Here is a 57,671-nt window from a genome sequence, read left to right on the forward strand (position 1 = left end):
TAGACGATCCTCCGGAACGGTCCCCTTGGTATCTTTTCTGATCGCTTCAATTTCTTCATTGTTGATAGGAACTTGGATATTGGGATCATTCTTAATTTCCTGCTCCGACTGATACCATCTGATTGGGCTAGTTATATCACTCATATTGAGTACGTTCTTTTTATCTACGGCAATATAACAAATTCCAGATTTATCAGGTAAATAACAGTAACTGGTTGCCCGGTATTCGACCCTTCCATATAACGCAGGACAGAGGAAACTCTCCAGCTGTTGCTTCAATTTGCTCCAGGACATGTATCCTCCTATGTTCTCAAAGCCTACTACCAGTATTTGCGGTTGTCAGGCTTTCTTTTTGAAAGATGAGACAGTTTATTAGAATCACTTTGTATCCTACATTCATTTAATCTGTTTTCTGTAGCGCATGGGTCATAAAATCCTTAACCAGCACCGCCACACTCTCCACATGTACCGTATGCGGGAACATATCCACGGGCTGTACTTCCACTGTTTTATAATCGCCATCCTCCAGTATCCTTAAATCCCGTGCCAGCGTGCTCGGATTACAGGATACATAGACCACGCGCTCTGGCTTCATCTCCAGAATGGTTTCGAGCAGGCGAGGATCGCAGCCCTTGCGGGGCGGGTCGACGACGATGACGTCGGCGGTGATGCCTTGCTCTTTCCAGGCGGGGATGACGTCTTCGGACGCGCCTACCTCAAACTTCACATTGCGCATATTGTTCAACAGCGCATTACTCCGTGCATCCTCAATAGCTTCTTTGACGATCTCCACTCCGTATACCTGATCCGCATGTTGAGCGAGGAACAAGGAAATGGTGCCGATACCGCAGTATGCGTCGATCACCGTTTCTTTACCCGTGAGTCCGGCATATTCGACAGTTTTGCTATACAGCGCTTCCGTTTGGACGGGATTTACCTGATAAAAGGATCTCGCGGAAATAGCGAATTGGACGTTTCCGATGTAATCGTAGATCACGTCACGGCCCCATAGTACACGAGTTTCGTCGCCAAAAATAACGTTCGTTCGCTTGGTATTCACGTTCTGGCAAATGCTTGCCACGTGTGGGATATGCTCACGAATACTGCCGATCCAGGCATCTGCGTGCGGGATATCTCGTCCATTCGTGACAAGGACCAGCATCATTTCACCTGTACGAAAAGCAGTCTTTACGACGACATGGCGCAGCAGCCCGCGTCCAGTTTCTTCATTGTATGCGCTGATGCCCAGCGTCCGTCCAATCTCTTTGACACGCGCGACAACCTCGTCGTTACGCTCGTCCTGTATGAGACAGGTGTCCATATCCACGATACGATGACTGCCACGTGCGTAGAAGCCGCCGACAAGTCCGCCTTCGATGACGCCGATCGGCACTTGGGCTTTGTTACGGTACCGCCACGGCTCGTTCATGCCCAGCGTAGGAAGTACCTTCACGGCAGTTTTTTCACCTGCGATGGAACCTTCATTTCCCTCCACACTCAGCTTCCCGATACGCTCCAGCACGTCCACGACATGCTGGCGCTTCCAGCCTAGCTGCGCTTCGTAGCTCATATGCTGGATCTGACAGCCGCCGCACTGATCGTAGATGGCGCAGGGAGTTGCAATCCGGTCAGGGCTTGCCTGCACGATATCCAGCAGCTTGGCATAGCCGTATTGCTTTTTCGTTTTCAGCACCTTTATCCGCACCTTTTCACCCGGCAACGCACCTGGAACGAACAGCGTAAAACCCTCAACGCGTCCCACACCTTCGCCGTCATGGTTCATGCCAATGATGTCCATCACGGCTTCATCGTTTTTTTGCACAGGCAGATCGGTACGCTCTGCGCTGACTCGGTTGCGATTGGATGCATCCTGACTCCGTCCACCACCGGAAGAACGACGCGATCCACGTCCCTTTTCCGATGTCTTCCGTTCCCTTTCCTGCGCACTTCCACTCGCACTTCCATTTCCGCTTCCAGCTCGAAGCTGTCCTTGTCCTCTTTCACTGTTCATCGGCACGGTCTTTTTCTGCGGCTTCCCTTGAATGGGAGCTGCTGCATTCCGGCGGCTTTTTCCACGTCCGCTACGGTTAGTCGTCATTATAGATGTCACTTCTTTCTGATAATCTTTTCAAACCTGTTTATGCTCATGATTGGCATACAACCCCATATATAATCATACGGTCATCGCTCTACACATTAACACCAGTACCGTGAACTCGAAAATGCCGTTACCCCCCACGGAGAACGGCAAGAACCGATATCGTCACAGCGAAAAATAACTTCCAACTCTACATTCCATATACTGTACTGTCCTGCGATGAAAAGCGAAAACACTCACCGTCATTCCTTACCGAAAAACATTCAAATGCTGCGGCAAATTGCGGAAAGTCGCTGGCAGGGTACCACCCAGTTCGCCATCCAGATTAAGCTGGACATAGCCGGGCGAGGTTACTTCCATGTAATCCGTTTTAAAATAAACGATCTTCTTGTCCTGCAAATGCTCACCACGCAGCGCGAGTGTCACCAACCGGATCATTTCCGCCAGATTACATTTGCGCACAGCGATCACATCGAGCAGCCCGTCATCAATGGTCGCGCTGGGCGCCAGCTTTTCGAATCCGCCTACCGAGTTCGTATTAGCAATCAGGAAAAGCATGAACTCGTCGTGGATCACTTCCTGACCCGATGCCTTGATAATCAATTCTTGCGGGGCAAGGCTAACCATTTTCTCCACACCCTTAAAATAATAAGCCAACTGTCCAATCATCGTTTTCAGCTTACTGGGAACTTCATACGTAAGCTCGGTCAAAGTACCGCCACCCGCGATGTTAATAAAATAGCGGTCATTAGCTTTTCCGATATCCAGCGGCTTCGCATTTTGACGAATGACCAGATCACAATATTCCTCCCATTGCTTGGGAATGCCCAAGGCCCTTGCAAAATCATTCGTCGTCCCTAGCGGGAATACGCCCAAGGGCGGACGATTTTCCTTTTCGGCCATCCCGTTAATAACTTCGTACAATGTACCATCCCCGCCTGCGGCGATGATCATATCATACCCGCGCTCAATGGCTTTTGCTGTCGCACGAGTTGCATCCCCTTCGCCCGTAGTTGCATGGCAAGAGGCTTCAATACCACCTTCATCCAGACGCTGCAAAATGTCCGCAAGGCGACGCTTCATTTCCTCACGTCCGGAGGTCGGATTATAGATCAATCTAGCACTTTTCATTCCCGTTACGCCACCCGTATATTTAATGATATTTATGTTTATATTCTCATTCATCATATTCACTCTATACGAAATATCATCATACTGGAAAAAGGCCTCTTTTACAATAAAAGAAGCCAACGCTTACCTAAATACGGAAATTTCAGGCTATGATAAAGCTGTAGCTGAAACAAGCTGCCTGTTGCTCAATCTTGCTTCTGCATTCTTTGCAGCAGTTCATGAATTTGCCCGTTCATCCAGCTTGTGAGCAGGGGATGCGGCAGCAGAGGATCTCCTGAATAACGGTATTCAAGCCCCTGTAATCGTCCAGGAATGATATGACTTGTAAAATATCCCGAGCTTAAAAAAAGCGGCGCCACAATAACATCATGACCCCGCTCCTGCTTCCAATACGCTACTTTATCATATACACTCTCAGGATTCAGCAAGGCGTAGTCCGTTGCGATACTACTCACCCTTTGCACCGTACGGGCTAACGAAGAAATCCCTCGCTCCCAGCGCTGAAAAAAGCCATCATGCACACTGCCATGTCCCACAAGCAAAATAGTCTCTCTCGCAGGGTTGACCGACAATGGGCTAACCTTGTCCCAAACCATGTGAGCCACATCTTCTCCATCATCCAGCGGACTGCCAAAATGCACACGCGCCTTGACACGAAAAGGCTCCAAATCCGTTTCTTTGTCTGGCGTATCCTTGACTCCCAGCGCATAACTGATCTCGTCTACATGCGTGCTGCCGGACGACATAAACAAGGGCACAACCAGCAAATCTGTCACACCTCGGGCTTCCAAACGGTCAATACCATCCTGGATCAATCTTCCTTTAACCGTTTCCAAAAATGCAACCTCTAACGGCATGTCCTTCGGCAAATGAAGCTCTGCGGCTGCCTGATCCACCTGTTCCACCCAATACGACTCCCTTGAGCCATGACTAATGACCAGTACCCCAGGGCTTCGCATTAGCGCCCCAGACGCTCAAGTGTCAATTTATACCCGTCATTACCGTAGTTCAAGCAACGTTTAACACGTGAAATCGTAGCTGTGCTGGCACCCGTCTCTGCTTCAATCTGGTTATACGTACTGCCTTTGCCCAGCATACGGGCAACTTCCAGACGTTGAGAGAGGGATTGAATTTCATTAATTGTGCACAAATCATCGAAGAATACATAGCACTCTTCCAAATTTTTTAAAGTTAGGATGGCTTCGAACAATTGATCAATACTTTTATCATTAAGCTTTTTGAGCTGCATGGATTATCATCTCCCAAGGTTACGATCTATCCCCATTGTACCCGAGGAATAGTCGGTTTTTCAAGCGTTAACGATTTCACGCATCACAGAACAGCATTATTTTTCAGCAGGATCGTACTGTGCTTGAGCCCAAATCCGCTTTTATACCTGATTTCGGGACACGCGCCTAAACCCACTGTGCGTTTGTAACATACAGTAGAGTATCAACCTGCAAAGGAATGTGATCTCATGCCTGGACACTACTATCATCGGAGGCCGCCACAGCGTTCCCTTTCCGATCCGTATAATTCATCTTCGTATCCGGGACTCGACCCGTACAGCGATGTTCCGCAAGTCGATTCCTCCGGACTCGTGCCTTATGAGGCGCCATCAAGTATTACAGAATCCGCCGCCGTGGTCACACCTGATCCGGTCCCGGCCAAAGGAGGACTGCTCGGCGGTCTCGGCAACCTTGGTAACCTTCCCAATCTCGGCGAAATTAAAGGCATCATTGACCGTATGGGCGGTATTGACGGGATTGTCGCTACTTTCGGCAAGGTACAAAAGGTCATGTCCAGCGTGCAGCAGTTTGCTCCGATGGCGAAGCTGATTATGGGCGCGCTCCCAGCATTCGGCAAATCCGCGGGCAAAAATTCTGCAACGGAAATCGCCGAGGAATTGGATGAATACACACCACCGCGCCCACGCCGGAAAAAGACGCAGCGCAAAAGCACCACTACCCCGCGCAGACGTCCGCGCAAGCGCAAAAGAAAGTAGGCTATTTTATTTGAACCAGCCCCGACGCATAAACCAGATTACCATCGCCGCACTTAATATGAACATAAAGAACAGTACTCCAAAATAACCGTATTTCCAGCCCAGCTCGGGCATATACGAAAAATTCATACCATAGATACCCGCAATCAGCGTCAGGGGCATAAAAACTGTCGTAATGACGGTCAGCGTCTTCATGATCGAATTCATACGATTGGAATTTAACGAAATATAACTGTCTCTCAGGTCGGCTGTCATCTCGCGGTCGGCCTCCAGCATGTCGGTCAGCTTTAGCAGATGGTCATAAACATCTGTAAAATAGGCCATATGCTCTCCTTTCCCCTGCACATGCTGCGAATTAAGAACCCGGTACATCAAATCCCGCATCGGCACAATCGTACGGCGCAGCTTGAGCAGCCTGCCTCGCAGGGCAAATACCTGCTTCATCAAGTCCTCCACCGACTCACGCCCGCCCAGGCTCTCCAGCTCTGCCAGCTCATCCTCAATCATGAACAAACTCGGGAAATAGTTATCCACCAGCTTGTCCACCACGGTATAAGCCGCAGCCAGCGGCCCACGCGACCAAATTTTGCGTTCGTTAGCATGCTGGACAATCCGTTCCCAAGCCTGATCCAGCTCCTCCAGTTCATGATGATGGTATGTCACCAAGAAACGGCTGCTAATAAACATATCCACTTCTTCCGCATCCAATGTATCTACATCCAGCGCATGTACCACCAGAAATTGCACATCCTCGTAGTAATCCAGTTTTGGACGTTGCAGAACATGCAAACAATCTTCTACAGCCAACGGATGAAAATGAAAATAACTCGTCAGCAGCTCCGATTCATGATCGGTAGGCTCGCTAAAATCCACCCACATCCATATATAATCCTCCATGACGATCTGATCCAGTGGCAGCCCCACCGTCACCTGATGATCATGGCCTATAACCAATGTACGTATCACCGTACGCCCCCCTCGCCTAACACTACTGCTTTGATTCTATTTACATTGTATATAAGCTATTCAGCGTTATACAAATCTCAAGCCCCATATTCATGCTTCATACAGCCAAATAAAGAAAAGGATATCTCCGGGCCATCACAATCCCCCAAGATATCCTTATAAAATATAAATCCAACTCAAACGATATGTTCCATATCTCTATCTGATAAGAAGCTAACTTATAATGATAACTATGCTTCAATTAATTTCACAAAGCCTGTGCTTGTCGCTTCATAGCCTAACCGTCGATAAAATTGATGCGCATCCTGTCGCTCACTCCGATTACCACTGTTCAAAGCAATGGCAACCAAACCATTCTCTTTGGCCCAAGCTTCCGCTTCCTGATTTAGCGCCTTGCCGATGCCTTTATTACGATGTTTTGAATCCATCACAAAAACAACGATACGCGCATAATCTTCATTTCTTTCATAAAAGATATCAGAGTGTAACCCAACCATCCCCACCACTTCCCCTTCAAGTTCGGCAACCAGGGTATGATAGTTAGAATTAGAAGCGATACGATCATATCTCAATTTCATTTCCTCTACAGATGTAGGATAACCCAATTCCTCCATCAAATAAGCTAGGGCTGGAATATCCTCTTCTCTAGCCGTCCTGATCTTCAAAGTAAGCCCTCCACTTATGAAAATAAACAACATAAAAGAACAACCACCTGCGTCCACGAAGTGCCACTCCGCGGTCGGATGGTGCTTCCCATCGCTGTTGCGGATTTCTTGAATCAGTTTTAAAGGTAGAAATCCGGGCACAAAGGCGAACGCTAGCGCTTGTACAGCACCATTCCGCCCACTTCGTTCTCGTTCAACTCGTTGTATTCTTTAGTTCATTTTCTAAAAAAAGCAAAATGGATCTACTACCAGAATATAATACTTACCTCGTTATTCCCCCAGCGCAGCAAGCACAGCGCTGCGCCAATTCCCTCCTCCTGCTCCACCCCAAAAGAATGGGGCATGCTTTTGCGAAGAAAGGAGGGATCAGCGAGTAGTAGCGCAGCGGTACATTTGAATCTGAAGAAGCGTCAGCGCTCGCCTTTGCCCCCGGATTTCTCCAGCCATGAGCTTATTCAGGAAATCCGGGGGCAACAGCGATCGTAAGATCAAATGGACTGCGGAGCGTCACACACGAGCACATCCCCGACGACATCCACAAACCCTGCCCCACTTACAATACTTTCTCTAAGAAACTAATCGTCCGCTCATTTTGCGGATTACCGAATACCTCTTGTGGCGTTCCTTCCTCCACGATGTAGCCGCCGTCCATGAACACGACACGGTCGCTTACTTCGCGTGCAAAACCCATCTCATGCGTCACGATCATCATCGTCATGCCTTCACGGGCCAGATCGTTCATGACGCCGAGCACCTCTCCGACCATTTCAGGATCAAGCGCCGAGGTTGGCTCGTCAAACAGCATAACATCCGGGTTCATGGCCAGCGCGCGTGCAATCGCTACACGCTGCTTCTGACCGCCGGACAACTGTCCTGGCAATGCATCTGCCTTATCGGACAAGCCCACACGCTCCAGCAGCTTCAAGGCTGTCTCCCGTGCCTCTGCCTTGGACTGTTTACCCAGCTCTGTCGGCGCGAACATAATGTTCTTGAGCACCGTCATATGCGGGAACAGGTTGAAATGCTGAAACACCATGCCTATATTTTCACGGACCTTGTTAATGTCCACACTCTTGTCACTCAAGTTGTAGTCATCCACGATGACCTCGCCTGCGGTAATTTCCTCCAGCATGTTAATACAACGCAAAAACGTGCTTTTCCCCGAACCCGAGGGGCCAATGACGCAGACAACCTCGCCTTCCTGTACTTGCATATCAATGCCTTTCAGTACTTCGTTACTGCCATAGCTTTTTTTCAGGTTCTTGACGATAATTTTACCCACGGCGAACTCTCCCTTCGAGACGGTTGGAAATTTTGGTCAGGACTGTAATGACGATAAGATACATCACCGCAACCACCAGCCAAATATCAAAGGATTGGAACGTCCGCGCAATAATGATCTTACCCGATTGGGTCAATTCGACCAGACCGATAACGGATAAAATTGACGTATCCTTCAACGTAATAACCAACTGATTAATAAACGACGGGATCATGATTTTCACAGCCTGCGGCAAAATGATTTTGAGCATAGCCGTCCGGTATGGCAAGCCAAGCGAACGAGCCGCTTCCATTTGTCCCGGATCAATGGACTGAATACCGCCACGGATAATCTCTGTCACATAAGCTCCCGCGTTCAGAGACAACGTCAGTACGGCTGCAACAAAGAGCGGCATTTTGAAATCCAGTGCCTGCGGAATCCCAAAGTAAATAAAGAAAGCAAGTACGATCAGCGGAATACCACGGAAAACATCGACAAAAACTGTTGCAATACCACGGAACAGTTTATTGTGACTCACCTTCATAAAGCCGAACACCAGACCCAGCACAAAAGCTACCAGCAGGGATACAAGCGTGTACAGCAGCGTATTTCCCATTCCTTTGATCAGCGAAGGCAGAGAAGCGGAAATGAGTTCCCAACGACCACGCTCTACAGGTGCCGCACCTTTGCCGGATTCGCCCAGGTACTTGGACATGATTTTGTCATATTCCCCGCTGTTGCGAAGATTCACAAGCCCTGCATTAAATTTCTCCACCAGTTCCTGGTTTCTGCCTTTATTGACAGCGAAACCGTAAGAACCGCCTTTTTCCTTGTCTGTCACAAGCTTGAGTCCATTATTCTGTGTCACTCCGTATGCCAGCACCGGATAGTCATCAAAACATGCAACTGAGTTTCCAGTCTTAACCTCATCGTACATTTGAGAGGAATCATCGAACGGAACCGTAGTAAAGCCATATTTGGCCTTAATGGACTCTGCGAACGTGTAGCCTTCTGTTCCTGTTTTGACAGCGACACGCTGCCCTTTCAGGTCCTCATAGCGTTTAATCGTATCATTATCCTTACGGACCGCCATGACCACACCTGAATCAAAATACGGTTCAGAAAAATCAAATTTTTGCTTACGTTCATCTGTAATACTCATGCCGGCAATGACGCCGTCCACTTGATTCGTTTCGAGGGCCTGCACTGCCGCATTAAAGCCAAGAGGCTTAATGGTATAGTCAAAATTCTGATCCTTGGCAATAGCAGCTAGCAGATCCATGTCGATTCCGACAAATTTACCATCTACATCTTCAAACTCAAAAGGCGCGAACGTTGAATCCGTGCCAATATCATATTTTGTTTTGTTTTCTGCATGTGCCACTACGCCAAAATTACCGGCCAGGGCAACCACAAAAAACAGACAAATCATGAGTGCTATTCGTTTTCTAGATTTTTGCATAAGTTCCTCCAGTCAGTTGAACGGTTCAAAGTTTTCTGTTTATTCTACAGGAGTTATCAAAAATTGACTACTTTGATGTCAGATATTTTTTTTATAATGTTTCATGGATCTGTCTGGTCGGGTAAGGTTTAAAAGACCTGTTTTTACTCCTTGAATGCCAATAAGCCCCTGCCGCAAAAAGCGGACGGAAGCTTATTGTGTATCCTATAGTGTGTACTTATTTTCCAAGAAATAATGATGAACTAAAAAAGAATTTTGAAAATCAAACCTGACAATAAGGCAGCAATTGGAATCGTAATAACCCAAGTAATGACAATGCGACCAGCCAGCGACCAACGCACAGCGGAAAAACGCTTCGCAGAACCAACGCCCAAGATAGCCGAAGTAATGGCATGAGTGGTACTTACCGGTAAATGAAGCAACGTGGCTGTGAAAATTACCGAAGCACCGGAAATATCAGCAGCGAAGCCATTGATCGGTTCGATTTTAAAAATCTTGGTGCCCATCGTCTTGATGATCTTCCAGCCCCCAATGGACGTACCGAGCGCCATTGCTGTTGCGGCCGAAATTTTAACCCACATCGGCACTTCCAGATGATCCTGATAACCCGACGAAACGAGTGCAAACGTGATAATCCCCATTGCCTTCTGAGCATCATTCGTACCGTGCGTGAACGATTGAATCGCTGCCGTAATGACCTGCATCGTGCGAAAACCTTTGTTCACCGTATGCGGACTGCGACGAGCGAAGATGTATTTTAAAATCATCATTACGATATAACCGATTACAAAAGCAATCAGCGGGGAGAAAATAAGTCCCTCGACAATTCCGATGAAGCCACTCCAGTTCAATTTCTCCGATCCGGCACCTACATACACAGCCCCCGCCAGCGCACCAATCAATGCGTGGGAAGATGAGGAAGGAATACCGAACCACCATGTGAGCAGATTCCAGATAATCGCTGCGATCAGCGTCGCAATGACGATATCAATCCCGTTCGTAAGCTTGGTAGGGTCAGCGACACTGCCACCAATCGTCTTGGCAACCCCTGTAAACAATATGGCTCCGAGAAAGTTCATGACCGCAGCCATTATAATCGCACGACGCGGCGTCAACGCACGGGTAGATACCGAGGTTGCGATAGCGTTCGCTGTATCATGAAAACCGTTAATAAAATCAAATGCCAGAGCAAGAAAAATAACAATACCCAATACCAGTAAACTTGTATCCATGTAAAAGGACTCCCTTACGAGTTACGCATAATGATGGATTCCAGCATATTTGCAACATCCTCGCATGAATCCGTTGTCGTTTCTAGGCGTTCGTACAATTCTTTGCGTTTAATCAGTTCAATGGGATCAGTCACAGTTGCAAACAGGTTTTTGATGCAAATACGCAACAGCTCATCCCCCTGGTTTTCCAAATCATTCAGGCGAATGGTGTATTCACGGATGGCCAGCAGCTTCTTCTGTGAAAGCAAATGTACAGCCTTCTGAATTTCATAAGCCGACTGACGCAAAATATCAGCGAACTGCACAATATACTCGTCCGGCTCCGTAATGTTGTACATATAAAAACGAGAGGCCGTCGCTTCCAGACCGTCCAGCACATCATCCATGGTCGTTGTCAGTTCCATGATGTCGTCGCGTTCCAGCGGCGTAATGAAGGTCTTGTTCAGCTCAGTAATAATCGTGTGTGTGTAATCATCACACTTATTTTCATACTTCTTCATTTCATTAGTAAACAGAACCACATCTTGAAGATTTGAAGTATGTTGGGCAAAATAATCGGCTGCTTGCACGATTGTATCTGCCATATTTTCCAACGTCTCGAAGAATATATCCTTTTTCTTCAATCTCATTAACGATTACCCCTTTACGAAAATATCCGCAACCTGTTTCGACTGCATTAGACAACCTTTGCTATCTTATCACACTCATCAATGTTTTTGTAAAGTTTGTAAAGGCAAATTTCACAATATTAAGTATACATTGCCCGACAAGGAAGTGCATTATCCGACAATATATACCTTAAAAGGTGAATTTCATCTACTTTACTTTGCTTCTACACTTACATGCTCGTTCAACGAAACGTCCGCAGGAACCACATGTATATAGGATGTACCTGGTACTAACGGAATTTCAACTCCATTTTTCATAAAACGAATCGCATCACCGGACGTATGCTGCCACTCAGCATGTATCAGCCGTCCCTGTTGAAACACCATGGCCTCTCCACTGCCATTCAGCTCAACGCTCAATCTGCCTACATCATCCAGCGTTTGGTGCCTGGTGCTCATCACAATGACATTTGCCGCAGAGAGCTGCTTGTTATTGTTTTGATCCACATGTGACTTTTCGTTCACAAAACGCTTATATTGCTGATCAGACGGATCGTAGGTGTAAGATACCTTGTAGCTTTTAAGCAAAAAGCGGATTTGTAAAGATACTGCATCCTCGTCTCCCATGACCGAGGTTTCACCGGATTTCAGGTAGTTATATACCGGAACCACAGTCTGCCTGATGTAGCCTTTGCTTTCACTTCCTTGGCGAAGTCTGTTCACATCTGTGTACAGATTGTGTGGAGGACGGCGATCCTTGCTTCTCCAGAAGTAAGCTCCCCCATTCGAAATCTCATCCAGATGCTCCTTTCGTTGCTGCTGTAAAATCGCATAGGCATCTGTACTTCCCCCGGCGTGTATCGGCAATGCCCCATAAGTTTCACCCAGCTCAATCAAATAAGGCCGGATGCTGCGGACCGGACCTATTTTCACATCTCCACCATGACTTTGGAAAAAAGCTACCAAACGGGTAATTCCACCTTCCGCGAGAACTTCATATACCATGTCCGCCTCGCTAAGTCCCGCCTGAGGCCGTGCGGCTGGAGCGTTATTAATCATAATGGCAAGCGGTCGTTCCAGAACAGGATGCTGCACCGGAAGACCCGTAAGCGGAGCTGTAAATGCCGGAATAGTCGATTCCTTGGGCGGCTCAAGCGCCTCCGGCTGTGTTTCTTGCTTAAGCGGTTGAGGTGCGGGTTCTGATTCACCCGATTTGGACAAAGCAGAACAAGACATCATGGTCATACATAGCAAAACCGAGGTCATCACACGCAACCATCGTCTTCGATTAAAAATGGGCCCGGACAAGTTCATCCCTCCAGTTAGACATTTTTCTCATTATAAGCGTTATTTCCTGTTTTTGTCTTGATTGAAACACCTTATCTCTATAGAATACTTATCTGAAGACATTAAAATTTAAAAAATATTCAGACTTTGTGATTTTCATCACAAATAACTGTAACTGAACCTAATACAATAAGGGTGTAGCAGAGATGATCATCCCAAACCAAATGAAATACAAACAACAATATAAGATACGAAAGAGGAGTGGTTTGAATGTTTAACAACTGGTTGCGTGAAAATAAAGTAGCAATGTGGCTGCTGACTGTAGTACGGGTTTATCTGGGATATGAATGGATGACCCATGGACTTGAGAAGCTGACTGGCGGATTCGATGCAGGCGGATTTATCTCGGGGGCCATTGCTAAAACAGGCGGAGAACATCCCGCTGTACAAGGCTGGTGGGGATCGTTCCTTGAAGCCTTTGCCCTGCCAAATGTCAGTTTGTTCAACGTACTGATCCCACTGGGTGAATTCCTGGTCGGAGTTGGCCTGCTTCTTGGTACACTGACTACATTAGCTGCTCTGATGGCAATGGTCATGAACTTCTCGTTCCTGTTCTCGGGCACAGTAAGCACCAATGCAATCTACCTGCTGTTTGAAATCTTCCTTGTCGTTGCTGGCGCAAACGCTGGACGGATTGGCTTGGATCGTTGGGTACTGCCCTTCCTGCGTGGACTGTTCCGTAAAAATAAAGATACCTTTCCAGCAGATCCCGCTCGAAAAATAGCTTAAGCTACCCAAAAAACAACCGTTACCCTCCGGGCTAATGGTTGTTTTTTTGTGCAGCAATGCTGCTTTGTTTTATATGTTTCAGCTTTGTGCAGCTACGATGCTCCATTCTGGCTTATAAGTTACACCAAAGAAAGCCATGGAGGGTTATATCATGAAAAAAATCACCAAAGCCTACCTCATGCTCGCGACAGTAACTTTCACAGTACAAACTATGGGGCTGGGATATCCATCACAAGCCGAAGCAGCAGTATCGACTACAACAACGTCTCAATCGGAAAGTGTTCAAGGTATCTCCAAGACCTTCGAGCAACTGCTGCGTCAACCCGGCAAGCTACCTCAGGCATTCGCTTATTTGCAAAAACACATTCAATCCATTCCAGCCTCTCAAGCCACCATCATGACGCTTCATCTGGAAAATGCACAGACCAAGCAATTGGATTCTTATTCACAAGCCTTATACCCAGCTTCTGTTCAGACCAAAATCAATACTATTTATAAACCCGGCGATTCGTTCACAAATGTAATTAGCCGCACCAAAGATACGAACCTGAAGAAATTACTGACCCAAACCAGAGATGCCGGATACAAACTGGAAACCGCAGAAGGTATGTATTATCCTGTCATAAACTATGAAAAATATAAAGTTTTCGGAAAGCACACCACGGCAGATATCCGCAGCTATATTGACATCATGGCAGTGGAATCTGGACAGGCGGCTACCAAGGATGCCGCGCTGCATATCGGATATCAGCAGTTGTCTGGACGGGTGCTGGCACAGGAAGACTTTTTAAACAAATATCCTCATTCCAACCGTACACTAGCTGTCAAAGGATTGCATGATCTGTACTATTTCTATACCTTCTACGGCACAAACAATACGCCATTATTCGATTACGATACCAAGAAGATTCATCCAAACGCCAAAAAAGGATATCAACTGGTAATTCAACGCAACAGTGGCTCAGCTAGTCCTTATGTACAAAAACTAAAAGCCTTCGTGGCGCTACTGGATCAAAACGGGGATAAACATACTGCACAGGTATCCGACTGGCTGAAAAAGAACGTACCCACTTCCTGATCAAGTTTTACAGGAACACACCCTACAGTAACTCCCGTTATATACACAAAAGAACTTCCATTCCCACTAGCCATGTGGATTCGGAAGTTCTTTTTCACATTTACGTATCACGTTCTTGACCGAAAGCCCAACAATTGAGACTCAGTGAGCCCAGGACATAGGACTGAAAAAGCTTCTTCGCCGAGCGCTGGTCATCCGCAGCCCCCATCGCGTAAAACAGCGGTGAAAAATGCTCTATCCCATAAGAGGGAACCGCCTGTTTGGCATAAGGAGCCTTTTTGTCATATTGGAACAAATGACGCAAATTCCAGTCCTGAAGCTGCTGACCGATCCAGTCATCATATTGAACCGCCCAATCCGCAGGCTCATTCGTCTGCTTGAGTGTTCGCAAATTGTGGACCAACCCGCCGCTACCGATGATCAAAATGCCCTGTTCACGCAACGGTGCCAGCATCCGCCCAATCTCATACTGCTCCTGCGGAGCACGCCTAGAATCAATGGAGAGCGGGACGACCGGGATGTCCGCATCAGGATATATATGCCGCAAAACCACCCATGCTCCATGATCCAGTCCCCGGTTCCGAACCGGCTGGTGGAACAGGTTATGCTGACTGAATAGATGCTCTATCTCCTCATACAGCTTCGGATCGCCGGGTGCAGGGTAATCGAGTGTGTACATTTGTTCAGGAAAGCCATAGAAATCGTGCAGCGCTGCATGCTGATCATCCGCGCCGATACATTGATCAGCACTATCCCAATGCGCGGAAAAAATGACTATTCCTTTGGGTCGGGGCAGGCTCGCGCCCAGCTCTGCAAGAAAGCTGGTGTATGCATTGTTTTCTAAAGCCAGTGTCGGTGAACCATGCGCAACAAAAATTGAGGGTAATGTCATCGCTGCCAACCTCCACACGCCAGTATAGTGTTACTCTTCCATTTTACTCCGGTGGAGGCGCAATTTCCAATACAATCCGTTACAGCCTGAAATCAGATCATCCAGTGCTGCCAATCCCTCTGAATATTCTCCTGCTCATCCAGCCATTCCAGCGTCCGGTCGATCAACCGTTGCCGTTCTTTACCGGAAGAGAAGGTATGATCTCCCTGAAAAATAATTTCTTTGTCGCAACGTCCCTCTGGACGCATCCAAAATACCTTTTGAAACAGGAACGCATAGTCCACAGGAATGATATCATCCGAGGTTCCGTGAATAACGAGCACATCCCCGTTAAACTTGACGGCCTCCTGAAACGGCTGGAACTGGGCAAGCGATTCAAAATAAGTAGGTGTGAACTTGTAGCCCAAATAGTCGGCCTGACCGCTTTTCACGGATTCATCGTACACGCTCCGCTCCGTAATTTTAACAATGTCATTGAACGGGTAGCCGACCGCCGACCAAAGCACCAGATTTTGTACTCTCTTGTCCCGTACCGCTGTGAGAAGGGCGACCGCGCCACCCAAACTGTGACCGATCAGCGTCACCTTGGTCGGGTCGATGTCTGCACAATTTACGGCATAATCGAGCACGGTACGTGTCTGATTAATCATCGACTCCAGCCCTTGCTTGCCGTAGTCACCCGTGCTTTCCCCGCAACCGGCAAAATCAAAGCGCAGGACAAAATATCCCCCTTCCGCAAGCTCACGTGCAGTCTTTACGAATAACCGATCTACCCCAATACGATTGCCCACAAATCCGTGGCATATCACTACGAGCGGTACCCGTCTCTGACGGTCTCCTTCATTCGGATTGCTCGGATAATGAATCGTTGCGGCCAGCTCCTCATTTTCAAAGCGAATTCCAATTTGCCGTTCCATCATGATTGTCCCCCTGTTTCAAGCTTCACCGTCACCAAGCTGCTATGCTGCATGGGCAACCCTACCTTGCGAAGCTTCTTGTAATGATTACTGATTGATAACTAATGATTTAAAGCGAATATGTCAAACGTATATTGTAACATGGATGCTCAGCAAAATATCCATTCACTTTAATTCCGATAAGTTTAATAAGTTTTATAGTAAAGTCAGTCTATCATTGCCCTGCTTCCTTGTCAACCTGTCAGTTATAACGGAGAAAAAACGAACAAATGGCGCTCCCCGCAACGATAACGAAGAACGCCATATTGCATTACTTGGTGGGAAAATTAACTTCATCCAGCAGACTATTCGTAGCTGTTCCTGAACATTTCGTGGGTCTCCGTGCGCCCCTCCCATTCCAGTCTGCAAGAGGCACCGCTATTCTGATCCTCATGCCATAAGCTGCGGTAGCTCTCTTCGCCCAGATCACCTGCAAACTCGGTATCCTGAGCCCATTCAGCATCGTCCAGAATACGGTACGTCGGGAATGTCCCCTGAACGCTCCGATGACTCACGTTCACAGGCAAGGTCTCCACGCTGTTTCTAACTGGAGCGGCTTCCAGCCGTTTATTAACCGTATAATCAGCTTGCTTATCCAGCTTCATAATGCCACATCCTCTCCACATTTACATTCAGGATGCTCCGCGTGCTCACCCTTTATCCAGTTTGAGGAGAATGCAGCGGTAATATACATTACGCAGATAAAGCCTTTTGCCATCCGCAGCTTACTCACGTATACTGTTTTTGTTACGTATTGGCGGTTCCGCAAGACGGAATACGCCCGCAAAGCAGGAGGAAGAAATGAATAAAGCCAAAAATTATACGCTTATTGCCTGGATTGCCTTGTCCATGTTTTTTTTGACACAGGCGATCATCGGATGGTTTGTAACGTTCACAGGCGGAGATGTTGCTCCTTTTGAAAAAGTTAACCTGTCCACCCTGATCATCATCGCCGCAGGGGCCATTCTGCTGGTTGAAGCGCTGATGAATTTTATGGACCGCCCGGAGGAAGGAGAGGAAGCACAGCAAGACTATACGCCCGTGAAGCCCCGCATAGACCTCAAGTCCATCTTGCTGTATGTCGTGTTAGTCGTGGTGATTCTGGTCGCAGGGTTGGCCCTGCGCAGCGCACTGCCCGTGTTCAGCATTTCACCCTGGGTGAATCTGATCCTTGCCGCCATCGGCTTTATTGGACTCAAGCCGATTTTTTTGCGCAAAAAACGTTCATAACTCGCAATCCTCATGTATACCGAAGCTGCCCGATTTTTGTTTGCGGCGGCTCTTTTGGTTATTTTACAACTCCCAATTACGTAAATAATATCAGAAAAGAAAGCGGCTGTCGGCTGACCTGGGAACTATCTGGCATCCGACTTGCAGCTTAGGTGTTCGCCAAAAAGCCGTATTCCCCGCCTGCAATAAGTGCATTGGGAATACGGCTTTGATATACGTTAAAGCTTATTTGGAAAAAAGTCGCTCTGCATTATCCAGAGCGATTTTGTGTCCCATTGCCGAATAGTCCAGCCAAGGCTGTCCGTCCAGCATGTAGACATGGCCCTGCTTCACTGCTTTGAGTCCTTGCCATACCGCGTTTCCTTCCAGTTGTGTGTACACCTTTTGGGCATCCGCGCCTTTACTGATAATGACAAAGATCGCATCGGCATCATAATCCGGCAAAACCTCCTGGGATACGACCTGATATGCCTTGTTGATCTTTTCCACACCCTTGGCTGGCTTCAAGCCCAAATCCTGATACAACAGCGGTCCTACCGGGCGCTTCATGCCCATCACACGGACTTCCTTCGCCGTAACACGAATAGCCATCACGGTTCCGTCGCCGATTTTTTGATGGATCAGCTTTTTAACCCGTTCCTGTTGGGCATCGTAATCTTTCAGGAAAGCGTCCGCCTGCGCTTCATGCTTGACCATAACAGCTATTTTTTTCAGTTGATCCTTCCATGTGCCCTCGTCCAGATCAAAGACCTCGGTTGGCGCGATTTTTTCATACTTGGCTACATCGGTTCCCGAATATTTTTTGTCTAGAAAAATATGGTCAGGTTGCAACTCCAGCACGGCTTCCATATCCGGGTCTGTGACAACGCCCAGCTTGCGGGTATTTTGGAGACGATCTTTTACATGGGGTAAAAAGTCCTTAACATCTCCACCGATGACCGAGCCAGCCGGAGTAATACCCAGCGCCAGTAGATTGTTCGTCAAATGAATGGACATGGAAGCAATGCGCGAATCCGCACTGACCGTTTTCTCACTGTTGTCCGCCGCTTTCGTATCGGCAGCTTTGTTGTCTGCTGCTTGTCCACAAGCGGACAGCATCACCATACATAAAATAAGAACCATGCCCACCCATGAACGCTTGAATCCATTTTTTTTCATCACTATTCCTCCTATGTCATAGAAGCTCCAACTAAAATGATCCATATAGAAAGCTTCTGCTTGTTGGTTTATGTACCTATTCCATCTGTCATTTCGTACGGGACAGCAAAAATAAAAAATACGGAGCCCCTACCACAGCAACCACCACACCCGCCGGAATCGCATTCGGCTGAAACACAGAACGTCCAATCGTATCCGCAGTGACCAAAATGACGATTCCGACAAAGCAAGCAACCGGCAGCAAATGCTGATACATTGGCCCAACCAGACGGCGAGCCAGATGAGGCGCAATCAGCCCAATGAAGCCAATGCCTCCAGCCATAGACACACTGGCGCTGGATAGAGCCACGGCTGCTCCCAGCAGCAACAGACGCTGCCGTTTCACACTCGTGCCGATTCCAGCCGCCGTCTCGTCGCCCAGCGACAGATTGTTCAGGCTGCGCGTCTGTGACAGAACGTAGGGCAGCACAATAACAATCCACGGCAGCAAAGCCGCCGCATGTATCCAGTCCCGGCCCCATACGCTGCCAGCCAACCAACGTGCGGTGAACGCGTAAGTATCCTCATCGAGTCGCAAGGACCAATACAGCGTTATTGCGCTGAGGCCCGAGGCTACACCGATGCCGGACAGGATCAGACGCACAGGCACGATTCCTCTGTTCCGGTTATAGGACAACAGCACAATCAGTACCGCCGCCACGACACCTCCTGCAAAAGTAAACAGGGGGATCAGCACGGCTGCCGATCCTTCAAGATCGCGAAAGAAACTGACGAACATCACCAGTCCTAACGCAGCCCCCGCGTGCAGCCCCAGCACCCCCGGGTCAGCGAGTGCGTTCCGCGACAAGCCCTGCATAACAGCCCCGGCTGCTCCCAATCCGGCCCCGGCCAATACCGTTACAACGATACGCGGCAGACGGTATTCGAACAGAACGATATGATCACGCCCGCTACCACCACCAAACAGTGTATCCAGCACACGCAGCGGTGGAATACGAATCGTTCCGGTATTCAAACTCAATACAATGACGGCAAAGCTGATCGCCGCCAAAGCCAAGCAGACGATCAAAGCCTTTGTCCTTCTTGCATCCCCGGTTCCTAAAGAGCGACTCATTACAAATCCCTCCTTTCCTTACGGGCAAGAAAGAGGAAAAAAGGCACTCCGATAAAGGACACCATAATTCCAATAGCGAGCTCCTCGGGCGGATTCGCCATTCTCGCCCCCAAATCAGCCAACACCAGCAGCACAGCTCCCAATAACGCAGACAGAGGTACGATCTGGCGGTAATCCACACCAATCAGCTTGCGGGCGATATGCGGAATAACCAGCCCTACAAAACCGATGGCCCCGGCTGCAGATACGGACAATCCGGCCAGTACTACCACGGTCAACAGACCCAGCAGCCGGATACGCTTGAGATTTAATCCAAGATTCAGCGCCACCTCATCGCCCATCGAAATCAGTGAAATAGAGCGTGCCAGCCCCATAGACCAGGCGATCACAATCAGCAAAATCGGCGCAAGAATCTCAAGCTGTGACCATTTGATCCCTGCGACACCGCCCGCATACCAAAAGGCTAAATCCTGACTCAGGTTAAAATAAATCGCAATTCCCGAAGTCATAGAGCCTAGCAGAGCAGCCGTCACTGCTCCGGATACGGTCAGTCTCATCGGCGTCAATCCCCCGGGCGCGGAAGCTCCCAGACCAAATACCAGCAAGGTGCTCATCAGCGCCCCGAGGAACGACAATACGATTAACGTCCCATAAGGAAGGTTGGGGAAAAAGGCAAAACTCACAGCGACCACGAACATCGCTCCTGCGTTAATGCCCAGCACACCTGCATCTCCCAGCGGATTGCGCGTAATACCTTGGATCAGAGAGCCTGCTACCGCCAATGCAGCTCCGATGACAGCCGCCCCCAGCACACGCGGTAATCTCAGCTCATGAATGATCTGATGTGTCATCAATGAACGATCATAGTGAAATATCGCCGCCCATACCGTGCCTAAGGTCAAGTCCTTGGCTCCAAGGGAAATCGCGGCAAACATAGCCAAGGCCAGCAACACAGCAGAACCTATGAATAGCAGCGCCTGCCGAATCCGGCCCGCCCGGAGTAAAGGACGGGCTACCAAGGCTACTTCGGGAGCTGTGCCTTCTGTCCGAGCCGCATGTTTGTCCGTTTTGCCTTTAAACTGCATCGTGAGGTCACTCCCTCCATACCTGAAACCACCATAACGCTCATGACGATGGCGATAATGATAATTATTATCAACTTGATTTATAATAGCATGTTTCTATGGCATTGCAAGCCAAAAACTGCTCCTCCTATGGAGGAACAGTTTTTGGATATACCTAGGTAAGATCGCTATATGGATGACTCCATGTAGCCCACATTTTTTAGTACGTAGGCCAACCTGCGGAGTCCCATTTCAGATCACTAATCAGCAGCTTTGGATTTCCGTTATCAGTGGCATCATACGCATGACGCGCAATCACACTGTTGTTATAGATAGATTGACCGCCTGGTCCCTTCCAACGGTCATTCCCTGCATCCAGTACGGTTCCACCGCCATCCATCAGATTCTTACCGCTCTTGTCCACATACGGTCCAGTGATACTGGTGGAGCGGCCGTAAATGATTTTGTAATTACTGTTTACGCCTTTGCAGCAGTTATCGATAGAAGCAAACAGATAATAATAGCCGTTACGATATATAACATGCGGAGCCTCCAAACCACCAGCGGTACGCTTAGCGATGGAATAGATCTGGCCCGTAGGTTTCATCGTATTCTTGTCCAAACGGGTAATTTTCAAGCCTGAATTCCAGGAACCGAAGGAAAGCCACGGGTTACCGGAAGCGTCAATGACCAGATTCGGATCAATGGCATTATAATCGTTAGAATCCGTCGTACGCAGCACTAGTCCATCATCTCTCCAGCTTCCCGCGCCAATGCTCGTTGCTGAAGTCAATCCAATGGCCGAAATGCGTGACCCGAAAGTAGAAATGGAATAGTAAACCCACACACGTCCATTGTACTTTTGAGCATCCGGTGCCCATACATCATTAGTCTTCTGCTTAGGTACATACGATTTCCACCATGATGGCGGTGACAGGAATATTTGCGGCAATCTGTAAAAATTGCGTCCATCATCCGACCTTTGTACCTGTATTCCCTGACCCGTAGAGAAAATATACCACGCATTGCCTTCCTTCGTGATGGATGGATCATGTACCGCCACATCGCCAGTTAATGCCCAATGCTCTGCCGATGCAGATGGCATCACGGATAGCAACAACGCAGCCGAGGTTACGGCGGCAAACGCCGTTCGGGCTATTTTACCCCGCACTGATTTTTTCCAAGATTCCAACATTCTACGCACCTCCGAAATAGTTCCATATGATAGAAATCATTTGACACACATATTACATTAGTGTTTATACTTACGAAGTTACCCATATATTAACCTATTAACTTCAGTTTTGTAAACGCTTTATTTCAAATCATAGGAAATTACCAAACTACGCATAATGTTGTTCATACAAAAAAAAAAGGAGCCCGCAGGCCCCTTCTTAAATTAGCATATTAAACAGATTTTCGTTTTTGTTCAGTTCTGTGTATTTAATCCCCTTGCGGCTCATTCGTTCAATTAAAGGAAGATAGTCTTCCTTATGAAACAGTTCAATGCCGACTAGCGCGGGGCCGTTCTCCTTGTCGTTCTTTTTCGTATACTCAAACCTTGTAATATCGTCGTCCGGTCCAAGCACATCCTGAAGAAACTCACGAAGCGCCCCTGCTCTTTGCGGGAAATTCACCATAAAATAATGCTTCAGTCCTTCGTAAATCAGGGACCGTTCCTTAATCTCCTGCATACGGTCAATATCGTTGTTGCCACCGCTGACGATGCAGACAACCGTTTTGCCCTGAATCTGTTCACGATACATATCCAATGCTGCTACAGGCAACGAACCCGCAGGCTCCACAACAATCGCATTTTCATTATACAGCTCCAGAATCGCGGTACACGCCTTGCCTTCCGGCACCTTCACAATATCGTCCAGGGTACGTGTACAAATGTCATACGTTAACTGACCGACACGCTTAACAGCAGCTCCGTCAACGAACTTGTCTATTTGCTCCAGCGTAACCACCTTGTTCAAACGCATCGCTTCCGTCATTGACGCTGCGCCAAGTGGCTCCACACCGATTACCTTGGTGGACGGACTGACCGTTTTGAAATACGTGCCTACGCCTGCCGCCAAACCGCCACCGCCGATGGTCACGAACACATAATCTGCTGGCGTATCTAAACTTTCCATCACTTCCATCGCAATCGTACCGTTGCCCGCTATAATTTTCGGCTGATCAAACGGATGAATAAAGGTCATCTCCTGCTCGCTGCACACCTTTATGGCCTCATCATAAGCATCGTCGAACGTATCCCCGGTCAAAATGACCTCCACACTGTTGCCGCCAAAGCGACGAACCTGCTTCACCTTCTGATTGGGTGTTGTGCTCGGCATAAATATTTTGCCGTGAATGCCCAGCGCATTACATGAAAAAGCCACACCCTGCGCATGATTCCCCGCACTCGCACACACGATGCCCTTTTCCATTTGCTCAGGGGTCAGGCTGCGAATCATGTTGTAGGCTCCACGAATTTTAAAGGAACGCACGACCTGGAGATCCTCTCTTTTCAGATACACGTTACAGTTATATTTGGCCGACAGGACGGCATCCCGCTGCAAAGGTGTACGTACAATCACCTCACGCAGCATATGATGCGCCCGTACAATATCCTCCATGCTGACGGTTGACGCCATCGGGGCCGGATCGGTTTTCTGGGTTTCTGTTGGTTCCATAGGTTCTCCACGCTCCGCCTGAATATGTCTGTATTTGAAATCTTTCAAATATCATACCACGTTTACCTACAGCTTGTGCAGGTCATAGAACATGAAAATGAGAATGAAAATCAATTATATTCAAAAAAAGCAGACCGGGATGATCCCCGACCTGCTTTTCCTGACGTTACACGCTTCTTTTATTCAATCGTTCCCTTAATAGCATGGAACATTATCCTTTTACCCCGCCTGCGGTCATTCCCTCAATAAAGTAACGCTGGAAGAACAGAAACACGACGAGAATTGGCAAAATAGCCAGCACCGACCCGGCGATTAGCACATCATAATTGTTGCCATACGGCGTAAGCAGACTGGACAGACCAATCGGTAGCGTCAGCATATCGTTGGTACGCAGTACGATCATCGGCCACAGGAAGTTATTCCAGCTATTCATAGCCTGCAAAATAGCCATCGCTGCGAACGCGGGCGCCATCAGAGGCATCATAATCCGCACGAAAATGCCATACTCCGAACAGCCGTCAACCCGTGCAGCATCCATAAAATCCTTCGGGACCCCGCTCAAATATTGACGGAAGAAAAAGATCGGAATCGGCGCGACAACAAATGGCAGAATGACGCCCCATACCGTGTTGATCAGCTTCATGCCGATCATCAGCTTATAGAGTGGAAGCATAATAATTTCTACTGGAATCATCATCACGACCAGCACCAGCGTAAAAATCACATTTTTCAGCTTGAACCGATACATCTCCAGTCCATAGCCCACCATCGCGGACAATATCAGACATAGCACCGTGAATAAAACGGTTATGACAATACTGTTCCAGTACCATTGAAAATAATCCGTCGTCCCCTGAAAGATGAATGCGTAATTTTTCAAGGACATGATGCTCCACTCCAGCTTGAGATTCAAGCCGTACCGCAGCAGCTCCGTCGATGGCTTGAACGAGGCCAGCGTCACGGCAAATAGCGGAAACAGGGCAAACCCGGCAAACAGGATGAACAGAACAACGAGCAGTGCGGATAACGCGCCTTTTTGCTTCTGAACCATCGCTTAGTCCTCCTTCCGAAACAAGCCAAAAAATTTGAGCTGGATCAGGTTCAGCAGCAGCGTAAATACGAGCAACACAATACCCACTGCGGCTCCGAAGCCCATACTGTTTTGCTCCAGACCTTGACGGTACAGATAACCGACAATCGTTAAGCCGATATCATTCGGAGAGTTGTTCCCGTTCCACAGCATGTAGCTCTCCGTGAACATCGACAACCCTGCATAGATACTAATCGTAAATACGTAGATCGTCACCGGTTTCAGCATCGGAATCGTAATCCGCCAAAAGGAATCAAAGCGGCTGGCTCCATCAATCTGCGCGGCTTCGTACAGCTCGGGGGGAATGTTTTGCAGTCCCGACATGTAATACAGCATATTTACACCCAGCCATCTCCACAAGGCCAGTACGATCAGCGCTAAAAATCCGGTGTTGGCGTTCATCAGCCATTTGTACGGCTCCAGACCGAACACACCAAGCAAGGAATTCATCAGCGAACCGTCCAATTCCCCGAACATGAGCCGGAAAATCGTCCCCGCCACCACGACCGAGGTCAGTGCAGGTATAAACATCACCGAGCGAAACAGACCTCTGCCTGGCATTTTAGGCGAATTCAACAGGACCGCCAGCACCAGCGGCAGCGGAATCAGCACCACCAGCGTAAGCAAGGTATACAGGACGCTGTTCAGAATCGCTTTTCCAAACGTGGGATTGATCAAATCTTTATAATTTTCCAGTCCGACATAAGTCGTTATGCCAGGCAGCACTTCCTGAAAGCTCATAATGACTGTCGAGATGACCGGGTACGCAAAAAACAGCGCAAAAGACAGTAGAAACGGAAGGACAAACACATACGGCGCCGTGCGGCTGGAATGAATAAAGCGGCTCCATCGGCTTCTGGTCGGACGCTGAGGTTTCGGCGGCTGACCTGTCGGTACATTTGCGTTCGTATGAACGGGCGTTGCCATGAATCTCACTCCCTTTCCTGTTGAGGTCTATCTCAATTCATCTGCCAGCTCATGCAGCACCGTGGCCGGATCTTCGCCATTCAGCAGTGTTCGGTAAAGTATTTTATTGCGAACTGCACTGGCGATATCAGGCGTTTTCGGTCCGATATGCACCGCATTGATCTCATCTTTTACCTCAATGAGCGTATCAAAAATATTCGTTCCGAAATAATCCGTAAACTTATTCTTCGCTTTGACTTCCGGCATCGTCCATACTTCACTGCGGATCGGATCAAAGCCGAGCTGCTTCCAAATCTCTACATTCCCTTGCTTGGACAGCTTGGCAAAAGCCAGAAAGCGCATCGCCAGATCCTGATGTTTCGATTGGTTCGTGACCACCGTACCGGTTCCGCCCATCCCCGCTGAACGAGAGCCGCCTTTTTCCCACGCTGGCAACGGTCGGATGATGATTTTCCCTTTCAGGTCAGGCATGTAATCCGTAAAACGTCCCATATACCACATCGGCATCCACACCGAAGCGGCTCCGCCTTTGTTCATAAACCCGTAGTATTCCTCCATATGGTGTCCACCGCCCGGAGCGGGAATGGCGATTTTGTCCTTCACCATCTGCTGGAGAAATTCAAGTGTTTTAATATTCGTTTCGTTATCCAACGTCAGTTCACCCTTTTCATCCAGGAAATCCGATTTTTGCTGGGAGATCATCGGCCAGTAATTCCACAGGTCATTCGTTTCCACGGTCGCCATCGGCTTGCCCGTCTTCGCCAGCACTTGCTTACCCGCCGCAGCATAATCTGCCCATGTCACAATAGAATCCGGGTTTACCCCCGCCTGATCCAAAATTTCTTTATTGTAATACATCACTTCGGCTCCGACATGAAAATCAATACCGTAATACTTCCCGTCCTTACCGTAAATCTGTACTCTGGAAGGCACAATGTTTTTCATCTCCGGGTCAATCACCGGATTGAGCGGAACCAGCTGCGGTATCCCTTTGAGGAAATTACCGATCTTGTTCACCTCGATATCCGCAATATCCGGTGCCCCTACCCCTGATTGCAACGCAATCGACAGCTTGCTGTGGTGGTTATCATATGGAAATGTATTCGCTTTCAAAATAATCGGTTCATCAGGGTGCAGTTGGTTCCATTGGTCGGCCATTTGCAGAAAAAACTTCTCATGCAGTTCATTAAACGTCCACAATACCAATTCTGTTCCCGGCCCATCCTTTTCGTCGGCCTTGCCAGAACAGCCTTGCAGCAGTCCAGCCAGCAGAACCACCGCCATGAGCATCAACGCCATGCTTTTTCTTCGCAGCAGCATATCCTTCCCCCTTCGCATGATGAAAAGATGATTCCTTAAAATGATTGCGCTTTCTTTTCTATTTAACATCAAGCCAAATTAGTTTACAAGAACATTATTTATAAGAAATTCATTTTTAGCGCAAAACTAGCGTCTACATTGCATTATAGGGGGAAATTGAATTGAATGGGGATATGATGATTTTTGCATAAAAAAGCGACCCGGCTCCAATTAAAACTCGGAGTGGGTCGCGCCCTTCTACCTATTCTTGGGAATGTGCTGCCTCGTCCTTAACTTCCTCACGAAACGATCTAATACTTTCTTTACGACGATCATTCTTTTCTTCGATCTGCTTACGCTCCTCGTTGCTGATTTCAGAGGAAAATTCGTTGAGATATCCTTCAGCTTCATGCAGGTTCTGCTGTGTATTCTGGATACTTTGTTGCAAATGTTCAACATTATCGGCTCGATTATCTGGTTTTGCCATTTCGTTTGTCTCCTCCTAATAATGGGATCGCTCACTGGAGCGCTAATCCGTAGCTTGATCGTTATCGGATCATTTTATGCATTCCTGCGCCATTATTAATGAAACGGAGTAACTTCTATTATTTTTCCAGGTCATTCAGGACAAAATGCTCTGCAAACCACTTGCCTGCGGCTTCGGCCTCGGTACGGGTCAATTGGTGACCATTGCGTTCCCAATGTGCATCTACCTGCGCGCCTGCGCCTTCCAGCAAGGTTTGCAGTTCACGGGATTCCGCAACCGGAACAATCGGGTCATTTTCACCGGAAGACAGGAAGACAGGAACACCATTCAAGTCTGGCAGATTCAATCCACGCAGCGGCACCATCGCATGGTGCAAAATAGCTCCACGCAGTGCCTTGGCATCGTGAAAGAGCATGCTGGCCGCTATGTTCGCCCCATTGGAATAGCCAAGAGCCACAACGTTGTTGCGGTCAAAATCGTATTGCTCCGCAGCCGTATCCACAAATTCACTCAGTTCCTTGGTACGGAATACGAGATCCTCGATGTCGAACACCCCCTCTGCCAAACGACGGAAGAAACGCGGCATCCCATTTTCCAACACATTTCCCCTTACTCCTAATACAGACGCTCCCGGCGCTACCAAATCAGCCAAAGGGATCAGGTCTTGTTCGTTCCCGCCTGTACCGTGCAACAGCAAAATAACCGGGGCCTGCGGATGATTTCCTTTACGGAATACGTGTTTCATATACATCCTCCTCTAATTTTTATTTTAAATTAAGATTCTTATTTTTGATATAAATTAATTATAACGAACTTCCCGACCTTTTACAATCGAAATCAGCAAACCTGCTCTAAACCTTTTTTCTAAAATGATGTATTTATCCGTTGACAAGTATCATAGCTCTATTTTACTATTGTATTAGATATTTAGAATATTATCTAAATATCTAAAGGAGGAAATGGATTTTGAATGATGCCTTCAAAGCTTTAGCTGATCCGACCCGGCGTAAAATATTACAGCTCTTGAAAGAGAAAAGCATGAGCGCAGGCGAAGTGGCTGAGCATTTTCAAATCAGCAAGCCCAGCATATCCCACCATCTGAATATCTTGAAGCAAGCTGGGCTAGTGCTGGATGAGCGACAGGGGCAAAACATTATTTACACCCTGCATACGACGGTTGTCGCGGATGTCATCGGTTGGATGTTCAGCATTGCCCACTCCGATGCCCCTGCGAAACAAAATGCGAATGACATCAAGGATACGGAGGAATCTGAATGAAATCTCGAATGAAATGGAGCTTTACAGATGTTTTGACGACTTTGATTGCCTTATCACCTGCTATAGGCGCTTTACTGCTGTATAACCAGCTTCCCGATGTGCTGGCCTCTCATTTTAGCTTTGACAATACAGCAGACGGGTATATGAGTAAAAACAGTTCTATTCTCATGCTGGTGCTGTTGGGGCTGGTGCCTTTGCTCCTTCGGCTATCCCGCTACATGGACCCTAACAGAGCAAATTTCTCGAAATTTGCTAAAGCCTATGAGGTTACGCGTGTAGGCACTTCGCTCATTCTCGCTATAGCCGGTTGGGGAATGCTGCTGTATAACCTGAATTATCGGTTGCAGATGGTTACAATCATTTATGGAGTGCTGGGCCTGATGCTGCTGGTGCTCGGTAATTATTTGACTCAGGTACAGCCAAACTATGCCTTCGGTATCCGCACGCCGTGGACTTTGTCTAACCCGGAGGTATGGCGTAAAACGCACCGTTTCGGGGGCCCTATGATGATGCTCGGTGGTGCTTCGGGTTTGGTGGCGGCATGGGTCGATGGAGTGGCGGGAACGATCATTTTTCTCACTGGACTGGTTATATCCGTCGTCACCCCCATACTCTATTCCTTCCTCCTTTATCGCAAATTAAATCAAAAGTAGGGATAAACAAAGAACCTCCAAAACCACGATACACGTGGAATTGAAGGTTCTTTTTCATTCTAAAACTAGAACAACAGCTTATCGGGATGAGTGCCCACACGCTCATCAAGATGAAGTGCGTTGATTCGGTTAATATCCTCTGCCGTCAGTTCAAAATCGAACAAATCAGCATTTTCACGGATACGATGTGCGGTTACAGATTTGGGAATCGTCACGATACCCCGATCCAGATGCCAGCGCAAAATAACCTGCGACGAGGTTTTGCCGTATTTGGCAGCAATCTCAACGATATCCGCTTGCTCGGTCAATTTACCCTTCATCAGTGGACTCCAGGATTCAAGCTGAATCTGGTGCTCCCGGCAGTATTGATGCAGCTCTTGCTGTGTCAGACGCGGGTGAAGCTCCACTTGGTTGATTGCAGGTACGATGTTGCTGTCTTTCAGGAGGTTTTCGAGGTGGTGAACTTGGAAGTTGCTGACTCCGATAGCGCGTACGCTTCCTTCTTCATACAGACGTTCAAATGCCTTCCAGGTTTCCTTGTACTTGTCCTTGCCAGGCCAATGAATGAGATACAGATCAATGATGTCCAGACCCAGTCGCTTACGGCTTTCATCGAAGGCACGCAGTGTTGAGTCGAAGCCCTGATCCTCATTCCACAGCTTGGTGGTAATGAAGAGTTTTTCTCTATCCGCCCCGCTGTCACGGATCGCTTGTCCAACCAATTCCTCATTGCCATAGATCGCCGCCGTATCAATGTGACGATAGCCCACCTCGATAGCTGTTTTAACTGCTTCGTAGACCTCATTGCCTTCCGCCTTGTACGTACCAAAACCCAGCCAAGGCATCTGAACTCCATTATTCAGTACAGTTGTATCCGCAATGTTCCCCATGTCTATCTCCTCCTGTTCCTGATTATGATTTAGAAAACGGGCTGATTACAATTTTGTTGCATCCTGAAAAGCATTGACTTGAAGCGGAGCAGCCAGCAATTCTTTAGCTGCGGCAACAAATGCCTGGAAATGGGCAGACTTGTTATGGAAATCTACAGCAGCCGCATCCTTCCACTCTTCAACCATGGTAAAAGCGTTGGGATCATTCAGATCCTGCATCAGCGTGTAGCGTACATTACCTTCTTCGGCTTGTGATGCGCTAATCAAACCCTTGGTTTGTTCCAGAAAAGCCTCCCTTTTTTCAGGTAAAACTTTCATATCAGCATGAATAATAATCATAATATTTTCCTCCTCACATTATGTAACTATTTCTATTATAGACCATTCATTCGACAGATTAAAAGTGCGGGCGTTCCTGTAATACAGTAAAATGGATCGTGTTGGAGAGAAAATCAGGCGATCGGCCCTCCTATATCTTGCTTGACAGCGGTGAATGCACGTGCGTTTTCAGACAAAACTAATCCTTTTCATATCCCTTTTAGTGCTGGTGGTCACCGGGCTGTTGGGATCATCCTTTCGATATATGCTCACCTCTGCCCTGTATGAATTCCCGCAGGCATCGTGACAGCCATTATTGGCGCACCGTACTATCTGTATTTGCTGTTACGGGAACGCAAGCAAAAAGGCAACGGGTAGGGGTTACATTTCCACCTGTACACCAATGCGCTGATTGATTTCTTTTCTGAACGATTCATCACGCAATAGCCGTTCTTTAAATTCATTCATCATATTTTGCAAGGAGGCATTCGTGAACGGGTCCAGGTCCTTAAAGAAGACCGCCATTTCCGTCGAATGTCCTTCCTTGTCCGTCGCATACATGGTCAGGGTGAGGACATATTCGGCAGATCCGCCCTTTTGTCCGGAATGTTGTAGCCATTCCTGATTTTCCGGATGATCCATCAGCTGCTCCATGACCTCAGACAATAATTTTTGCTCGGCTTTAGTAAAGCCTTGACGGCTATTCAGCTTACTCATCAAGGACGCATAATCCGCCGTCGTCGAAGCTATAAAACGTTCCGTATTCATTCGATCAAATTCCCGATCATACCATGTCGCGATAGCGGCATTTCTCTTATAAGAACCGCTCGTATCACGAGCCAGCTTGTTATGAATCATCTGGGCATGTTGGCGGAACTGCGCATCAGACATCGCTTGAACGGCTGCTTTGGCAGAATTGCTATACTTTGTACCATCCCATGCCCGTCCCTGGGTCTCTCTCATCCATTCATAAGGAATCAGAATGGAAGATACAAATGGATAAATCGGATCATGATCCTGGAGTCCCAGGTCAGATTTCGTTTGGTTAATCTCTTCCAAGCCCAGTCTGTCCATTAAATACTCGGTATTGGCATTGGAGCTAAACAGAATCATCCCTTTAGCGACTTCGCGCATAGACACGGTTCCGTTCTTCAACTGTCCTTTGGCTTCCATCTCCCTCAACCATGCCGGATGTGCGCCACCATTCAGACGCGGTAGATAGAATCGCTCCAGCGCAGTCAGCTTGATCCGTTCATCCGGGTTGATTGTACCTGCCGCCGCCTGCTTGGCATATTCCACCGCAATCACCGTCTTGACCGTACTCGCCAAGGGCATCATCCGGTGTTCCTCACGACCTGCCAGCTTCTTCCCATCCCTCAGAATCGTAATGGATGCTTTCTCTGGATGTTCCTCTAAAAAGCGCAGCACGCGATGGGCGCTATCCTGCTCAATCGTTTCCTCCTTAGCGACAGCTGCAATGGCAGTTGCGGGCCGAATAGTATCCGGGGTATTAGCCATTCTGTCCTGCTTCGATGATGGCAATCCCACAGCCATACCAATCACGATGAGTACCGCAGCCAAGCCCACCGCTATGATCACAAGCTGCTTTCGTTTCACTATATACCTCCCCCCGTATGCACTCAGCATACAGGTTTATTTTCCCATTTTTATACTTCAGTTTCTATTGTAAACGAAAACAAAGCACAAAAAGTTTCATTACATGTCATATTTGAAAATAAATTCAAAAAAGGAGAGCCTCCCTGCATATAACACAGGTTGACTCTCCTTCACTAACCTTCCACCCTTACGCTGGATGTGGTACCTCTGTTCCGTTTAGGACCAGGTGCATGCGAATCTCCGCTTTTAAGGAATCGGATACGGCACAATATTTTTCCTTACCCATCTGAATCGCTTTCCACACGCGGTAATCCGGAACATCGCCATCTACATGGAACGTCAGATCAATCGCTGTAAAGCCCTTCGGCATTTCTTCCTTACGCTCACCTTCTGCGTCAATATCAATACGGGTAATGTCCGACAGAAAACGATCCAAAATCATCGTAATATCAATGCCAATACATCCCGCCAGACCCGCCAGCAGCAGTTCCATCGGTGTCATGCCTTTGCCATCGCCGCCATAAGCTGCCGTAGCATCCATCCCAACGGAATAACCGGACGGTCCCTCCGAGGTAAACGCGCGTTTGCCGTGCCAAGTTGTAGATACTTTCATGTTCAAAGGCCTTCTTTCATCTTAATAATCTATAATCTGTTCTTATTCTCGCTTCAAAACTCACTGATTTGACGCAAAAATTTCTGTGTTCTCTCATGCTGGGGAGCCTCGAAAAACGCCTGTGGCGCAGCCTTCTCCAAAATCACACCATCCGCCATAAATACAACCTTGTCCGCCACCTCGCGGGCAAATTTCATTTCATGAGTGACGACGACCATCGTCATCCCGTCTTGGGCCAGCTCCCGCATAACGCCCAGCACCTCCCCTACCAGCTCGGGATCGAGCGCTGATGTAGGCTCGTCGAACAGCATAATCGCCGGGTCCATCGCGAGCGCACGCGCAATCGCTACCCGCTGCTGCTGTCCACCGGACAAACGCGCAGGATGAGCATCCTGCTTGTCCGACAAACCCACACGCTCCAGCAACCGCTGTCCGATGGACATGGCCTTGTCGCGCGGCATTTTTTTCACTGTCAGCAGCCCTTCAATGACATTGCCGATTGCTGTTTTGTGCGGATACAGATTGAATTGCTGAAATACCATCCCCGTCTGCCTGCGAATATCACGAATGGCAGCTTGCCGTGTACGGTGAGGAGCCGTAGCATTTACCTCGATCCCGTTCACCTCAAACTTGCCGGAAGACAATTCCTCCAGACCGTTCAGGCAGCGCAGCAAGGTGCTTTTACCCGAACCACTCGGGCCGAGCAACACTACGATTTCACGCGCGGCCACCTGAAAATCAATGCTTTTTAACACTTCCACCTGACCGAAGCGTTTACCCAAACCGCTTGTTGTTATCATCCTCTATCATCTCCACCTTAATAAGCTCGAGCCAGACGCTTTTCCACCCGCTCCAGTATAGCGGAGAACCCAATGCTCATGATCCAGTACATGATGCCAATTTCGAGCAAAAACGGCATATAGTGCAGATACTGTGCCTGTAAAAGCTGTGCCTGACGCATCAGCTCACTTACTCCAATCACCGAAACGAGCGACGTTTCCTTAAGCATACCGACAAATGTATTGCCCATCGGCGGAATCGCAATTCGCACGGCCTGCGGAAGAATGATGCGCCACATCGTTTGACCCGGTGACATTCCGGTTGCATAGGCCGCCTCGGTTTGACCCTTTGGCACCGCTAAAATAGCCCCACGAAACGTCTCCGATAAATACGCCCCTGTATTGATACTTAGTGCAAGACAAGCAGCCGTCAGCGAGCCGAACGATATTCCGTAATCATCCAGTCCATAGTAAATGACCGCAATCTGCACTAAAACTGGCGTTCCCCGAATGATAGATACATAACTGCGCGCCAGCCAACGAACCGGACGATTTCCCTTTAACCGGGCGACTGCCACCACCAAGCCGATCATAAGGCCAAATAGCATGGAAACAATCGTGATGTACAGCGTATAATAAGCGCCCTTCAATAAAAAAGGGACGTTCTCCCACATTAATTCAAGCATCGGTTATATTCCCTTCTTTCAGACGAGTGGCCCCATGTCAGCATGAAAGCCAGACCGGAGCCAGACGCCTGTAACAGGCTTACGTTATTCTTTCGGCTCCTCGCCGAACCATTTTTTGAAAATCGTTTTATAGGTGCCGTCTTCCTTCATTTCTTTCAGAGCCTTGTTCAAGGCTGCTTTAAGCTCAGGAGTATCCTTGTTAATAGCCACACCCGCTTGGTCGGATTTAATTGGCTCGCCTACCGCCTTAATCTGGAAGCCGTTTTTATCAACAATGGGCTTGAGCGCATACAAATTGTTGATTGTTGCGTCAATGCGACCAGAGTTCAGATCCTTCAAGGAAGTAATGACATCATCATACGTTTTAATCTCGAAATCGCCAACCTTCGGCAGCACTTCGTTACGCAGATAGGACTCATCATTTGTTCCCAAGCCGACACCAATCGTTTTGCCTTTAAAATCCTCCAGCTTGGTAATATCGTTTGTTTTGTTGTTTACGATAATATTTACATTGTTTGTGATATACGGCTCTGTGAAATCAATGACCTTTTCACGATCTGACGTAATCGTCACCTGGCTAATCACCGCATCGAATTTCTTCTTTTGCAGACTTGGAATGAGTCCCGAAAATTCTTGTGCCGTGAACTCCGCTTTGACCCCTATACGCTTCGCCAATTCATTCGCGATATCAACATCAAACCCGTCCAATTCCTTTTTATCGTTCAAAAAATTGTACGGCTGGTACGTACCCATCATTCCAACCTTGATCACTCCAGCCTTCTTGATTGCTTCGAGCTGATTGCCCGCTGCCGCCTCATTGCTGTTGGCAGCTTCCGGTTTCGTTCCACAAGCGCTCAGCACCAGACTGAACATGGCCAAAGCCATCAGTGTAGTTACCAGGAACCCTCTTTTACGTGTTTTCATGAATCGTTCTCTCCTGTCTGGATGTAAATGATTGAGTACATATGTGTATTTTGGCTCTATTATTCGCCTCTTACTGCCAATTCATGCGATGTGGACTCCCACACGCCTAGCCTTGACCCAACAGCCCGTAAAATTCAAAATTAGCCGCTTCTGCCGCCAATCGTTTAGCCGTTACCTGCGTAATGTTGTCATGTGTTCCCTCGGAACCGAATAGCCAGCGTGTAATAACACCTTCGATCATGCTCATGAGCAGCGCTGCCCGTAATTCGACATCCAATCCGGCGGGTAGCATGTTCAGCTCTATCGCCCGCTCCATATTGCGTCGAAAGGCCAGTTCCATCGCGATTCTCGTCTCCCGAATGCCCTGGCGTACCGGTTCATCAACACCGCTGCCGATCAGGAGTAATCCCATCAGATAGCGGTTCTCCAATGAAAAATCAAACAGACGGACAAACAGCGCTTCGGATGCTTTAACCATATCAGCCAGCGTGCCTGCATCACGGCGGTATCCTTGTCCTATTGCTGCCAGCAGTTGTTCGCGGCCTGTAGCGATAATCTCCAGTGCCAGCGCTTCTTTACTTTTAAAATGCCAATAAAACGTGCCTTGGGCCACTCCGGCCTCGACCACGATATCTGAAATCTTCGTTTGATGATATCCTTGCTCGGCGAATCGCTTCAATGCAATGTGAAGAAGCTGTGTTCTGCGATCGGTTTCGGCTGTTTCTTCTCCCGCGTGATCAACCAATGGTCCATTCGCGGCTGTCTCGGACTGCTTCGCCTTCCTTGGCTGCATGGGTTTCCTCCTCCCGATTGATCAGTCAGTCAGTTTTGTATTTTTAATCCTATAGGATAAGTATACTTTTGTCAAACGAAAAAAAGAGAACCTCCGAAGAGGTCCTCTCTATCTTGTAAAGACGCTTCTATAGCAGTGCTTTTGCCGCAATATCCGTACGGTTTTGCTTGCCTTCAAAGGTAATACGTGCCGCCTGTTCATACGCCTTGCCCCGTGCTTCGGCAATATCACGTCCCAAGCCGACCACGCCCAACACACGTCCGCCGTTTGTGACCCACTCGCCCTGTTCATTCATGCCTGTACCGGCATGAAACACGATAGCTTCATTCGCCTGATCCAGTCCGTGGATCGGCACCCCTTTGGCGTACGTACCGGGATAGCCCCCGGAAGCCAACACCACACATACCGCCGCTTCATCTTTCCACTCAATCTCTACCTGATCCAGCGTGCCATTCACAGCAGCCAGGAAAATATCAAGCAGATCAGATTTTAGCCGTGGCAGTACAACCTGCGTTTCCGGATCACCGAAGCGTGCGTTAAACTCAATCGTCTTCGGCTTACCGTCCGGAGAAATCATCAATCCCGCGAATAAAACGCCCCGGAACGGACGACCTTCAGCCACCATCGCTTTTGCCGTCGGCTTAATGATGGTCTCAATGGCCTCCTCAATAATCGAATCGGCTATATGCGGTAATGGGGAATACGTGCCCATCCCCCCCGTATTCGGCCCTTTGTCACCATCAAAAATAGGCTTATGATCTTGCGCCGCTGCCATCGGACGAACCGTTTCGCCATCCACAAAGGAAAGAATCGACATTTCCTGTCCTGCCAGAAACTCCTCGATCACAACCTGCGCCCCAGCTTCGCCGAACACCTTTGCTACCATAATGTCGGATAAAGCCTTTTCCGCTTCTTCCATTGAGTAGGCGACTGTGACCCCTTTGCCCGCTGCCAGTCCGTCCGCCTTAATGACCACAGGAATCGGCTGTTCCTTCAAATAGGCATGTGCTTCCTCATAGGTATAAAACTTGCGATAGGTCGCTGTCGGAATATGGTATTTGTGCAGCAGATCCTTCATGAAGATTTTGCTGCCTTCAATTTCCGCTGCATTTTTACGCGGTCCGAATACCGGAATGCCTTTCGCTTCAAAAGCATCCACAATACCGTCTGCCAGCGGATCATCGGGGCCAACTACAACAAGTCCGACCTTTTTGGATTCCGCCAGCTCTGTCAACGCGTTAAAATCACTCACCAGAATCGGTACGCACTCTGCCAACTGCCCAATGCCAGCATTGCCCGGCGCGCAGTAGATTTGTCCGGCCTTGGGGCTTTTTTTCAGTGCCCACACAATCGCATGCTCGCGGCCGCCCCCACCGATAACCAAAATATCCATTCAGGTGATTCCTCCCGCTCCCGTTATGGTGTCAAGATTTTGCAAAATCCTCGTGTGAGAGAATGCTGCTGCATTCTCAGCTAATACAAGCTAGTGTTTGAAATGACGCACGCCTGTGAAGACCATCGCAATGCCGTGTTCGTTAGCAACCTTGATGGATTCTTCGTCCTTGATGGAGCCGCCCGGCTGAATAACTGCCGTAATGCCTGCTTGGGCTGCCAGCTCCAGCGTATCGCCCATCGGGAAAAATGCGTCAGATGCCAGCACAGCACCTTTTGCTTTGTCTCCAGCCTGCTCGATAGCGATTTTAGCCGCTCCGACACGGTTCATTTGTCCCGCACCCACGCCAATAGTCATATTGTCTGCCGCCAGTACGATCGCATTGGACTTCACATGCTTAACCACTTTCCAGCTAAACAAAAGCTGTTTCAGTTCTTCCTCGGAAGGCGCACGATCTGTCACTACAGTAAGCGCGTCCGGGTCTACAGCGTGAATGTCGTTCTGCTGAACAACCATGCCGCCTTCAATCGAAGTAACTACGAAACGACTTTCAGCCTGTTCAGATGTGGATAACTCGCCCAGATCAAGCAAACGGATGTTTTTCTTTTTCGTCAAAATCTCCAGTGCTTCTTCCGTAAAGCCCGGTGCCTGTACAATTTCCAAAAAGATTTCGCTCAGCTTCTTCGCTGTATCGCCGTCAATAATCCGGTTAGCCGCTACGATGCCGCCAAAAATGGAAGTTGGATCAGCCGCATACGCCTTGCTGTACGCTTCATAAATGCTGCCGCCGATTCCCACGCCGCAAGGATTCATATGCTTAACGGCTACCACTGCTGGCTCGCTGAATTCTTTAACAATTTGCAGGGCCGCATTAGCATCGTTGATATTATTGTAGGACAGTTCCTTGCCGTGAAGCTGCTTCGCTGTCGTCAGTGTACCCTTGGCCGCCAACGGCTGACGGTAGAATGCTGCCTGCTGATGCGGATTCTCGCCATAGCGCAAATCCTGAATTTTTTCATAGGTTACCGTGTAACGCTCAGGCAAAGGCTCGCCTGTCACATTCGACAAATAATCGGAGATGAGCGCGTCGTATGAGGCTGTATGACGGAAAACCTTTGCTGCCAAACGCTTACGAGTATTCAGCTCGGTATCGCCATCCTTGCGGATTTCGTCCAGCACTGTACTGTAATCGTCCGCATCTACTACCACACTTACGAATGCATGGTTTTTTGCCGCAGAACGCAGCATAGTTGGACCGCCGATATCAATATTTTCAATCGCGTCCTCATAGGTTACACCGGGTTTGGCGATCGTTTCCGCAAAAGGATACAGATTCACAACGACCAGATCAATGTAATCCAGTCCAAGCTCCTTCATCTGACGCTGATGTTCCTCATTATCCCGAACAGCCAGCAGGCCGCTGTGTACCGCTGGATGGAGTGTTTTAACACGTCCGTCCATAATTTCAGGAAATCCTGTTACCTCTGAAATGCCGATGACAGGAATACCCTCCTTCGACAACAAGCTGCTCGTTCCCCCTGTCGAAACGATTTCCACACCCAATTTGGACAACTCGCGGCAAAATTCCACGATCCCCCGTTTATCTGATACGCTGACAAGCGCTCTTTTAATACTCACCATTTCTCCTCCTTTAGCTCTTTATCAATTTATTTCCCGAGAAATATCGGAAAATGCCTATACGGCATCCTTGATATGACAATGATATGACAAATTACAATCATCTCTTTAGAGAAGTGAAATCACCTTACGGCCATCCAATTGGATTTTGCCTTGAGCCAGTCTGCCAACCACCTCTGGATATAACTGACGTTCCACGGATTGAATGGCTGCGGATAAGGATTCCGCTGTATCATGGTCGTATACTTCTACGACACGCTGGGCAATAATTGCTCCGGTATCCATCCCCCCGTCCACAAAATGAACGGTGACCCCGCTTACCTTGACCCCATAGGCCAATGCCTGTCCAACAGCATCTTTCCCTGGAAATGCAGGAAGTAGCGACGGATGAATATTGATGATTTTTCCAGCGTAGGCATCGACCATGACGCTGGATAGCAAACGCATGTAGCCAGCTAACACGATGAGATCAATCGATTTCTGCTCCAGTAAAGCCACCAGTTCACGCTCATAGTCTTCTCGAGAAGGATATTCCTTGGGTCGAAAAGTATGGCACGCTATTCCGGCTTTCTGTGCTCTAGCTACGGCAGGAGCCGCAGGCTTGTCACAGATCAGCAGTTTCACCGTTGCCCCGCCCAGTTCTTCTCGCACAGCCGCATCCACCAATGACTGAAAATTCGTTCCTTCACCTGATGCAAAAACAGCAACCCGGTACTCGTTCATTACACCTCGGCTCCCGTAAAGGTCACAATAGAACTGCCTTCCGTTACTTTTCCGATCACATAAGCGGCTTCGCCCTGTTCTTTCAGAACTTCCAGTGCAGTCTGTGCATGCTCTTCGCCTACAACGATAACCATTCCAATTCCCATATTAAAGGTTGTGAACATATCTTTGTTGGAGATTGCACCTTTTTCCTGCATGAGCTGGAAGATCGGCAGAATCGGCCAAGCTCCGTATTCTATATCCACATTAACGTGATCCGGCAGCACTCTAGGGATATTTTCGATAAAACCGCCACCCGTGATATGCGCCATGCCTTTTACTTTTACCTTGTCCAGCAAAGCCAAAACGGATTTCACATAAATTTTCGTTGGCTCCAGCAGTACATCACCCAGTTTTCCGTTCAAGCCTTCGATTTCATCATGCAGACTGTATCCTTGCTGTTCCAATAACAGCTTGCGAACTAGCGAGAAGCCATTGCTGTGTACTCCGCTGGAGGCCAGTCCGATAACTGTATCTCCGGGAGCAATGGAACTGCCGTTAATGATCTTGCTTTTATCTACAATTCCGACCGTAAATCCGGCAATATCATATTCACCTTCGCTATACATCCCCGGCATTTCTGCTGTTTCACCGCCGACAAGCGCACAACCCGATTGATGGCAGCCCTCTGCGATTCCGGCAACAATAGCTTCGATTTTCTCAGGTATAACCTTGTCACAAGCGAGGTAATCGAGAAAAAAGAGCGGCTCTGCGCCCCCGACGACAATGTCGTTCACACACATCGCAACCGCATCAATACCAATGGTGTCATGACGATCCATCGCGAAAGCAAGCTTCAGCTTCGTGCCGACTCCATCCGTACCGGAAACGAGTACAGGCTCCTCGTACTTATCCTTATTCAGGCCGAACAACGCACCGAATCCGCCCAAATCCGTCAGCACTTCGGGACGGAAGGTACGTTTGACGTGCTTTTTCATCCGTTCTACTGCTTCATTACCGGCAGCGATATCTACCCCTGCGTTTTTGTATGCTTCGGACATTCATGAACACTCCTTCAAATGATTGACCCTCCTAAGTCCTCCCTAGTAGGGAGGATTCCATGGGGCTGCTCCCCCTGGACCCCTCAAGAGTCGGTCAGATGCGTAGGGTTGGTGTTGCTTGGTGATTGGTTCGTGCTGGGAGCCGCGTGTTATCCTTTCTATTCGCGGGCATAACCCGCGAATAGAAAGGATACGCTTTAGTGCGCGGCCGCCTTTCGCAGCGGCGGCCCGGCACATCCCGGGCTGTTTGCTTCGCAAAGGCGGGGATGTGCCGGGCAAAGAAGTGAGCAGCGCCAAGTGGCTGGCATACTTCTTTGCCCTCAGGTTTGAGGCAGGCAGCTTCGCCCAGCCTGCTGTACGGCTAGTCGCTTAGCGCGCACTGGCTGCTAAACTTCTAAGTGAACAGGTGGCTTTCTTGAGCTACCTGCCCCTTTAAAAACTCATGGCATGAAATAGTTATGCCATGAGTTTTTAACTACCTTACCTGTCCTCTTCCCGGTGGGAACCAGAGAGGTATAGGCACTGCTGCAAAAAGGATGCACATCTGAGGAACGGAGCGGGTGGAAGGATTCTGGACAAGCGAAGCGTTCACCTTTGCCGCTGGATTCCAACCCTGTAAGGGGTCATTTTAATCCAGGAATCCAGCGGCAACAGCGATCGTAAGAACCTTCCACTCGCGGAGTGGCCCCTCAGAACCGCCATCCCCACACCTGCCATGCACCGTTGTACCTCTCTTGTTCCCTTTTTCTCAACAACTACATCCGAGCTTTTCTTCGCCCTTGAAATCCACTTGAGTGGGATAATCATTATCGAAGCAGGCCAGGCACAAACCGCCTTTGTAATCCTCTTCGTTATATCCGCCTACAGCGGCGATCAAGCCCTCAGCGCTCATAAAATAGAGCGAATCGGCGTTAATCTCCTGACGGATTTCCTCGACTGTTTTGGACGACGCGATCAGTTCCCGGCGATCCGGCGTGTCGATGCCGTAGAAGCACGGGTTTTTGAAAGGCGGCGAGGTGATACGTACATGTACCTCTAGCGCCCCCGCATCCCGTAGCATATTCACGATTCGGCGGGATGTGGTGCCCCGCACAATGGAGTCGTCGATCATGATGACCCGTTTACCTTCGACAACGCGGCGTACGGCGCTCAGCTTCATTTTCACACCTTGCTCGCGCAGCTCCTGACTCGGTTGGATGAAGGTACGTCCGGTGTATTTATTTTTAATCATGCCCAATTCATAAGGAATACCTGTCTGCTCTGCATAACCAATCGCCGCAGAAATACTGGAATCCGGTACCCCGGTAACCAAATCAGCATCGACAAAAGCTTCCAACGCCATTTGGCTGCCCATTCTTTTACGTGCAGCATGAAGATTAGAACCATTCAAGTCACTGTCCGGACGGGCAAAATAAATATATTCCATCGCGCACAGTGCTTTACGATGCTTGCCTTCACTGTAACGGTCTTCGTGCAATCCATTTTTGTCCAACACCAACAGTTCACCCGGCTCGATATCGCGCAACAGCTCTGCTCCAATCGTTTCCAAAGCACAGGATTCGGAAGCAAACAAATATGCATCACCCAATCTGCCCATCGTCAACGGACGCAAGCCGTTAGGATCGGAAGCGACCAGCAGCTTGTCGTTGGTCATAATAAGAAAAGCAAACCCGCCGACAATACGCTTCAATGCATCTTTCGCAGCCTCCACTAAATCCTTGGACGATCGTGCGATCAAATGCGCAACGACCTCTGTATCGCTTGTCGTTTGAAAAATAGACCCGCCCTGCTCCAGCTCATGCCGGATTTGCAAGGCATTCACGATATTCCCGTTCGTCGCTACCGCTAGATCGCCATCACGATATTTGAAAACCAAGGGCTGTGCATTCGTCAGCTTACTGTCTCCACTTGTCGAGTAGCGCACATGTCCTATGGCAATATCGCCTGTCAGCGAAGCCATCAAATCTTTATTGAATACTTCTTTTACAAGACCCATTCCACGATGATAATGGAACTCGTCTCCACTGCTGACACAGATGCCCGCGCTTTCCTCCCCACGATGTTGGAGCGCATGCAATCCGTAATATGCTAGAGAAGCAGCATCGGAATGTCTGTACACCCCGAATACGCCGCATTCCTCTTTTAATTTATCAAACAGCCCCTCTTTACCAGAGCCTTCATTATAATAATCTCCAGTCCACAACGTCCGTGCTGTTATTTCATCAGACATGGAATGACATCCTCCCAGATTTGCTTCAAACTGGCGACTGCCTCGTTCAAAGCGGGTTGTCCGTTCACCTCAACTGTCAATTGTGATCCTTCAACTTTTCCTAATACGGTAACTGGCACTTCCAAACCACGCAGATGTGCTTCCAGCGCAGACGCTTTATCTGGCGATGCAGATAACAAAATGCGGGACTGACTTTCGCTAAACAAAGCATGGTCAGGACGCAAGGTCGTTTCTACGTTGACCTGTGCTCCCAATCCGCCGCTAATTCCAGATTCCGCAAGCGCTACAGCCAAACCGCCCTCTGCCAGATCATGCGCGGATTGTACCAAGCCTGATTGGATGGCGCTAAGCACCGCATTCAGCAGCTTTTTCTCCACGTTCAAATCCAGCTCAGGCGGTCGTCCTTCGGATACACCGTGTACGACAGCCTGAAACTCACTGCCTCCCAGCTCGGCCTTCGTTTCTCCCACCAGGAAAATCACGTCGCCTTCGGCTTTAAAACCTTGTGTCGTAATATGATCTGTATCATGTACCAGACCTACCATACCGACAACAGGCGTCGGATAGATGGAGCCTTTAGCATTTTCATTGTACAAGCTGACATTGCCCCCGATGACAGGTGTATCCAGTACACGGCAAGCTTCTGCCATACCGTCCACGGCTTTTTCCATTTGCCAGAAAATATCCGGCTTTTCAGGGTTACCGAAGTTCAGGTTATCCGTAATTGCCAACGGCTCGCCGCCGGAGCATACAATGTTACGCGCTGCTTCGCTGACTGCAATCCGTCCGCCTACCTCTGGATCAAGGTATACATAACGTCCGTTACAATCTGTCGTCATGGCGAGTCCCTTACGAGTTCCGCGCACAGTCACTACAGCTGCATCCGAGCCTGGACGAACGGCCGTGCTGGTGCGAACCATGTAATCATACTGCTCATATACCCATTTTTTACTAGCTACACTTGGCGAAGACAGTACCTTTTTCAGCGCACCGTTCAAATCCGTCACTTCTGCATAACGCAGTGTGTCAATGGTAGCGTTCTGCTCATAATAAGCAGGAACTTCGGAAGGCTTGTCGTAAATCGGACACTCATCCACCAGCGCTGTCACTGGCATGTCACCCACCACTTCGTCATGATGGAACAAACGCAAACGTCCGTCATCCGTCACCTTACCAACCTTGGCACAAATCACACCCCAACGCTCGAAAATTTCAAGCGCCTGTGCTTCATCCTTCGGTTCTACTACGAACAGCATGCGTTCCTGAGATTCAGACAGCATCATTTCATAAGGTGTCATACCCTCTTCACGCTGCGGTACCTGATCCAGATACAGCTCGAGACCGTTGCCAGCCTTACTCGCCATCTCTGCGCTGGAGCAGGTAAGTCCTGCCGCGCCCATATCCTGAATACCCAGCACAATACCGCTGTCGATCAGCTCTAGACATGATTCCATAACCAGCTTCTCCATAAATGGATCGCCTACCTGAACCGCCGTCCGATTCGCTTCGGATTCCTCGGTCAGCTCAACCGATGCGAATGTCGCTCCGTGAATCCCGTCACGGCCTGTCGGCGGTCCCACATAGAACACCGGGTTACCGACCCCTTTAGCAACACCACGCTGGATTTTATCATGGTCAATCAGTCCGACACACATCGCGTTGACGAGTGGATTGCCTTCGTAGCTTTCATCGAATACAACCTCGCCGCCGACCGTCGGAATACCGATACAGTTCCCATATCCGGCAATACCGGATACCACATGCTCGAACAAATATTTCACACGGTCGCTCTCCAGCTTGCCAAAACGCAGAGAATTCAGCACCGCCACAGGTCTTGCGCCCATGGAGAAAATATCACGGATGATGCCACCGACCCCTGTCGCTGCCCCCTGAAAAGGTTCCACAGCCGACGGATGGTTATGACTTTCGATTTTAAATACAACTGCCTGATTATCACCGATATCTACAATCCCTGCACCCTCACCCGGTCCCATCAGAACTCGTGGGCCACTCGTTGGAAAACGTCGCAGCAACGGCTTGGAGTTTTTGTAAGCACAATGCTCTGACCACATGACACTGAATACGCCTATCTCCGTATAGTTCGGCTGACGCCCCATGAATTCACAGATCAACGCATATTCGCTGTCCGACACACCCATCTGCTGATACAGTTTATGTTCGGCAACCTGCTCTGCCGTTGGTTCCTTAGCGGATACTTGCTGCGCCATGACGATCCCTCCAAGCGTTCAAAATAGATGTAAACATACGTTTGCCGTCATCCGTTCCAAGCAATGCGTCCACCGCGCGTTCCGGGTGGGGCATCATGCCCAGTACGTTACCTTGCTCATTACAAATCCCTGCAATATCCGTCACGGAACCATTAGGATTATCTTTATACTTAAATACAATCTGATTGTTCGCCTGCAAACGAGCCAGCGTCTCATCATCACAGTAATAGTTGCCTTCACCGTGGGCGATCGGAATAATGATCTTTTCACCAGCAGCGTAATCTTTTGTAAAAGGTGTTTGGTTGTTCGCAACCTGCAACACTGTATCCCGGCATAGGAATTTCATCGATAGATTACGGCGTAAAGCTCCTGGCAGCAGCCCAGCTTCGGTCAGAATTTGAAATCCGTTGCAAATCCCCAAAATATATTTGCCCTCGGCAGCCGCTTTGGCAACTTCCTTCATCACCGGTGCAAACCTGGAAATCGCGCCGCAACGCAGGTAATCCCCGTAGGAGAAGCCTCCTGGAACAAGAATACAATCATAAGGCGACAGATCCGTCGCAGTATGCCAAACATAATCGACAGGTTCACCGACCGTGTCCTCTACCGCCTTATAGCAGTCAATATCACAGTTGGAGCCCGGAAAAACCAGAACTGCAAATTTCATGGAATCAGCCCTCCAGTTCGTAGCGGTAGTCTTCAATGACCGTGTTGGCCAACAGCTTTTCGCACATCTCAATGATGCGCTTTTCAGCACTCTCGCGGTCTGTTGTATCCAGATTCAATTCCATATACTTACCAATTCTGACGCTGTCCACTTCTCCGAAACCCATAGAATGCAGTGCGCCTTGCACCGCAACCCCCTGCGGGTCCAAAACGCTTTGCTTAATCGTGACATAGACTGTTGCTTTCATCATGTTCCTTCAGTTCCTCCTCCGAATGAGTGAATCCTATTGGTTGAATTATGATTACTATTTACTGTGCCGTCAGACGCCGCCAAATATCCGTATATCTTGCAGTTGTTTCTTCTACGACCTCAGCAGGCAACGGATCGGGCTTGCTATTCTTGTCCCAACCGGATGATGCCAAATAGCTTCGTACCGGCTCCTTGTCCATGCTGTCAATCTCAACATCCAGCTCATACTTTTCCTGCGCCCAAAAACGGGATGAATCAGGAGTGAAAATTTCGTCTATTAAAATCACCTTACCGTTAACAAGACCAAACTCAAACTTGCAATCGGCTAAAATAATTCCCCGCTTCTCGCAGAAAGCACGTGCAAATTCGTACAACGCCAAGCTCTTTTCCTCAAGCTCACCTGTTAGTTCAACCCCGACCAGTTCTTTCATTTGGTGAAGGGAAATGTCCTCGTCGTGTCCAACATCATTTTTTGCAGCCGGTGTAAATAAAGGCTTGGGAAAACGCTCATTTTTACGCAGTCCCTCTGGCAATGAAATGCCGTTCACCTCACCGTTCTGCTCATACTGACGCCAGCCGCCTCCGGTAATATATCCGCGCACCACACACTCAATGTCGATGCGTTCAGCCTTCAGCGTGACCATGATCCGGTCCTTCAGCAATTCTTTATTTTGTTCGTCGATCACATGTCCGAGCTTGTTCACATCGGTATGCACGACATGGTTTTCCAACAAGTCCTTCGTCTGTTCAAACCAGAAAGCGCTGAGCTTATTCAGCACATTCCCCTTTTCGGGCACGGGTGGCTCCAGCACATAATCAAAGGCCGAAATCCGATCCGTCACGACAATCAGAAAATGCTCTCCGAGATCATACAGCTCACGCACCTTGCCTTTGTACAGCAACGGCGCATGGATTAGACCCTCGGCGGTAGACAATGACATTTCATTACACCTCTTTCAAAAGAGTATGGCCCCTCAAACCTTTGCCCCTCCTAAATCCTCCCCTCGGGGAGGACCCCCAGGGCTGCTGCCCTCGGGACTCCCGCAAGGGTTTGGCGCAGTGAGTGGGCGGGGCTGTTTATTGTAGCTGGGGTGGTGTGAGCGCGTTCCGCTGGATTAAGGCTTGTTGGCACAAGCTTTAATCCAGCAACGCTTTTACGTTGGTGCGAAGCGCTGTTTTTACGAGCGTTCGCTTCGTATCAGTGTTGAGCCCTCTAAGCTGCAATTCATATGCAGCTTACGGTTGTACCATGGCTCGGCGGCATGACATGCCGCCAAACCCTTCGGCCCGTGGCCGTAGCTCGGCACGTCATGCCGCCGAGCCTTCAGGCTTCGCCTGTCGTGCGCATATCTACGCATGCGCACTTATACGTTGGCTCAAGGCTTCGCTCCTTGAGCCTTGCGCGTTCTCGGGAGGGCTGCAGGCTGTTTGCTACGCAAATTCGGCAACCCTCACGAGAACGTTACTATGCGATAGAAAAGCAGTGGAACACGCTTTTCTATCGCTCTTTGGGGTGGTGCGGCATCTTATGTGCCGCACCGCCCCCTATTCCTGCTCCCACACGAAGGTTGGTGCTGGAAGCAGCGGAGCGGACAGAATCGTTCTGAAGAAGCGTCAGCGCTTGCCTTTGCCTCTGGATTCCAACCATTATCTGGTCTTATACAATCACAGGAATCCAGAGGCAACAGCAATCGGAAGAATGATCCGTTCGCGCAGCGGCCTCACCAAGCGCCCCCCCTCTCTCCTATTCCCCTAATCCCAGCTTTTTAAAGATCGTATCTACGTTTTTCAGATGCCATGCCGGGTTGAAAGCATCCTCGATTTCATCCGGGCTGAGCACAGCGGTAATTTCCGGAGTCGCCTCGACGATTTCGCGGAATTGACGCTGCTCTTCCCATGCCTGCATAGCACGCGGCTGCACGGTATCGTAGGCTTTTTCACGGCTATAGCCCTTGTCGATCAGCTTCGTCATAATACGGCCAGAGAACGGTACACCATACGTACGCGCCATATTGCGCTTCATATTTTCAGGGAATACCGTCAGGTTCTTCACGATATTGCCAAAACGGTTCAACATGTAGTTCAACAGCATCGTTGCATCCGGCAAAATGATACGTTCCACGGAAGAATGCGAAATGTCCCGCTCATGCCACAGTGTTACGTTCTCATACGCGGATACCATATGCCCGCGAATCACACGCGCCAGACCGGAAATATTTTCGCTACCGATTGGATTGCGTTTATGTGGCATCGCAGAGGAACCTTTTTGACCCTTCGCGAAGGCTTCTTCCACCTCACGGAATTCACTCTTTTGCAGCGCGCGGACTTCTGTCGCAAATTTGTCCAGCGATGTGGCTACCAGGGCCAATGTCGCCATGTATTCGGCATGACGATCACGTTGGAGCGTTTGTGTGGAGATTGGCGCAGGCTTGGTGCCCAGCTTGCGGCATACAAACTCTTCTACCGCTGGATCAATGTTAGCGTACGTACCGACTGCACCAGACATTTTACCGTATTCAACCTGGTCAGCCGCAAAACGGAAACGTTCCAAATTGCGCTTCATTTCCTCGTACCACAAAGCCATTTTCAGGCCAAACGTCGTCGGTTCAGCGTGTACCCCGTGTGTACGGCCCATCATCGGCGTATGCTTGTAAGCCAGTGCTTTTTCCTTCAAAATTTCAATAAAATTCAAGATATCGCGCTCTAGAATTTCATTCGCCTGCTTCAACAAGTAGCCCAGTGCGGTATCTACCACATCCGTGGAGGTCAGGCCGTAATGCACCCATTTGCGCTCATCGCCAAGGCTTTCGGACACTGTGCGGGTAAAAGCAATGACATCATGTCTTGTTTCCTGTTCAATTTCATAGATCCGGTCAATATCAAAGCTTGCGTTCTTACGCAGCGCCACAGTGTCCTCTTTCGGAATAACGCCCAATTCTGCCCAAGCTTCACAGGCACACAGTTCTACTTCCAGCCATGCTTTAAATTTATTTTCTTCCGTCCAAATCGCTCTCATTTCCGGTCTGCTATAGCGTTCGATCATAACTATTTATTCCCCCAAATATTGGTTTGTTCAATCCATTCCAGCGCTTGTTCCGCATCCTGGCACAGTAGATTCATATGTCCCATCTTTCGGCCTGGTTTGGCTTCGCTTTTTCCATACAAATGCAGCTTGGGCACAACATCCAATCTTTCAGCTTCGGCATCCGGCTGCACGAACCGTTGAACCACGTCCTCCAAATGCTCACCTAGCACATTGACCATAACGACCGGAGTCAGCAGCTTCGTGCTTCCCAGCGGCAAGCCGCAAATGGCACGTATATGCTGCTCAAATTGCGACGTTGCGCATCCCTCCATCGTGTAATGACCGGAGTTATGCGGCCTCGGTGCCAGCTCATTGACGTACAAATGTCCGTCTTCGGTAACGAACATTTCTACAGCGAGCAGACCCACCGCGCCTAACGACTCCGCCACAGCCAAAGCCAGCTTGCGTGCTTCTTCCTGCACGGATTGTGGCACGCGCGCGGGTACAATCGACGTGTGCAAAATATTGTTCACATGAATGTTTTCCGCAGGTGGGAAGGCTTTGGCTTCCCCGTTCGTGCTGCGTGCTACGATTACCGAGATTTCACAGCGAAAACGAATGAACTGTTCTAACACCAGTTCCGCACCGCTACCAACCAGCCCTTCATAAGCAGCTACGGCTTCCTCGGGTTGGCGAATAACCGCTTGTCCCTTGCCGTCATAACCGCCGACTGCTGTCTTGAGTACACATGGCACGCCCAACTCGGCTACCGCTTGAACCATATCGGCAGCGCTGCCGATTTCACGATACGGAGCGACCGGAACGCCAGCGGCTTCAATCGAGCGTTTTTCCCGTAACCGATGCTGTGTTGTGTACAACAAACGGCTGCCCTGCGGCACACTTGATTCCTGTTCCAAAAGCGCGGCTACACCCGCATCCACATTTTCAAACTCATACGTGATCACATCGCATCGCCCGGCCAACTCTCTGGCCGCATGTTCATCATCATAGGCAGCGAAAATCTGCTCTGACACCTGCCCGCACGGACTATCCGGTGTCGGGTCCAGCGTCACAAAACGGTATCCCATCTTTGCTCCCGCCAGTACCAGCATTCTTCCCAGCTGTCCGCCTCCCAAGAGTCCAATCGTTGTACCGGGAGGTCGAACACAGCCTGTGGGTTCACATGCCTCATTCATAGCGAGTCACTGCCTTCCAGCACCTCATCACGGATACGGTCGCGTCTTGCTTCGACCCGCTGACGCACTTTTTCATCAAAAGCACCCAATACTTGTGCTGCCAGCAGCCCTGCATTCGTAGCACCTGCTTTACCGATTGCCACAGTAGCGACCGGAATGCCTCCCGGCATCTGCACAATGGAAAGCAGGGAGTCCAGACCGTTCAGCGCCTTCGACTGGACAGGCACACCGATGACTGGCAATGTCGTCTTGGCCGCCACCATACCCGGCAAATGCGCCGCGCCACCCGCTCCGGCAATAATAACCTTCAGCCCGCGCCCGGCGGCTTCCTCTGCAAAACGAAACATCAGATCCGGCGTTCGATGGGCTGAGACCACCTTTTTTTCATATCCGATTTCAAGCTCGTCCAGCACTGCACATGCATGCTGCATGGTGTCCCAGTCCGATGTGCTGCCCATAATGACAGCGACCTGCACTGACATGTCCTTCACTCCCTGTTTATCAATAAGCGCCAAAAATCCGGCACTCGAAAATAACGTTATTTTCAAGACACCGGACTACGAAAAACAAACGACAAAGCCTCACAAAGGCATGCCAAAAGCAAGCCTGTTTCACCGCAACAAATGCGGCTTCAGCCGTATGTCTCCCGTAGTCCGGAAATTTAAGGTTTCCAGGTAGAAACTTCCGGGCCATATCCCCGGCATTATACGAGTCAGCATTGTGCCCAAGCGACCCCAAACGATATTCTAACAAACATGATCGTGGTCTGTTTCGGCTCAAACATGTGTACCTTATTAAATTTTACCTAAAGTTCTTTTTTTATCGACAATACACTTCATAGTTTAACAATTCCCTACACCTTATGTCAACTTGAAAACGAACATTATTAAAATCATCCAATTGAATGTTCGTGTTTGACAAAACACAAACCCTTTTCTACCCGCAAGCCGGGACAATAGCTATACATTTAGCCGACTCTTGGCCTCAGACTGCCATCATAGACTGGCTCTATGCTCCACAAAAAAAATAAAAGCCGGTACTTCCTGTGTAGGCAGTAATCCGACTTTTATTCCTTCTATTCTGTTACTTCACGACCAGCACAGGAATGCGCGCATGCTGCACCACATTATGACTGACGCTGCCTAGCACAAATTCACGAATACCACCCAAACCACGGCTGCCGATCACAATCACATCGAAGCCATTTTCATTCGCATAATCCAAAATAACTTCAGCCGGCGAACCCTGAATCAGCTCCACCTTGGCGTCAATGCCCTGGTCGGCAAGCCGTTTTTTGACCTCATCCGTGGTTTGCTCCGCCAAATCGTAATATTCTTTATTCACCGAAGCTGGAATCGGGGCCAAACCTTCACCCATGAAAATACGCGGAAAATCAAACGCCGTTACGACCTCAAGCTTTGAGGATGGTGAAGCTTTGGCTAATTCAGCCGCCTTCAACAAAGCCTTATTGGATGCCTCGGAACCGTCATAAGCAAGCAATATTTTCGAAAATAACATACATATGCACCTCTTCCTATTCAGTTTGTTAGAACAAAGCCTGAAATATGTATTCCTTTGGGCGTTCGTACATTCACATTGCCAAACGCTGGCATAGCCGCCCTACTCATCATTAAACATCCCCATGAGAGCCTAAACCACGGCTTTACCGTAAAAAATACCCGTACAGCAATGCATTAACGAACAGCAACGCAGGAATACCCAGTCTGAAGCTCATATGCCGCGTTTTGTGGCGTTTGCGGTACATTGCAATCAGCACGCCTAACGCTCCCCCGATCAGGGCCAGCAAAAACAGCGTCCGTTCGGGTACACGATCACGGTGCTTACGCGCCCTCTTTTTGTCTTCCGACATTACCAGATAGCCTACTGCGTTTATAAACAGCAGCCACACCAACAAGCCTGTCTGCAATGTCTCCCCTCCTTTTGCACACCGTACCGAGTCCAGGCATTAGCCCCTCTATAGCCCTCTCCCCTTCATTATAACTCCACCCCTTTTGCAGAAACAACGCCTTCTCCTGACTGAAATACCGCTTTTGCGGATATAGTAACGTTGTATGACGGATATCCTTGAATTAAAGGAGGGACTACGATGGAAAGCACCCATGAATACGTGGAAAAGCTGCGGGAAAATGCGAAAAAGGCAGAACGCAATCGTAAAAGAGGAAAAGGAACTCCCAGCGCCAGCTTGCCGACCAAACAGCATACCAACAATCCTTAATTGCAGGTACCCTGCTGTATAAGCTGTAAAACCATGTTATTCACGTATAATGTCAGTTTGGATTGCAATGTATTTACTTTAGATGTTGCAAAAACCAGATACATTGCCTTCTTTTAGCTTCTGCAAAAACAATAAGCAGGCTCCCTTTGAGGTGTCTGCTTATTGTAACTTCGATGTTCACTTCCATCCTGTCGCAGTAATCTCTTCTCCCAGTCTACCCAGACAACCAACCATCGTCCAGTACAAACAGCTCAATTCCAAGTTTCTGACCAGCCGAAGCAATTTCTTTAATCCGATCCACATTAAAATCAGAATACGTGGCTTCCCAGTTTTTAATCAGCACCGGACGAACCTGATCACGGAATCCTCCTCTTGACAGTCTTGTTCGATATAAGCGATGATAGGTGCGCGACATATCACACAATTCTTCCGAGGAACGAACCAGTACAGCTTCCGGCGTCTGGAATGACTCTCCCTACCTCATGAACCAGACAATTGCACATATCATAATCACCGTCACGAAATCCACATTACAGCTTAAAGCCCGTCGAAGCGTTACATTTGAACTGCCTATATTTTCAAAACGTACAGAACGAGTGATAGCATCTAATTCATTGAATACTTTATATTGTAGAACGGCCGGAAGACCGGTCGATTTCGGTTTACCCTGTGTAATCGTATGACTTACATAAAGTTAACTACCCCTATCATCCTACTAATGAACTCTATACAAAATCATATAAAAAGTAATAGCTATCCTCTTACTACACACCTTATACAAACAATAAAACGATTGAATTTATAAAAAATAAGTTATAACGTCATATTATGTGACATATGTATTGACTAAAAACAATTTCAGCCTCTATAATTCGTGATATTAACGTAGTTCGACAAAATATTTGTCAGTTAATCTATCATTCATATCTATGGTTTGCACATTGGAGAGGAGCTTTATATGACTAACATGAAAAAAATGACGATGATTCCCCTGCTGGCCAGTTTTATTCTCGGAAGTACTTTATGGAGTGGCGGTTTTACCGCTAACGCTGCGGCAGCAGCTACTACCAGCACGACTGCACCTACATCTGCCACTACTGTCACCGATAAATCTGAGAAACCACAAACCAATAATCTACCCAACATTAAAATACTTGCTACTGGAGGAACCATCGCAGGGTCATCTGCCTTCAACACCGATACAACCGACTACAAAGCAGGCGCGTTGGGTGTCGAGACTCTGATTAACGCCGTTCCTGAAATGAAAAGTATTGCTAACGTCAGCGGTGAACAGGTTGTCAATGTGGGCAGCCCCGACATTAATAATGATATCCTTTTAAAACTCGCCAAACGTACGAATGAACTGCTCGCCAGAGATGATGTGGACGGAATCGTTATTACTCATGGTACAGATACGCTGGAAGAAACCGCTTATTTCCTCAATCTGGTCGTCAAAAGCGATAAGCCCGTTGTTGTCGTTGGCTCCATGCGTCCAGCTACAGCAATCAGCGCCGATGGTCCTTTTAACCTCTATAATGCTGTGAAAGTCGCCGGGGCTTCTGCCTCCAAAGGTCAAGGCGTACTCGTACTGCTGAATGACCGCATCGGTGCAGCGAGATACATTACCAAAACGAACACGACAGCAGTCGATACATTCAAGGCCGTAGAACAGGGCTATCTGGGAGCTGTTGTGGGAGATCAAGTGCATTATTACAACAAACCTACACACAAGCATACAACTGCTTCCGTGTTCGATATCTCCAATCTGACCCAACTGCCTCAGGTAGATATTTTATATGAATATCAAAATAACGGGCGATATCTGTATGATGCAGCCGTAGCGGCAGGTGCCAAAGGTATCGTTGTGGCAGGCTCCGGCAATGGTTCCTTGTCCAAGACCTCTACAGAAGGTGCTGAGGCAGCAGGTAAAAAAGGAGTTATCATCGCACGTTCCAGCCGAGTAGGCAGCGGGATCGTCTCTCCGTCTACCAAAGACGCAGCGTCCAACTTTGTTTCCACTGACTCGCTCAATCCGCAAAAAGCACGGATCTTGCTCATGCTTGCTTTGACTCAAACGCATGATGTTAAACAAATTCAGTCCTTCTTTAATGAATACTAATAAATGAGGATTTTGTAAAAATCCAAATAAGTGATTTCCAATGAACAATAAGATATCAAAGCCAGTTCACTAAAAAAGGAGCAGCAGTAACGGTGATATACCGTAACTGTTGCTCCTTTTACGCAAGACAATGACAAACCCACAACTCCACACTGAGCCCAATTGTCTCAGCCTTGATCTAGCTTCAAGTTTAAGTTTGCCCGTCAGATGGTTAAATCCATACCATTCAATGGATAACTGATTCCATTTTGCTACAATCCTGTGCTCCTGTCACTTCGTATCAGGACTGTTGTTTAGGAATCCCATTCAGGCTTGGAGGATATTTCGCCTGCTTCTCTGGATGTGGAGCGATTTCTTCCTCCAAAATACTTGATTTATTTTGCTGATTATTGATTTTAAGTGGCTTATGCTTGGGCATAACTACTCACCTCCTCGGCTTACCATGCCAAGGAGCGAAAGATTTTATACCGATTTGCTGATGCTTATCGTCCTTGCTGTTGACTTGATATTGGATTACTTGTAGCTGCCCGTTATTTTCCCTGCTTTTGCTCCAAGGCTGCTTTCAGCAGATCACCCAGACTGGAGCCAAGAGATTCCTGCTTTTCATAATGTCTTACCAGCTTCTGCTGTTCACGTTTGTTTACCCGTTGCTTGTCCTTATCCAGTGTTTCGGTAATGCCACAAGGCAGACATCTGACATACAAACCCGCCTTGCCCTCTTTCATTTCCATTTTTTTATGGCACTGCGGACAACGACGATTCGATAGACGTTTTTCTCCCGAACGGCGATAACCGCAATCCGCACTTGGACATACAAGGAACTTGCCCTGTTTGCCTTTCTTCTCCAAAAGCTTTGTACCACAATCCGGGCAATGGCTATTCGTCACGTTATGGGGCTTGTATTCGGCACTGCTATTTTTCACAGTGGAAACCAGCTCTTTCGCCATCGCACGAATCGAGTCCAAGAACGGTCCCGGTTGCCCTTGACCGCGGGCGATTCGTTCCAGCTCCGCTTCCCAACGTGCCGTCAGCTCCGGTGTTCTTAGCTGTGGAGCTGCCAGCTCAATCAGCTGCTTGCCTTTCCCCGTTGGATGCATTACATTTCCCTGACGCTCCATTGTATCCGAGCTAACCAGCTTCTCAATCAGATCTGCGCGAGTAGCAGGAGTACCCAAACCGTGCTTCTCCATCTGAGCAAGTAGCGCCGCTTCCGTATACCGCTTTGGCGGCATCGTTCGTCCAGCACGCACAAGGCAACGCTCTATCCGAACAGAATCCTCTTTTTTCAGTTCAGGTAAAATAACACCACTTCCGTTGTCCTCACGTTCCTCTGCTTCGTCGTCCGTATCATAGAGATTTCCGTCATATACCGCACGCCAGCCACTATCTTTTATCGTCGTGCCTTTGACTTGAAACGTTTCCTGCTCTACTGTTACCGAAACCGCTACAGCATCATAACGAGCAGGTGGATAGAAAAGACTGATAAATCGCCGCGCAATCAGATCGTACAGCTTACGTTCCTCCGGGCTTAGCTGATTAAGCAACAACGTCTGCTCTGTAGGGATGATCGCATGGTGATCTGTTACTTTGGTGTCATCCACAATTCGCTTCGAGATCGTCAAGCTCTTGCGCAGTAACGGGCGTGCCAAGGAAGCATACGGACCTACAGCCACACTATTGAGCCGTTCCTTAAGGGTATCCACCATATCGGATGTCAGATAACGGCTATCTGTACGTGGATACGTGACCAGCTTATGCTGCTCATACAGACGTTGAAGCACATTAGACGTCTGCTTGGCCGAAAAGCCGTAGCGCTGGTTGGCATCCCTTTGCAGCTCGGTTAAATCATAAGCCAACGGGTGTGGCTCATTCTTTTCACTTTTTTTGACACTGGCAACCGTACCTTTGACGCCTTCCAATTTGCGGCGCAAAGCCTCTGCTTGAGTACGGTCAAACATGCGTGAGTCGCCATTTTCTGCACGCCAAGTTGCCTGAAAATCACCAAAGTCTGCTGTCAATGTATCATATTCCTGAGAACGAAACTGAGTAATCTCCTTCTCACGTTCCATAATCATCCCCAGCGTCGGTGTCTGTACTCTTCCCGCCGAAAGCTGAGCGTTATAGCGACACGTCAATGCGCGGGTCACATTCAGCCCAATCATCCAGTCTGCTTCAGCCCGACAACGAGCCGATTCGTATAAACGATCAAACTGCTGCCCAGGCAACAGCTTCGCGAAGCCTTCCTTGATCGCCTTGTCCGTCTGCGATGAAATCCACAAGCGGCGAAAAGGCTTTTTCCAATTCGCCATTTGTATAATCCAACGTGCCAACAGTTCCCCTTCACGTGCAGCATCCGTTGCCACAATAAGCTCTCCAATGTCCTGCCGCTTCATGAGCTGCTGCACAGCCTTGAACTGATGATTGCTTTCCCGTAGCACCTTCAGCCTGGTACTCTTCGGAAGGATCGGCAGGTCCTCCAAATTCCAGGTTGCATACTTGGAATCATAATCCTCCGGCTCTGCCAGTCCAACCAAATGTCCTAACGCCCACGTCACAACATACTTAGGCCCCTCTATATAGCTTTTATGCTTCTCGCGGCTTCCCATCACACGTGCAATCTCTCTGGCTACGGATGGTTTTTCTGCTAATACTAATACCTTCATGTTACGCCCCTTTCTCTTATATTGTTAATTATACCATCCGGACAGCTTACAAATCAGGCACGCTCCATTTTAACAGCAGACCTGCATAAGTCAGGCCCCCTCCGAACCCATATAACAATACCCGCTGTCCGTACCGTAAACGCCCATCATCCAAACCGCACTGTAAAGCTAAAGGAATAGATGCCGCCGATGTATTGCCATAAAACTCTACACTTGTCAGCGTCTTTTCC

At 48.6% G+C, this 57,671-nt stretch carries 60 protein-coding genes, 1 pseudogene and 1 riboswitch (1 of these 62 running past the window's edge); of the genes and pseudogenes, 10 read left to right on the forward strand and 51 right to left on the reverse strand.

What is annotated here, in order from left to right; all coding sequences use genetic code 11:
- The 5 genes from E0698_RS22275 to E0698_RS22295 form a co-directional block, all read right to left on the reverse strand.
- Positions 1-294 (reverse strand): SF0329 family protein (locus tag E0698_RS22275; RefSeq protein ID WP_443146919.1); only part of this gene is annotated, 294 nt, incomplete at its 3' end.
- Positions 295-400: 106 nt separating this feature from the next.
- A complete protein-coding gene (gene rlmD / locus E0698_RS22280; protein ID WP_192512925.1) occupies positions 401-2,098 on the reverse strand; it encodes a 23S rRNA (uracil(1939)-C(5))-methyltransferase RlmD in 1,698 nt (565 codons plus the stop codon).
- A 249-nt stretch (positions 2,099-2,347) separates the two neighbouring features.
- The gene (locus tag E0698_RS22285; protein WP_192512926.1) at positions 2,348-3,229 is read right to left on the reverse strand and encodes a diacylglycerol kinase; all 882 of its coding nucleotides are present in this window, start codon (positions 3,227-3,229) and stop codon (positions 2,348-2,350) included.
- 185 nt (positions 3,230-3,414) lie between these two features.
- Positions 3,415-4,188, reverse strand: a complete 774-nt coding sequence (locus tag E0698_RS22290; protein ID WP_149096235.1) for a sirohydrochlorin chelatase — start codon at positions 4,186-4,188, stop codon at positions 3,415-3,417.
- Entirely contained in the window at positions 4,188-4,478 is a 291-nt protein-coding gene (locus E0698_RS22295) for a YerC/YecD family TrpR-related protein (protein ID WP_014279885.1), read from the reverse strand. Before E0698_RS22295 ends, E0698_RS22290 begins: the two co-directional genes overlap by 1 nt.
- 228 nt (positions 4,479-4,706) lie before the next feature.
- On the opposite strand from E0698_RS22295, the gene E0698_RS22300 reads away from it, so the two are divergent.
- Complete coding sequence (locus E0698_RS22300) at positions 4,707-5,234, forward strand: tyrosine protein kinase (protein WP_134911149.1); 528 nt, start codon at positions 4,707-4,709, stop codon at positions 5,232-5,234.
- Between the two features lie 6 nt (positions 5,235-5,240).
- Here E0698_RS22300 and corA read toward each other — a convergent pair whose 3' ends face one another.
- Together corA and E0698_RS27530 are read right to left on the reverse strand one after the other, a co-directional pair.
- Positions 5,241-6,200, reverse strand: a complete 960-nt coding sequence (gene corA, locus E0698_RS22305) for a magnesium/cobalt transporter CorA (protein ID WP_134911150.1) — start codon at positions 6,198-6,200, stop codon at positions 5,241-5,243.
- A gap of 230 nt (positions 6,201-6,430) precedes the next feature.
- Positions 6,431-7,006 carry a GNAT family N-acetyltransferase gene (locus E0698_RS27530; RefSeq protein ID WP_337916439.1) on the reverse strand — a complete coding sequence of 192 codons (576 nt, stop codon included), beginning with the start codon at positions 7,004-7,006 and terminating at the stop codon, positions 6,431-6,433.
- 207 nt (positions 7,007-7,213) lie between these two features.
- On the opposite strand from E0698_RS27530, the gene E0698_RS22315 reads away from it, so the two are divergent.
- A complete protein-coding gene (locus E0698_RS22315; protein ID WP_192512927.1) occupies positions 7,214-7,351 on the forward strand; it encodes a hypothetical protein in 138 nt (45 codons plus the stop codon).
- A gap of 67 nt (positions 7,352-7,418) precedes the next feature.
- On the opposite strand, the gene E0698_RS22320 is transcribed toward E0698_RS22315, so the two are convergent.
- From E0698_RS22320 to E0698_RS22340, 5 genes are all read right to left on the reverse strand, one after another.
- A complete protein-coding gene (locus tag E0698_RS22320) occupies positions 7,419-8,147 on the reverse strand; it encodes an amino acid ABC transporter ATP-binding protein (RefSeq protein WP_149096232.1) in 729 nt (242 codons plus the stop codon).
- Positions 8,140-9,588 carry an amino acid ABC transporter substrate-binding protein/permease gene (locus E0698_RS22325; RefSeq protein WP_192512928.1) on the reverse strand — a complete coding sequence of 483 codons (1,449 nt, stop codon included), beginning with the start codon at positions 9,586-9,588 and terminating at the stop codon, positions 8,140-8,142. The genes E0698_RS22320 and E0698_RS22325 overlap by 8 nt, the downstream gene beginning before the upstream one ends.
- A gap of 242 nt (positions 9,589-9,830) precedes the next feature.
- Positions 9,831-10,820, reverse strand: a complete 990-nt coding sequence (locus E0698_RS22330; protein WP_134911154.1) for an inorganic phosphate transporter — start codon at positions 10,818-10,820, stop codon at positions 9,831-9,833.
- Between the two features lie 14 nt (positions 10,821-10,834).
- Positions 10,835-11,449 (reverse strand): DUF47 domain-containing protein, encoded by a 615-nt coding sequence (locus tag E0698_RS22335; RefSeq protein ID WP_014279877.1) that lies wholly within the window; start codon positions 11,447-11,449, stop codon positions 10,835-10,837.
- A 192-nt stretch (positions 11,450-11,641) separates the two neighbouring features.
- Entirely contained in the window at positions 11,642-12,742 is a 1,101-nt protein-coding gene (locus E0698_RS22340; protein ID WP_443146920.1) for a DUF3048 domain-containing protein, read from the reverse strand.
- A 243-nt stretch (positions 12,743-12,985) separates the two neighbouring features.
- On the opposite strand from E0698_RS22340, the gene E0698_RS22345 reads away from it, so the two are divergent.
- Complete coding sequence (locus tag E0698_RS22345) at positions 12,986-13,504, forward strand: DoxX family membrane protein (RefSeq protein ID WP_134911156.1); 519 nt, start codon at positions 12,986-12,988, stop codon at positions 13,502-13,504.
- Positions 13,505-13,655: 151 nt separating this feature from the next.
- Positions 13,656-14,582 carry a hypothetical protein gene (locus E0698_RS22350; protein WP_192512930.1) on the forward strand — a complete coding sequence of 309 codons (927 nt, stop codon included), beginning with the start codon at positions 13,656-13,658 and terminating at the stop codon, positions 14,580-14,582.
- Between the two features lie 100 nt (positions 14,583-14,682).
- On the opposite strand, the gene E0698_RS22355 is transcribed toward E0698_RS22350, so the two are convergent.
- The 3 genes from E0698_RS22355 to E0698_RS22365 all read right to left on the reverse strand — a co-directional run bounded on the left by E0698_RS22355 (position 14,683) and on the right by E0698_RS22365 (position 17,035).
- Complete coding sequence (locus tag E0698_RS22355; protein ID WP_192512931.1) at positions 14,683-15,474, reverse strand: dioxygenase family protein; 792 nt, start codon at positions 15,472-15,474, stop codon at positions 14,683-14,685.
- Between the two features lie 92 nt (positions 15,475-15,566).
- A complete protein-coding gene (locus tag E0698_RS22360) occupies positions 15,567-16,391 on the reverse strand; it encodes an alpha/beta hydrolase (protein ID WP_192512957.1) in 825 nt (274 codons plus the stop codon).
- Between the two features lie 344 nt (positions 16,392-16,735).
- Entirely contained in the window at positions 16,736-17,035 is a 300-nt protein-coding gene (locus tag E0698_RS22365) for a hypothetical protein (protein ID WP_134911158.1), read from the reverse strand.
- Between the two features lie 196 nt (positions 17,036-17,231).
- Between E0698_RS22365 and E0698_RS22370 the strand changes: the two genes are divergently transcribed.
- Positions 17,232-17,660, forward strand: coding sequence for a hypothetical protein (locus E0698_RS22370; protein WP_134911159.1), 429 nt, complete (start codon positions 17,232-17,234; stop codon positions 17,658-17,660).
- Positions 17,661-17,885: 225 nt separating this feature from the next.
- On the opposite strand, the gene E0698_RS22375 is transcribed toward E0698_RS22370, so the two are convergent.
- From E0698_RS22375 to E0698_RS22420, 10 genes are all read right to left on the reverse strand, one after another.
- On the reverse strand, positions 17,886-18,818 hold the full coding sequence (locus tag E0698_RS22375; RefSeq protein WP_192512932.1) for an ABC transporter substrate-binding protein: 933 nt from the start codon (positions 18,816-18,818) through the stop codon (positions 17,886-17,888).
- An 88-nt stretch (positions 18,819-18,906) separates the two neighbouring features.
- Positions 18,907-19,932, reverse strand: coding sequence for a FecCD family ABC transporter permease (locus E0698_RS22380; RefSeq protein ID WP_134911161.1), 1,026 nt, complete (start codon positions 19,930-19,932; stop codon positions 18,907-18,909).
- On the reverse strand, positions 19,932-21,017 hold the full coding sequence (locus tag E0698_RS22385) for a FecCD family ABC transporter permease (RefSeq protein ID WP_192512933.1): 1,086 nt from the start codon (positions 21,015-21,017) through the stop codon (positions 19,932-19,934). The genes E0698_RS22380 and E0698_RS22385 overlap by 1 nt, the downstream gene beginning before the upstream one ends.
- Positions 21,018-21,216: 199 nt before the next feature.
- Complete coding sequence (locus E0698_RS22390; RefSeq protein WP_192512934.1) at positions 21,217-22,191, reverse strand: glycoside hydrolase family 43 protein; 975 nt, start codon at positions 22,189-22,191, stop codon at positions 21,217-21,219.
- A 199-nt stretch (positions 22,192-22,390) separates the two neighbouring features.
- Positions 22,391-23,680 carry a threonine ammonia-lyase IlvA gene (gene ilvA, locus E0698_RS22395; RefSeq protein WP_149096223.1) on the reverse strand — a complete coding sequence of 430 codons (1,290 nt, stop codon included), beginning with the start codon at positions 23,678-23,680 and terminating at the stop codon, positions 22,391-22,393.
- Positions 23,681-23,891: 211 nt separating this feature from the next.
- Entirely contained in the window at positions 23,892-24,731 is an 840-nt protein-coding gene (locus E0698_RS22400) for a carbohydrate ABC transporter permease (protein ID WP_044647030.1), read from the reverse strand.
- 3 nt (positions 24,732-24,734) lie between these two features.
- Positions 24,735-25,697, reverse strand: a complete 963-nt coding sequence (locus tag E0698_RS22405) for a carbohydrate ABC transporter permease (protein ID WP_134911164.1) — start codon at positions 25,695-25,697, stop codon at positions 24,735-24,737.
- A gap of 27 nt (positions 25,698-25,724) precedes the next feature.
- A complete protein-coding gene (locus E0698_RS22410; RefSeq protein ID WP_192512935.1) occupies positions 25,725-27,017 on the reverse strand; it encodes an ABC transporter substrate-binding protein in 1,293 nt (430 codons plus the stop codon).
- 241 nt (positions 27,018-27,258) lie between these two features.
- Positions 27,259-27,483 (reverse strand): small acid-soluble spore protein Tlp, encoded by a 225-nt coding sequence (gene tlp / locus E0698_RS22415; protein ID WP_192512936.1) that lies wholly within the window; start codon positions 27,481-27,483, stop codon positions 27,259-27,261.
- Positions 27,484-27,601: 118 nt separating this feature from the next.
- Positions 27,602-28,228, reverse strand: a complete 627-nt coding sequence (locus tag E0698_RS22420; protein WP_192512937.1) for an alpha/beta hydrolase — start codon at positions 28,226-28,228, stop codon at positions 27,602-27,604.
- 221 nt (positions 28,229-28,449) lie between these two features.
- Here E0698_RS22420 and E0698_RS22425 point away from each other — a divergent pair, with 221 nt between their 5' ends.
- Positions 28,450-28,761, forward strand: coding sequence for an autorepressor SdpR family transcription factor (locus E0698_RS22425; protein WP_134911168.1), 312 nt, complete (start codon positions 28,450-28,452; stop codon positions 28,759-28,761).
- Positions 28,758-29,414 carry an SdpI family protein gene (locus tag E0698_RS22430; RefSeq protein WP_192512938.1) on the forward strand — a complete coding sequence of 219 codons (657 nt, stop codon included), beginning with the start codon at positions 28,758-28,760 and terminating at the stop codon, positions 29,412-29,414. Before E0698_RS22425 ends, E0698_RS22430 begins: the two co-directional genes overlap by 4 nt.
- A 65-nt stretch (positions 29,415-29,479) precedes the next feature.
- Here E0698_RS22430 and E0698_RS22435 read toward each other — a convergent pair whose 3' ends face one another.
- The 12 genes from E0698_RS22435 to purM all read right to left on the reverse strand — a co-directional run bounded on the left by E0698_RS22435 (position 29,480) and on the right by purM (position 40,828).
- Positions 29,480-30,304, reverse strand: a complete 825-nt coding sequence (locus E0698_RS22435) for an aldo/keto reductase (protein WP_149096219.1) — start codon at positions 30,302-30,304, stop codon at positions 29,480-29,482.
- A 45-nt stretch (positions 30,305-30,349) separates the two neighbouring features.
- Positions 30,350-30,643, reverse strand: a complete 294-nt coding sequence (locus E0698_RS22440) for a putative quinol monooxygenase (protein WP_134911171.1) — start codon at positions 30,641-30,643, stop codon at positions 30,350-30,352.
- Between the two features lie 360 nt (positions 30,644-31,003).
- Positions 31,004-32,239: a serine hydrolase gene (locus tag E0698_RS22445; RefSeq protein ID WP_192512939.1), complete on the reverse strand. Its 1,236-nt coding sequence runs from the start codon at positions 32,237-32,239 to the stop codon at positions 31,004-31,006.
- Positions 32,240-32,426: 187 nt separating this feature from the next.
- Positions 32,427-32,852 (reverse strand): OsmC family protein, encoded by a 426-nt coding sequence (locus tag E0698_RS22450; RefSeq protein WP_192512940.1) that lies wholly within the window; start codon positions 32,850-32,852, stop codon positions 32,427-32,429.
- A gap of 53 nt (positions 32,853-32,905) precedes the next feature.
- Positions 32,906-33,652 carry an amino acid ABC transporter ATP-binding protein gene (locus tag E0698_RS22455; RefSeq protein ID WP_192512941.1) on the reverse strand — a complete coding sequence of 249 codons (747 nt, stop codon included), beginning with the start codon at positions 33,650-33,652 and terminating at the stop codon, positions 32,906-32,908.
- Between the two features lie 17 nt (positions 33,653-33,669).
- On the reverse strand, positions 33,670-34,317 hold the full coding sequence (locus tag E0698_RS22460; protein WP_044647019.1) for an amino acid ABC transporter permease: 648 nt from the start codon (positions 34,315-34,317) through the stop codon (positions 33,670-33,672).
- A gap of 84 nt (positions 34,318-34,401) precedes the next feature.
- On the reverse strand, positions 34,402-35,241 hold the full coding sequence (locus E0698_RS22465) for a transporter substrate-binding domain-containing protein (protein ID WP_192512942.1): 840 nt from the start codon (positions 35,239-35,241) through the stop codon (positions 34,402-34,404).
- A 106-nt stretch (positions 35,242-35,347) separates the two neighbouring features.
- Entirely contained in the window at positions 35,348-36,034 is a 687-nt protein-coding gene (locus E0698_RS22470) for a TetR/AcrR family transcriptional regulator (protein ID WP_192512943.1), read from the reverse strand.
- Between the two features lie 127 nt (positions 36,035-36,161).
- Positions 36,162-37,427 carry a phosphoribosylamine--glycine ligase gene (purD, locus tag E0698_RS22475; protein ID WP_192512944.1) on the reverse strand — a complete coding sequence of 422 codons (1,266 nt, stop codon included), beginning with the start codon at positions 37,425-37,427 and terminating at the stop codon, positions 36,162-36,164.
- Positions 37,428-37,517: 90 nt separating this feature from the next.
- On the reverse strand, positions 37,518-39,065 hold the full coding sequence (gene purH, locus E0698_RS22480) for a bifunctional phosphoribosylaminoimidazolecarboxamide formyltransferase/IMP cyclohydrolase (protein WP_192512945.1): 1,548 nt from the start codon (positions 39,063-39,065) through the stop codon (positions 37,518-37,520).
- 108 nt (positions 39,066-39,173) lie between these two features.
- Complete coding sequence (purN, locus tag E0698_RS22485; RefSeq protein ID WP_192512946.1) at positions 39,174-39,788, reverse strand: phosphoribosylglycinamide formyltransferase; 615 nt, start codon at positions 39,786-39,788, stop codon at positions 39,174-39,176.
- Positions 39,788-40,828, reverse strand: a complete 1,041-nt coding sequence (purM, locus tag E0698_RS22490) for a phosphoribosylformylglycinamidine cyclo-ligase (RefSeq protein ID WP_044647013.1) — start codon at positions 40,826-40,828, stop codon at positions 39,788-39,790. Before purM ends, purN begins: the two co-directional genes overlap by 1 nt.
- 118 nt (positions 40,829-40,946) lie before the next feature.
- Between purM and E0698_RS22495 the strand changes: the two genes are divergently transcribed.
- Positions 40,947-41,201, forward strand: a complete 255-nt coding sequence (locus tag E0698_RS22495; RefSeq protein ID WP_192512947.1) for a hypothetical protein — start codon at positions 40,947-40,949, stop codon at positions 41,199-41,201.
- 375 nt (positions 41,202-41,576) lie between these two features.
- Here E0698_RS22495 and purF read toward each other — a convergent pair whose 3' ends face one another.
- From purF to E0698_RS22545, 10 genes are all read right to left on the reverse strand, one after another.
- Entirely contained in the window at positions 41,577-43,058 is a 1,482-nt protein-coding gene (gene purF, locus E0698_RS22500) for an amidophosphoribosyltransferase (RefSeq protein ID WP_192512948.1), read from the reverse strand.
- Positions 43,043-45,286, reverse strand: coding sequence for a phosphoribosylformylglycinamidine synthase subunit PurL (gene purL, locus E0698_RS22505; RefSeq protein WP_192512949.1), 2,244 nt, complete (start codon positions 45,284-45,286; stop codon positions 43,043-43,045). The genes purF and purL overlap by 16 nt, the downstream gene beginning before the upstream one ends.
- Positions 45,264-45,953: a phosphoribosylformylglycinamidine synthase subunit PurQ gene (gene purQ, locus E0698_RS22510; RefSeq protein ID WP_192512950.1), complete on the reverse strand. Its 690-nt coding sequence runs from the start codon at positions 45,951-45,953 to the stop codon at positions 45,264-45,266. The genes purL and purQ overlap by 23 nt, the downstream gene beginning before the upstream one ends.
- 4 nt (positions 45,954-45,957) lie before the next feature.
- A complete protein-coding gene (gene purS, locus E0698_RS22515; RefSeq protein ID WP_013308797.1) occupies positions 45,958-46,203 on the reverse strand; it encodes a phosphoribosylformylglycinamidine synthase subunit PurS in 246 nt (81 codons plus the stop codon).
- Between the two features lie 58 nt (positions 46,204-46,261).
- The gene (locus E0698_RS22520; RefSeq protein WP_192512951.1) at positions 46,262-47,143 is read right to left on the reverse strand and encodes a phosphoribosylaminoimidazolesuccinocarboxamide synthase; all 882 of its coding nucleotides are present in this window, start codon (positions 47,141-47,143) and stop codon (positions 46,262-46,264) included.
- 803 nt (positions 47,144-47,946) lie between these two features.
- The gene (purB, locus tag E0698_RS22525; RefSeq protein WP_192512952.1) at positions 47,947-49,245 is read right to left on the reverse strand and encodes an adenylosuccinate lyase; all 1,299 of its coding nucleotides are present in this window, start codon (positions 49,243-49,245) and stop codon (positions 47,947-47,949) included.
- Positions 49,246-49,247: 2 nt separating this feature from the next.
- Entirely contained in the window at positions 49,248-50,423 is a 1,176-nt protein-coding gene (gene purK, locus E0698_RS22530) for a 5-(carboxyamino)imidazole ribonucleotide synthase (protein ID WP_192512953.1), read from the reverse strand.
- The gene (gene purE, locus E0698_RS22535) at positions 50,420-50,905 is read right to left on the reverse strand and encodes a 5-(carboxyamino)imidazole ribonucleotide mutase (RefSeq protein WP_134911187.1); all 486 of its coding nucleotides are present in this window, start codon (positions 50,903-50,905) and stop codon (positions 50,420-50,422) included. Before purE ends, purK begins: the two co-directional genes overlap by 4 nt.
- 147 nt (positions 50,906-51,052) lie before the next feature.
- A riboswitch (purine riboswitch) is annotated at positions 51,053-51,154 on the reverse strand.
- A gap of 352 nt (positions 51,155-51,506) precedes the next feature.
- Positions 51,507-51,941, reverse strand: coding sequence for a universal stress protein (locus E0698_RS22540; protein ID WP_149096206.1), 435 nt, complete (start codon positions 51,939-51,941; stop codon positions 51,507-51,509).
- Between the two features lie 145 nt (positions 51,942-52,086).
- On the reverse strand, positions 52,087-52,350 hold the full coding sequence (locus E0698_RS22545; RefSeq protein WP_044647005.1) for a DUF1294 domain-containing protein: 264 nt from the start codon (positions 52,348-52,350) through the stop codon (positions 52,087-52,089).
- A gap of 180 nt (positions 52,351-52,530) precedes the next feature.
- Here E0698_RS22545 and E0698_RS22550 point away from each other — a divergent pair, with 180 nt between their 5' ends.
- Positions 52,531-52,659: a DUF4023 family protein gene (locus E0698_RS22550; RefSeq protein WP_023987044.1), complete on the forward strand. Its 129-nt coding sequence runs from the start codon at positions 52,531-52,533 to the stop codon at positions 52,657-52,659.
- Between the two features lie 226 nt (positions 52,660-52,885).
- On the opposite strand, the pseudogene E0698_RS22555 reads toward E0698_RS22550, so the two are convergent.
- Positions 52,886-53,350: pseudogene (locus E0698_RS22555) on the reverse strand (alpha-galactosidase); the annotation flags it as partial.
- Between the two features lie 267 nt (positions 53,351-53,617).
- Here E0698_RS22555 and E0698_RS22560 point away from each other — a divergent pair.
- Entirely contained in the window at positions 53,618-54,778 is a 1,161-nt protein-coding gene (locus E0698_RS22560) for a type II asparaginase (protein ID WP_192512954.1), read from the forward strand.
- Between the two features lie 280 nt (positions 54,779-55,058).
- Here E0698_RS22560 and E0698_RS22565 read toward each other — a convergent pair whose 3' ends face one another.
- The 3 genes from E0698_RS22565 to E0698_RS22575 form a co-directional block, all read right to left on the reverse strand.
- Complete coding sequence (locus E0698_RS22565; protein ID WP_167518699.1) at positions 55,059-55,196, reverse strand: hypothetical protein; 138 nt, start codon at positions 55,194-55,196, stop codon at positions 55,059-55,061.
- 112 nt (positions 55,197-55,308) lie between these two features.
- Positions 55,309-57,441 (reverse strand): DNA topoisomerase III, encoded by a 2,133-nt coding sequence (locus tag E0698_RS22570; RefSeq protein ID WP_192512955.1) that lies wholly within the window; start codon positions 57,439-57,441, stop codon positions 55,309-55,311.
- A gap of 46 nt (positions 57,442-57,487) precedes the next feature.
- A protein-coding gene (locus E0698_RS22575) for a ketoacyl-ACP synthase III (protein WP_149096203.1) crosses the window boundary here: on the reverse strand, positions 57,488-57,671 show its 3' end. Its footprint extends 809 nt past the window's final position; only the last 184 of its 993 coding nucleotides appear in the window; its start codon lies off the right edge, out of view; it ends in the stop codon at positions 57,488-57,490.

This window comes from Paenibacillus sp. 23TSA30-6, assembly GCF_014858585.1.
GTDB lineage: Bacteria > Bacillota > Bacilli > Paenibacillales > Paenibacillaceae > Paenibacillus.

Bases quoted from the DNA above. Each gene is read 5' to 3' on its own strand.
- rlmD (WP_192512925.1), bottom strand. From the start codon at position 2,098: ATGACGACTAACCGTAGCGGACGTGGAAAAAGCCGCCGGAATGCAGCA.
- E0698_RS22285 (WP_192512926.1), bottom strand. From the start codon at position 3,229: ATGAAAAGTGCTAGATTGATCTATAATCCGACCTCCGGACGTGAGGAA.
- E0698_RS22290 (WP_149096235.1), bottom strand. From the start codon at position 4,188: ATGCGAAGCCCTGGGGTACTGGTCATTAGTCATGGCTCAAGGGAGTCG.
- E0698_RS22295 (WP_014279885.1), bottom strand. From the start codon at position 4,478: ATGCAGCTCAAAAAGCTTAATGATAAAAGTATTGATCAATTGTTCGAA.
- E0698_RS22300 (WP_134911149.1), top strand. From the start codon at position 4,707: ATGCCTGGACACTACTATCATCGGAGGCCGCCACAGCGTTCCCTTTCC.
- E0698_RS22325 (WP_192512928.1), bottom strand. From the start codon at position 9,588: ATGCAAAAATCTAGAAAACGAATAGCACTCATGATTTGTCTGTTTTTT.
- E0698_RS22330 (WP_134911154.1), bottom strand. From the start codon at position 10,820: ATGGATACAAGTTTACTGGTATTGGGTATTGTTATTTTTCTTGCTCTG.
- E0698_RS22335 (WP_014279877.1), bottom strand. From the start codon at position 11,449: ATGAGATTGAAGAAAAAGGATATATTCTTCGAGACGTTGGAAAATATG.
- E0698_RS22340 (WP_443146920.1), bottom strand. From the start codon at position 12,742: ATGAACTTGTCCGGGCCCATTTTTAATCGAAGACGATGGTTGCGTGTG.
- E0698_RS22345 (WP_134911156.1), top strand. From the start codon at position 12,986: ATGTTTAACAACTGGTTGCGTGAAAATAAAGTAGCAATGTGGCTGCTG.
- E0698_RS22350 (WP_192512930.1), top strand. From the start codon at position 13,656: ATGAAAAAAATCACCAAAGCCTACCTCATGCTCGCGACAGTAACTTTC.
- E0698_RS22355 (WP_192512931.1), bottom strand. From the start codon at position 15,474: ATGACATTACCCTCAATTTTTGTTGCGCATGGTTCACCGACACTGGCT.
- E0698_RS22360 (WP_192512957.1), bottom strand. From the start codon at position 16,391: ATGGAACGGCAAATTGGAATTCGCTTTGAAAATGAGGAGCTGGCCGCA.
- E0698_RS22365 (WP_134911158.1), bottom strand. From the start codon at position 17,035: ATGAAGCTGGATAAGCAAGCTGATTATACGGTTAATAAACGGCTGGAA.
- E0698_RS22370 (WP_134911159.1), top strand. From the start codon at position 17,232: ATGAATAAAGCCAAAAATTATACGCTTATTGCCTGGATTGCCTTGTCC.
- E0698_RS22375 (WP_192512932.1), bottom strand. From the start codon at position 18,818: ATGAAAAAAAATGGATTCAAGCGTTCATGGGTGGGCATGGTTCTTATT.
- E0698_RS22380 (WP_134911161.1), bottom strand. From the start codon at position 19,932: ATGAGTCGCTCTTTAGGAACCGGGGATGCAAGAAGGACAAAGGCTTTG.
- E0698_RS22385 (WP_192512933.1), bottom strand. From the start codon at position 21,017: ATGCAGTTTAAAGGCAAAACGGACAAACATGCGGCTCGGACAGAAGGC.
- E0698_RS22390 (WP_192512934.1), bottom strand. From the start codon at position 22,191: ATGTTGGAATCTTGGAAAAAATCAGTGCGGGGTAAAATAGCCCGAACG.
- ilvA (WP_149096223.1), bottom strand. From the start codon at position 23,680: ATGGAACCAACAGAAACCCAGAAAACCGATCCGGCCCCGATGGCGTCA.
- E0698_RS22400 (WP_044647030.1), bottom strand. From the start codon at position 24,731: ATGGTTCAGAAGCAAAAAGGCGCGTTATCCGCACTGCTCGTTGTTCTG.
- E0698_RS22405 (WP_134911164.1), bottom strand. From the start codon at position 25,697: ATGGCAACGCCCGTTCATACGAACGCAAATGTACCGACAGGTCAGCCG.
- E0698_RS22410 (WP_192512935.1), bottom strand. From the start codon at position 27,017: ATGCTGCTGCGAAGAAAAAGCATGGCGTTGATGCTCATGGCGGTGGTT.
- tlp (WP_192512936.1), bottom strand. From the start codon at position 27,483: ATGGCAAAACCAGATAATCGAGCCGATAATGTTGAACATTTGCAACAA.
- E0698_RS22420 (WP_192512937.1), bottom strand. From the start codon at position 28,228: ATGAAACACGTATTCCGTAAAGGAAATCATCCGCAGGCCCCGGTTATT.
- E0698_RS22430 (WP_192512938.1), top strand. From the start codon at position 28,758: ATGAAATCTCGAATGAAATGGAGCTTTACAGATGTTTTGACGACTTTG.
- E0698_RS22435 (WP_149096219.1), bottom strand. From the start codon at position 30,304: ATGGGGAACATTGCGGATACAACTGTACTGAATAATGGAGTTCAGATG.
- E0698_RS22440 (WP_134911171.1), bottom strand. From the start codon at position 30,643: ATGATTATTATTCATGCTGATATGAAAGTTTTACCTGAAAAAAGGGAG.
- E0698_RS22450 (WP_192512940.1), bottom strand. From the start codon at position 32,852: ATGAAAGTATCTACAACTTGGCACGGCAAACGCGCGTTTACCTCGGAG.
- E0698_RS22455 (WP_192512941.1), bottom strand. From the start codon at position 33,652: ATGATAACAACAAGCGGTTTGGGTAAACGCTTCGGTCAGGTGGAAGTG.
- E0698_RS22460 (WP_044647019.1), bottom strand. From the start codon at position 34,317: ATGCTTGAATTAATGTGGGAGAACGTCCCTTTTTTATTGAAGGGCGCT.
- E0698_RS22465 (WP_192512942.1), bottom strand. From the start codon at position 35,241: ATGAAAACACGTAAAAGAGGGTTCCTGGTAACTACACTGATGGCTTTG.
- E0698_RS22470 (WP_192512943.1), bottom strand. From the start codon at position 36,034: ATGCAGCCAAGGAAGGCGAAGCAGTCCGAGACAGCCGCGAATGGACCA.
- purD (WP_192512944.1), bottom strand. From the start codon at position 37,427: ATGGATATTTTGGTTATCGGTGGGGGCGGCCGCGAGCATGCGATTGTG.
- purN (WP_192512946.1), bottom strand. From the start codon at position 39,788: ATGAACGAGTACCGGGTTGCTGTTTTTGCATCAGGTGAAGGAACGAAT.
- purM (WP_044647013.1), bottom strand. From the start codon at position 40,828: ATGTCCGAAGCATACAAAAACGCAGGGGTAGATATCGCTGCCGGTAAT.
- purF (WP_192512948.1), bottom strand. From the start codon at position 43,058: ATGTCTGATGAAATAACAGCACGGACGTTGTGGACTGGAGATTATTAT.
- purL (WP_192512949.1), bottom strand. From the start codon at position 45,286: ATGGCGCAGCAAGTATCCGCTAAGGAACCAACGGCAGAGCAGGTTGCC.
- purQ (WP_192512950.1), bottom strand. From the start codon at position 45,953: ATGAAATTTGCAGTTCTGGTTTTTCCGGGCTCCAACTGTGATATTGAC.
- purS (WP_013308797.1), bottom strand. From the start codon at position 46,203: ATGATGAAAGCAACAGTCTATGTCACGATTAAGCAAAGCGTTTTGGAC.
- E0698_RS22520 (WP_192512951.1), bottom strand. From the start codon at position 47,143: ATGTCATTGTCTACCGCCGAGGGTCTAATCCATGCGCCGTTGCTGTAC.
- purB (WP_192512952.1), bottom strand. From the start codon at position 49,245: ATGATCGAACGCTATAGCAGACCGGAAATGAGAGCGATTTGGACGGAA.
- purK (WP_192512953.1), bottom strand. From the start codon at position 50,423: ATGAATGAGGCATGTGAACCCACAGGCTGTGTTCGACCTCCCGGTACA.
- purE (WP_134911187.1), bottom strand. From the start codon at position 50,905: ATGTCAGTGCAGGTCGCTGTCATTATGGGCAGCACATCGGACTGGGAC.
- E0698_RS22540 (WP_149096206.1), bottom strand. From the start codon at position 51,941: ATGTTATTTTCGAAAATATTGCTTGCTTATGACGGTTCCGAGGCATCC.
- E0698_RS22550 (WP_023987044.1), top strand. From the start codon at position 52,531: ATGGAAAGCACCCATGAATACGTGGAAAAGCTGCGGGAAAATGCGAAA.
- E0698_RS22560 (WP_192512954.1), top strand. From the start codon at position 53,618: ATGACTAACATGAAAAAAATGACGATGATTCCCCTGCTGGCCAGTTTT.
- E0698_RS22565 (WP_167518699.1), bottom strand. From the start codon at position 55,196: ATGCCCAAGCATAAGCCACTTAAAATCAATAATCAGCAAAATAAATCA.
- E0698_RS22570 (WP_192512955.1), bottom strand. From the start codon at position 57,441: ATGAAGGTATTAGTATTAGCAGAAAAACCATCCGTAGCCAGAGAGATT.